Source organism: Variovorax sp. LjRoot290 (assembly GCF_964253985.1).
In the GTDB taxonomy this organism is placed as follows: Bacteria; Pseudomonadota; Gammaproteobacteria; order Burkholderiales; family Burkholderiaceae_C; genus Variovorax.
Genome location: NZ_CAXURW020000001.1, coordinates 3,461,596 through 3,517,545, shown reverse-complemented (window position 1 = coordinate 3,517,545; position 55,950 = coordinate 3,461,596). Strand labels below are relative to the sequence as shown.

General features: G+C 63.9%; 54 protein-coding genes and 1 tRNA gene (1 of these 55 only partly in view). 37 read left to right on the top strand and 18 right to left on the bottom strand.

The window, feature by feature from the left end; all coding sequences use genetic code 11:
- The 4 genes from ACSQ9A_RS17450 to ACSQ9A_RS17435 form a co-directional block, all read left to right on the top strand.
- Positions 1-1,985 carry the 3' portion of a two-partner secretion domain-containing protein gene (locus tag ACSQ9A_RS17450; protein WP_436304561.1) on the top strand. It extends 7,327 nt beyond the left edge of the window, so only the last 1,985 of its 9,312 coding nucleotides appear in the window; the start codon falls outside the window, past its left edge; its stop codon occupies positions 1,983-1,985.
- Positions 1,936-2,355, top strand: a complete 420-nt coding sequence (locus tag ACSQ9A_RS17445) for a hypothetical protein (protein WP_436304560.1) — start codon at positions 1,936-1,938, stop codon at positions 2,353-2,355. Before ACSQ9A_RS17450 ends, ACSQ9A_RS17445 begins: the two co-directional genes overlap by 50 nt.
- Positions 2,356-2,782: 427 nt before the next feature.
- Positions 2,783-3,076: a hypothetical protein gene (locus ACSQ9A_RS17440; protein ID WP_436304559.1), complete on the top strand. Its 294-nt coding sequence runs from the start codon at positions 2,783-2,785 to the stop codon at positions 3,074-3,076.
- A 2-nt stretch (positions 3,077-3,078) separates the two neighbouring features.
- The gene (locus tag ACSQ9A_RS17435) at positions 3,079-3,294 is read left to right on the top strand and encodes a hypothetical protein (RefSeq protein WP_436304558.1); all 216 of its coding nucleotides are present in this window, start codon (positions 3,079-3,081) and stop codon (positions 3,292-3,294) included.
- Positions 3,295-3,682: 388 nt separating this feature from the next.
- Here ACSQ9A_RS17435 and ACSQ9A_RS17430 read toward each other — a convergent pair whose 3' ends face one another.
- Positions 3,683-4,081 (bottom strand): hypothetical protein, encoded by a 399-nt coding sequence (locus ACSQ9A_RS17430; RefSeq protein ID WP_436304557.1) that lies wholly within the window; start codon positions 4,079-4,081, stop codon positions 3,683-3,685.
- Positions 4,082-4,391: 310 nt separating this feature from the next.
- Between ACSQ9A_RS17430 and dusA the strand changes: the two genes are divergently transcribed.
- Positions 4,392-5,393 (top strand): tRNA dihydrouridine(20/20a) synthase DusA, encoded by a 1,002-nt coding sequence (gene dusA, locus ACSQ9A_RS17425; RefSeq protein WP_436304556.1) that lies wholly within the window; start codon positions 4,392-4,394, stop codon positions 5,391-5,393.
- A 113-nt stretch (positions 5,394-5,506) separates the two neighbouring features.
- Here dusA and ACSQ9A_RS17420 read toward each other — a convergent pair whose 3' ends face one another.
- Complete coding sequence (locus ACSQ9A_RS17420) at positions 5,507-6,154, bottom strand: GntR family transcriptional regulator (RefSeq protein WP_093108204.1); 648 nt, start codon at positions 6,152-6,154, stop codon at positions 5,507-5,509.
- A 125-nt stretch (positions 6,155-6,279) separates the two neighbouring features.
- Here ACSQ9A_RS17420 and scpA point away from each other — a divergent pair, with 125 nt between their 5' ends.
- Genes scpA through ACSQ9A_RS17390 form a run of 6 tightly spaced genes read left to right on the top strand, consistent with a single transcriptional unit; the run spans position 6,280 to position 14,636 of the window.
- Positions 6,280-8,439 carry a methylmalonyl-CoA mutase gene (gene scpA / locus ACSQ9A_RS17415; protein WP_436304555.1) on the top strand — a complete coding sequence of 720 codons (2,160 nt, stop codon included), beginning with the start codon at positions 6,280-6,282 and terminating at the stop codon, positions 8,437-8,439.
- A gap of 2 nt (positions 8,440-8,441) precedes the next feature.
- Positions 8,442-9,527, top strand: a complete 1,086-nt coding sequence (meaB, locus tag ACSQ9A_RS17410; protein ID WP_436304553.1) for a methylmalonyl Co-A mutase-associated GTPase MeaB — start codon at positions 8,442-8,444, stop codon at positions 9,525-9,527.
- On the top strand, positions 9,524-11,056 hold the full coding sequence (locus ACSQ9A_RS17405; protein ID WP_436304552.1) for an acyl-CoA carboxylase subunit beta: 1,533 nt from the start codon (positions 9,524-9,526) through the stop codon (positions 11,054-11,056). Before meaB ends, ACSQ9A_RS17405 begins: the two co-directional genes overlap by 4 nt.
- 15 nt (positions 11,057-11,071) lie before the next feature.
- Positions 11,072-13,129: an acetyl-CoA carboxylase biotin carboxylase subunit gene (locus ACSQ9A_RS17400; protein ID WP_436304551.1), complete on the top strand. Its 2,058-nt coding sequence runs from the start codon at positions 11,072-11,074 to the stop codon at positions 13,127-13,129.
- On the top strand, positions 13,129-14,163 hold the full coding sequence (gene bioB / locus ACSQ9A_RS17395) for a biotin synthase BioB (RefSeq protein ID WP_436292845.1): 1,035 nt from the start codon (positions 13,129-13,131) through the stop codon (positions 14,161-14,163). The genes ACSQ9A_RS17400 and bioB overlap by 1 nt, the downstream gene beginning before the upstream one ends.
- Positions 14,160-14,636, top strand: coding sequence for a VOC family protein (locus tag ACSQ9A_RS17390; RefSeq protein WP_436304550.1), 477 nt, complete (start codon positions 14,160-14,162; stop codon positions 14,634-14,636). Before bioB ends, ACSQ9A_RS17390 begins: the two co-directional genes overlap by 4 nt.
- A gap of 39 nt (positions 14,637-14,675) precedes the next feature.
- Here the strand turns inward: ACSQ9A_RS17390 and ACSQ9A_RS17385 are convergent, their stop codons facing one another.
- The 3 genes from ACSQ9A_RS17385 to ACSQ9A_RS17375 form a co-directional block, all read right to left on the bottom strand.
- Positions 14,676-15,296, bottom strand: coding sequence for an RnfABCDGE type electron transport complex subunit B (locus ACSQ9A_RS17385; RefSeq protein ID WP_436304549.1), 621 nt, complete (start codon positions 15,294-15,296; stop codon positions 14,676-14,678).
- 12 nt (positions 15,297-15,308) lie between these two features.
- A complete protein-coding gene (locus ACSQ9A_RS17380; protein WP_093108188.1) occupies positions 15,309-16,697 on the bottom strand; it encodes a polyhydroxyalkanoate depolymerase in 1,389 nt (462 codons plus the stop codon).
- 96 nt (positions 16,698-16,793) lie between these two features.
- Complete coding sequence (locus ACSQ9A_RS17375) at positions 16,794-17,990, bottom strand: amino acid aminotransferase (RefSeq protein WP_093108186.1); 1,197 nt, start codon at positions 17,988-17,990, stop codon at positions 16,794-16,796.
- 110 nt (positions 17,991-18,100) lie between these two features.
- Here ACSQ9A_RS17375 and uvrB point away from each other — a divergent pair, with 110 nt between their 5' ends.
- From uvrB to ACSQ9A_RS17310, 13 genes are all read left to right on the top strand, one after another.
- Positions 18,101-20,233 carry an excinuclease ABC subunit UvrB gene (gene uvrB / locus ACSQ9A_RS17370; RefSeq protein WP_436292706.1) on the top strand — a complete coding sequence of 711 codons (2,133 nt, stop codon included), beginning with the start codon at positions 18,101-18,103 and terminating at the stop codon, positions 20,231-20,233.
- A gap of 220 nt (positions 20,234-20,453) precedes the next feature.
- Complete coding sequence (iscR, locus tag ACSQ9A_RS17365) at positions 20,454-20,990, top strand: Fe-S cluster assembly transcriptional regulator IscR (RefSeq protein WP_093108182.1); 537 nt, start codon at positions 20,454-20,456, stop codon at positions 20,988-20,990.
- An 81-nt stretch (positions 20,991-21,071) separates the two neighbouring features.
- A complete protein-coding gene (locus ACSQ9A_RS17360; protein ID WP_436304547.1) occupies positions 21,072-22,292 on the top strand; it encodes an IscS subfamily cysteine desulfurase in 1,221 nt (406 codons plus the stop codon).
- 22 nt (positions 22,293-22,314) lie between these two features.
- Entirely contained in the window at positions 22,315-22,728 is a 414-nt protein-coding gene (gene iscU, locus ACSQ9A_RS17355; protein ID WP_436292707.1) for a Fe-S cluster assembly scaffold IscU, read from the top strand.
- Between the two features lies 1 nt (position 22,729).
- Complete coding sequence (gene iscA / locus ACSQ9A_RS17350) at positions 22,730-23,053, top strand: iron-sulfur cluster assembly protein IscA (protein WP_093108176.1); 324 nt, start codon at positions 22,730-22,732, stop codon at positions 23,051-23,053.
- A 61-nt stretch (positions 23,054-23,114) separates the two neighbouring features.
- Positions 23,115-23,633 carry a Fe-S protein assembly co-chaperone HscB gene (hscB, locus tag ACSQ9A_RS17345; protein ID WP_436304546.1) on the top strand — a complete coding sequence of 173 codons (519 nt, stop codon included), beginning with the start codon at positions 23,115-23,117 and terminating at the stop codon, positions 23,631-23,633.
- A 93-nt stretch (positions 23,634-23,726) separates the two neighbouring features.
- Positions 23,727-25,583, top strand: a complete 1,857-nt coding sequence (hscA, locus tag ACSQ9A_RS17340; RefSeq protein WP_436304545.1) for a Fe-S protein assembly chaperone HscA — start codon at positions 23,727-23,729, stop codon at positions 25,581-25,583.
- A gap of 8 nt (positions 25,584-25,591) precedes the next feature.
- The gene (fdx, locus tag ACSQ9A_RS17335) at positions 25,592-25,930 is read left to right on the top strand and encodes an ISC system 2Fe-2S type ferredoxin (protein WP_093108170.1); all 339 of its coding nucleotides are present in this window, start codon (positions 25,592-25,594) and stop codon (positions 25,928-25,930) included.
- The gene (gene dnaQ / locus ACSQ9A_RS17330; protein ID WP_436304544.1) at positions 25,930-26,649 is read left to right on the top strand and encodes a DNA polymerase III subunit epsilon; all 720 of its coding nucleotides are present in this window, start codon (positions 25,930-25,932) and stop codon (positions 26,647-26,649) included. Before fdx ends, dnaQ begins: the two co-directional genes overlap by 1 nt.
- 86 nt (positions 26,650-26,735) lie before the next feature.
- Positions 26,736-26,810, top strand: a tRNA-Val gene (locus tag ACSQ9A_RS17325).
- 280 nt (positions 26,811-27,090) lie between these two features.
- Positions 27,091-27,900, top strand: coding sequence for a site-specific integrase (locus tag ACSQ9A_RS17320; protein ID WP_436304543.1), 810 nt, complete (start codon positions 27,091-27,093; stop codon positions 27,898-27,900).
- A gap of 155 nt (positions 27,901-28,055) precedes the next feature.
- Positions 28,056-28,664, top strand: coding sequence for a DarT ssDNA thymidine ADP-ribosyltransferase family protein (locus tag ACSQ9A_RS17315; RefSeq protein WP_436304542.1), 609 nt, complete (start codon positions 28,056-28,058; stop codon positions 28,662-28,664).
- 2 nt (positions 28,665-28,666) lie between these two features.
- Positions 28,667-29,404 (top strand): DarT1-associated NADAR antitoxin family protein, encoded by a 738-nt coding sequence (locus ACSQ9A_RS17310; protein ID WP_436304541.1) that lies wholly within the window; start codon positions 28,667-28,669, stop codon positions 29,402-29,404.
- Positions 29,405-29,432: 28 nt separating this feature from the next.
- Here ACSQ9A_RS17310 and ACSQ9A_RS17305 read toward each other — a convergent pair whose 3' ends face one another.
- The 6 genes from ACSQ9A_RS17305 to ACSQ9A_RS17280 form a co-directional block, all read right to left on the bottom strand.
- Positions 29,433-29,999, bottom strand: a complete 567-nt coding sequence (locus tag ACSQ9A_RS17305; protein WP_436304540.1) for a hypothetical protein — start codon at positions 29,997-29,999, stop codon at positions 29,433-29,435.
- Positions 30,000-30,073: 74 nt separating this feature from the next.
- A complete protein-coding gene (locus tag ACSQ9A_RS17300; protein ID WP_436304539.1) occupies positions 30,074-30,904 on the bottom strand; it encodes a DUF3883 domain-containing protein in 831 nt (276 codons plus the stop codon).
- 41 nt (positions 30,905-30,945) lie between these two features.
- The gene (locus ACSQ9A_RS17295) at positions 30,946-32,772 is read right to left on the bottom strand and encodes a DEAD/DEAH box helicase (protein ID WP_436304538.1); all 1,827 of its coding nucleotides are present in this window, start codon (positions 32,770-32,772) and stop codon (positions 30,946-30,948) included.
- The gene (locus ACSQ9A_RS17290; RefSeq protein WP_436304537.1) at positions 32,759-34,081 is read right to left on the bottom strand and encodes a hypothetical protein; all 1,323 of its coding nucleotides are present in this window, start codon (positions 34,079-34,081) and stop codon (positions 32,759-32,761) included. The genes ACSQ9A_RS17295 and ACSQ9A_RS17290 overlap by 14 nt, the downstream gene beginning before the upstream one ends.
- A gap of 2 nt (positions 34,082-34,083) precedes the next feature.
- The gene (locus ACSQ9A_RS17285; protein WP_436304536.1) at positions 34,084-34,539 is read right to left on the bottom strand and encodes a hypothetical protein; all 456 of its coding nucleotides are present in this window, start codon (positions 34,537-34,539) and stop codon (positions 34,084-34,086) included.
- Complete coding sequence (locus ACSQ9A_RS17280) at positions 34,536-35,504, bottom strand: DNA-methyltransferase (RefSeq protein WP_436304535.1); 969 nt, start codon at positions 35,502-35,504, stop codon at positions 34,536-34,538. The genes ACSQ9A_RS17285 and ACSQ9A_RS17280 overlap by 4 nt, the downstream gene beginning before the upstream one ends.
- Positions 35,505-36,064: 560 nt before the next feature.
- Between ACSQ9A_RS17280 and ACSQ9A_RS17275 the strand changes: the two genes are divergently transcribed.
- Positions 36,065-36,721, top strand: a complete 657-nt coding sequence (locus ACSQ9A_RS17275) for a recombinase family protein (protein ID WP_436304534.1) — start codon at positions 36,065-36,067, stop codon at positions 36,719-36,721.
- A 670-nt stretch (positions 36,722-37,391) separates the two neighbouring features.
- Positions 37,392-38,030, top strand: a complete 639-nt coding sequence (locus ACSQ9A_RS17270; protein ID WP_436304533.1) for a hypothetical protein — start codon at positions 37,392-37,394, stop codon at positions 38,028-38,030.
- 255 nt (positions 38,031-38,285) lie between these two features.
- On the opposite strand, the gene ACSQ9A_RS17265 is transcribed toward ACSQ9A_RS17270, so the two are convergent.
- A complete protein-coding gene (locus tag ACSQ9A_RS17265; protein ID WP_436304532.1) occupies positions 38,286-38,510 on the bottom strand; it encodes a hypothetical protein in 225 nt (74 codons plus the stop codon).
- A 106-nt stretch (positions 38,511-38,616) separates the two neighbouring features.
- On the opposite strand from ACSQ9A_RS17265, the gene ACSQ9A_RS17260 reads away from it, so the two are divergent.
- The 9 genes from ACSQ9A_RS17260 to ACSQ9A_RS17220 all read left to right on the top strand — a co-directional run bounded on the left by ACSQ9A_RS17260 (position 38,617) and on the right by ACSQ9A_RS17220 (position 44,026).
- Complete coding sequence (locus ACSQ9A_RS17260) at positions 38,617-38,913, top strand: hypothetical protein (RefSeq protein WP_436304531.1); 297 nt, start codon at positions 38,617-38,619, stop codon at positions 38,911-38,913.
- On the top strand, positions 38,910-39,389 hold the full coding sequence (locus ACSQ9A_RS17255; protein WP_436304530.1) for a hypothetical protein: 480 nt from the start codon (positions 38,910-38,912) through the stop codon (positions 39,387-39,389). Before ACSQ9A_RS17260 ends, ACSQ9A_RS17255 begins: the two co-directional genes overlap by 4 nt.
- Positions 39,386-39,859: a hypothetical protein gene (locus ACSQ9A_RS17250; RefSeq protein ID WP_436304529.1), complete on the top strand. Its 474-nt coding sequence runs from the start codon at positions 39,386-39,388 to the stop codon at positions 39,857-39,859. Before ACSQ9A_RS17255 ends, ACSQ9A_RS17250 begins: the two co-directional genes overlap by 4 nt.
- Positions 39,860-39,924: 65 nt before the next feature.
- Positions 39,925-40,389 (top strand): hypothetical protein, encoded by a 465-nt coding sequence (locus ACSQ9A_RS17245; RefSeq protein WP_436304528.1) that lies wholly within the window; start codon positions 39,925-39,927, stop codon positions 40,387-40,389.
- 10 nt (positions 40,390-40,399) lie between these two features.
- On the top strand, positions 40,400-40,633 hold the full coding sequence (locus ACSQ9A_RS17240; RefSeq protein ID WP_436304527.1) for a hypothetical protein: 234 nt from the start codon (positions 40,400-40,402) through the stop codon (positions 40,631-40,633).
- A gap of 981 nt (positions 40,634-41,614) precedes the next feature.
- Complete coding sequence (locus ACSQ9A_RS17235; RefSeq protein ID WP_093108166.1) at positions 41,615-41,761, top strand: stereocilin; 147 nt, start codon at positions 41,615-41,617, stop codon at positions 41,759-41,761.
- A gap of 33 nt (positions 41,762-41,794) precedes the next feature.
- A complete protein-coding gene (locus ACSQ9A_RS17230) occupies positions 41,795-42,892 on the top strand; it encodes an NAD(P)/FAD-dependent oxidoreductase (RefSeq protein WP_436304526.1) in 1,098 nt (365 codons plus the stop codon).
- Between the two features lie 93 nt (positions 42,893-42,985).
- On the top strand, positions 42,986-43,294 hold the full coding sequence (locus ACSQ9A_RS17225; protein WP_126837873.1) for a glycine zipper domain-containing protein: 309 nt from the start codon (positions 42,986-42,988) through the stop codon (positions 43,292-43,294).
- A gap of 42 nt (positions 43,295-43,336) precedes the next feature.
- Entirely contained in the window at positions 43,337-44,026 is a 690-nt protein-coding gene (locus ACSQ9A_RS17220) for a phage holin family protein (protein ID WP_436296308.1), read from the top strand.
- 13 nt (positions 44,027-44,039) lie between these two features.
- Here the strand turns inward: ACSQ9A_RS17220 and ACSQ9A_RS17215 are convergent, their stop codons facing one another.
- On the bottom strand, positions 44,040-45,107 hold the full coding sequence (locus tag ACSQ9A_RS17215; protein WP_436304525.1) for a quinone-dependent dihydroorotate dehydrogenase: 1,068 nt from the start codon (positions 45,105-45,107) through the stop codon (positions 44,040-44,042).
- 40 nt (positions 45,108-45,147) lie between these two features.
- On the opposite strand from ACSQ9A_RS17215, the gene rpiA reads away from it, so the two are divergent.
- Positions 45,148-45,849, top strand: a complete 702-nt coding sequence (gene rpiA, locus ACSQ9A_RS17210; protein ID WP_093108156.1) for a ribose-5-phosphate isomerase RpiA — start codon at positions 45,148-45,150, stop codon at positions 45,847-45,849.
- Between the two features lie 97 nt (positions 45,850-45,946).
- Here rpiA and ACSQ9A_RS17205 read toward each other — a convergent pair whose 3' ends face one another.
- From ACSQ9A_RS17205 to ACSQ9A_RS17185, 5 genes are all read right to left on the bottom strand, one after another.
- Complete coding sequence (locus ACSQ9A_RS17205; RefSeq protein ID WP_436304524.1) at positions 45,947-46,570, bottom strand: glutaredoxin family protein; 624 nt, start codon at positions 46,568-46,570, stop codon at positions 45,947-45,949.
- A 239-nt stretch (positions 46,571-46,809) separates the two neighbouring features.
- Entirely contained in the window at positions 46,810-48,858 is a 2,049-nt protein-coding gene (locus ACSQ9A_RS17200; protein WP_436304523.1) for a M3 family metallopeptidase, read from the bottom strand.
- A 34-nt stretch (positions 48,859-48,892) separates the two neighbouring features.
- Positions 48,893-49,750, bottom strand: coding sequence for a bifunctional methylenetetrahydrofolate dehydrogenase/methenyltetrahydrofolate cyclohydrolase FolD (gene folD, locus ACSQ9A_RS17195; RefSeq protein WP_436304522.1), 858 nt, complete (start codon positions 49,748-49,750; stop codon positions 48,893-48,895).
- A gap of 77 nt (positions 49,751-49,827) precedes the next feature.
- Positions 49,828-50,460, bottom strand: a complete 633-nt coding sequence (locus ACSQ9A_RS17190) for a response regulator transcription factor (RefSeq protein WP_093108148.1) — start codon at positions 50,458-50,460, stop codon at positions 49,828-49,830.
- Positions 50,457-53,000: a PAS domain S-box protein gene (locus tag ACSQ9A_RS17185; RefSeq protein ID WP_436304521.1), complete on the bottom strand. Its 2,544-nt coding sequence runs from the start codon at positions 52,998-53,000 to the stop codon at positions 50,457-50,459. Before ACSQ9A_RS17185 ends, ACSQ9A_RS17190 begins: the two co-directional genes overlap by 4 nt.
- Before the next feature lie 218 nt (positions 53,001-53,218).
- Here ACSQ9A_RS17185 and aceE point away from each other — a divergent pair, with 218 nt between their 5' ends.
- Positions 53,219-55,945: a pyruvate dehydrogenase (acetyl-transferring), homodimeric type gene (gene aceE, locus ACSQ9A_RS17180; RefSeq protein WP_436304520.1), complete on the top strand. Its 2,727-nt coding sequence runs from the start codon at positions 53,219-53,221 to the stop codon at positions 55,943-55,945.
- The last annotated feature ends 5 nt before the right edge of the window (positions 55,946-55,950 follow it).

The following is a 55,950-nucleotide window of genomic DNA, read 5'->3' as shown; positions in this document are numbered from 1 at the left end:
TGGGCACGCAGACCACCGAGCACAGCCAGAGCGAAACCAGCCAGGGGCGCGACCTCGGCTACCAGAAGACGAAGGACAAGGGTACCCAGGACCAGACCACCAACTACAACCAGTTCAACACCGGCAAGCTGGCGGTCAACGCCAACCATGTGCAGGCGGGAATCGGGGCGAGGGACAGTCTCGAACAGCTCGCCAAGCAGCCTGGCATGGGCTGGGTGGAGCAGCTCAACAACGATCCGAAGCTCAGCGGCAAGATCGACTGGGTCAAGGTCGAGGAGGCGCACAAGAACTGGAACCATGAGCAGCAGGGGCTCACACCCGAGGGCGCGGCCATCGTGACCTTAGTGGTGGCGTACTTCACCGCCGGAGCAGCTTCGGGAGCCGGCACCGCCGCAGGCGAGGCGGCAGCGGTGGGTGCGGGTGAGGGTGTTGTGCTGACGACGGGAAGCACCTTCGTGAGCGCTACGACCGGTGCCACGATCTCCAGCGCAGTGGGCGGTGCGGTCACCGCCGGCGTCACGGCGCTGGCTGGCCAGGCGGCGGTGGCGTTGATCAACAACCAGGGCGATCTCGGCGGGGCGCTGCACGATCTGGGATCGAGCTCGAGCGTCAAGAACCTGCTGACGGCCATCGTCACGGGCGGCGTGCTGGGCGGGCTGGACCTCAACCCGACCGGATTGCCGACGGCCGGCGGTGGCGCGCAAGGCTTCATGACCCAGCTGGGCCAGAACCTCACCGCTGGTGCGGCGCGAGCCGTGGTCGGGACGGCCATCAATGGCGGCAGCCTCGAGGAGAACCTGAAGGAGGGCCTCAAGGGGGCGATCCTAGACACCGTTGCTGCGCAGGCGGCGTTTGCAATTGGGGGCGCACGACTGGACGACTTCACCAACAAGGTGGCGCACGCGATCGCGGGGTGCGCGGTGGGAGCCGCGAGAGCTGACAGTGCGAGTGGCTGCGGTGCAGGGGCGCTCGGTGCGGCGATCGGTGAGATGGCGGCTGAGACCTATGGTCGTCGGGCTGACACGGTGCAGTTCGCGGCCATGGTGAGCGGAATTGCCGCGGCTCTCACGGGTGCCGATGCGGCGCAGATCAACCTTGCCAGCCAAGCCGGCAGCAACGCGGCGGCCAATAACTACCTAAGTCACCCTGAACAGGTGGCGCGGGCCCAAGCGCGCGATGCATGCTACGCGAGAAACACAGACGCTTGCGGCCAAGTCGCCGCACTCGATCGTCTTGATCAGCAACGCGACCAGCGCGTGAGCGAATTGGCCCAAAACTGCACCACCGACTGTGCCAAGGTGGCGCAATTCATCAACAACGAACTCACCGCCCTGGGCTGCAACACTGGCAGCCCATATGCCTGCGACGATGCGGTGCTCAAGCAGGCATGGGTCAATGCCCAAACCAAGGCGCAAGGATTGCAGCCGGGCTTCGGACCAGATGACGCCGTGCTCATCGCCTATGGCCTGGTGCGTGGCGGACTGAAGATCATCTCGGCCATCGGGGGACAGGGCAGCGGGCCTATTGTGGTGGCGGATGCCTTGAGCGCGCCGCCTGCCGCCGTAGCCAGACAACTCAACAATCTCTATCGGGATGGAGCCGCGCCGGAACTCATCCAGAAAACCTTCAACCAGGCGGCGGTGAGCTCCACTCACAACGCTGGCGCCTCGGAGGTCGTTCTCGGAAGATACATTGCTGGCAGCCCCGACTCCTATGAAGCAGTGGCGCAGGCACGCGGCTCGACGTATTTTTCCATGTCGGATTGGAGTGCTGTGCAGGGGCAGTTGGGGGTCGAACAGATGTGGAATATCAACAGGACATTTTTGGATCAGCAAATTGCGCAGGGGAAGAATTTTGTATTTACCTCCAATCCTGCATTGGCGAGATCTGGCTCCTTCACCCTTCAGGAGTACAATCATCTGTTGAGCTCTGGATATGAAATTCAATCAGCAACAGGAGGACTTTTCCGTGCAATTAAAAAATGATCTGCAAAGCCATAATTTACTCGATGAGACCATCAGGAATTACTACGAGAGAAACGGGGGCAGAGAAGCTCGAAATTTCTTGTACACCGAAGATGGTGAATGGGGATGGCATTACACACATTTTCTGATTGATAGAAAACATGTAATTCGATACGGCTACGGACAAGATCGGGGCGGATGGGTTGGTGGAGTGGAACTTGCGATCGGTCCCCACTACTTCGACCCTTCAGCCTTCTGGTCATTTAAAGACGCAGAACGTTTTGCCATTGAAGCCACCACTGGCGGTGTTATAAGAAATCTCATCTTGCTCGATGAATTCTTGGGCTATCCAACACCCAAGCCATGGGAAACGCCGGCTGCTCCAACTTGAACCAATACAGTGAGTCGTTGAATGCTGCCGGTCAGTAGATCGATAAGATCAACAACCGTTCTGATTCCAGCCTGGCCTGGCACTGCGGCACACGGCACACGGCACACGGCACACGGCACACGGCACACGGCCACGGCCACGGCCACGGCACACGGCACACGGTACGCGAACGCCTCGCGCGAACTTGGAACCACCATCGCGACCGATGGCACCACCGTCCTGAAGGCGGGGCGCGACGTCAACGCACAGCAAGCCACCGTGGATGCCGGAGCTCGCACATCAGCGGCACGAGACGACCTGTGGGCAAATGTGTGCAAGTCGGATAGCTCAGGAAATGGGAGTTCGATCTGCCACAGAGCAAAGCTTTATTGTGACCATGGGAACGGGTACGTCATCCCCTGAGGCATTGGGCCAAGCCTTGACAAGAATGACTGGAAAAAACGTGACGGGTGGTGCGTGGCCAGATCCGCCCGAAACACTCAACTCGCAACAAGTGGTCTCTGCAGTTAATTATTTAACAAACAATAACTCCAGTTCCTTCTTGGCACTTTTTAATGCGCCTGGTACTGGTCCCAAGGATGGTCACTGGGTGTTGGTCCAAGGCTTTGATCTTGCAGGAAATGTAAAAATTCTCGATCCAACAGGCTTATCGTATACCATGAGACCAGCGGATTTCCAGTCCGCTTGGGTTTATGGCGGACTCGTGAAAAACGGAAGATGATCATGAGCGATCTTGTCTTTGATATTCTTGATATTTCCATCCAGCAGAATGAGTACAGGATGCGAATTGTCTATATGGGGGAGAGCATGTCTTTTGTACCAGTAAAATTGACGAAACAGGTCTTTGGTTTGTTCCGGATGGTCAGACGCGAAAAGTGTTCGGTGACTTTGCGTTTCTTCAGGATCGTATTCTTGGTCGAATTTTTGCAATCGCCTTGAGGAAAAGGCCATCTTTTCCCATAAAGGGGGTAAATTGGAATAAGTTGATTGATTGCCTAAATGACCACAAAAAACTGGATGAATTGATTGGTGATTGCATGAAATAGATATGCGCAGGCAATGGGTGCAATTGCCCTCTGGGGCAGCCGGTAGGCGGAGTCTTCCACCCACATAAGGCGAAAAACAGCATCGTTGCCCTGCAACGATGGCTAGACAGAAATTCGAAAGCAAGTCCGGGAGATAGGGCCGCTGCAGAGAATCTGATTCGTGATATGTACTTTGTGCAAACCTCAGTACCCAATATGACGGTGGGGGACCTCGCGGAGGTGGCTCGCTGCTTCGCACATTCGGATGCCCGAAGCGTCTACGGCGTGCCGCTTGAACGAGTCTAGGGGGAGGAGGAGGCCTGTCGCTGAGGAAAAAAGAGACAAGGTTTAGTCAAAAATGACACGGCAAGCGTTTGCAGCTCGTCAAGGGTAGGGCGGCGATCGCGTTCGCGGCCCTTGCCGACCAGGCCCAGGCGCTTGAGCGCAATACGGGCCAGATCAATGGGCTCTACCTGGACGCGAACCCCGTGAACGGCCGCCGCATGCGAAACTACCAGCTTGATGTAGCCGATGTCCATGCTGATGGTGACGGGCCCGGCGCCTTCCTTGGCGCGGTCCTTACCGAACTGGATGAACCGCTCGCGAGTCAGATCCTTCAGCTTCAGCTTGCCCAGTTTGGTCTGTAGCGCATCGAGGGTAAAAGCCTTGGAACGCCGAGGAGCCCTCAGTACTTCCCTCATGTCGGTGACATGCAGATCGATCAGGTCGCCGAACGTGGTCGGGTCCTTGATCTTCGAACGGCTGGCTGGCTCACCCAGATCGATGCGGCGCTCGGTCGCTAGAGCCCACTCCTGGGCGTGTCCTTGTGCCGCCGAAAGGTCTCGCTTGCATAGACGCCCTTGCGGCGAACTTGCGCACGCCAGTTGCCGGACGGAAGCTGCTTGAAGGTGGGCATTTCGTGTGTGCTATGTGTGCACTGACAGGGCGAAATGGAGCGTATTCGGGCGAATTCGAGTGCACACGAGCGTGCAGACGAGGGATTCTAAGTGTATGAATGATAGCGCTAAGTTGTTGAATTTAAAAGAGAAAATTGTCTCTGTCGCTCCGATGATGGATTGGACCGACCGCCACTGCCGCTACCTTCACCGGCTGCTGACGCGCCGCGCCTTGCTCTACACCGAGATGGTGACCACGGGCGCGCTGGTGCACGGCGACGTGCCGCGGCATCTTCGTTTCAACGCCGAGGAACATCCGGTCGCGCTGCAACTCGGCGGCAGCGAGCCGGCCGAGCTCGCGCACTGCGCCAAGCTCGGCGAGGAATGGGGTTACGACGAGATCAACCTCAACTGCGGCTGCCCAAGCGAGCGCGTGCAACGCGGCGCTTTCGGCGCCTGCCTGATGAACGAGCCGCAGCTGGTGGCCGACTGCGTGAAGGCGATGGTCGACGTGGTGAAGGTGCCGGTCACCGTCAAGCACCGCATTGGCATCGACAAGACCGAGAGCTACGAGTTCGTGCGCGATTTCGTCGGCGCGGTGAGCGAGGCGGGCTGCCGCACCTTCATCGTCCATGCGCGCAACGCCTGGCTCAAGGGCCTGTCGCCCAAGCAGAACCGCGAGGTGCCGCCGCTGCGCTACGAGCTGGTGCACCGGCTAAAGCACGACTTCCCCGAGCTCGTTTTTTCGATCAACGGCGGCTTCGACGACAACGCGCAGATGCATGCGCACCTGCGCCTGCTCGACGGCGTCATGATCGGGCGCGAGGCCTATCACAACCCCTGGTGGCTCAGCGAATGGGACGCGGTCTTCTACAAGGAAGCGCCTTCCACGCTCACGCGCGAAGAGGCCGAGCTAGCGATGTGCGACTACATGGTGCGCGAGGCCGCCGAGCACGGCACGCCGTGGTCGAACATCGCGCGCCACATGCTGGGCCTGCGCAACGGCCTCGCGGGGGCGCGCCGGTGGCGTCAGGTGTGGAGCGACCACAGGCTCAAGGCGCTGGCGCCGCACGACGTGATGGCGCTCGCGCACGAGCCGGTGGCGCAGGCGGCCTGATCAGGCCGCCATCAGCCGCGCTTCGGGCACGTCCTCGATGGTGGTGCGGCGCAGCTCGCGGCGCTCGGCGATGTCGTAGCGCCTGCCGCGGTGCAGGGTGCTGCTGAGCGGCTTCAGGTCGCGGCTTCCAAACCGTTCTTGAAGTGCTGCTGCATGCGCGCCATGGCAGCAGCCGGATCGCGCGCCTGGATCGCGGCCATGATCGCGCGGTGCTCCTTGAGCGACTCGGCGATGCGGCCCGACTTCAACAGCGAGTTGTGCCGGTTGAGCTTCATCACCTTGCGCAAGTCGGCCACCATCTGGTCGCGCCAGCGGTTGTCGGCGATGGCCAAGAGCCGCATGTGGAAGCGCTCGTTGACCGCGAAGAAGTGGGCGCGGTCCACCTTGCCGGGGGCGGCAGCGGCTTCGAGCTCGGCGTGCAGCGCTTCCAGCTCGGCCAGCTGCGCCTCGGAAACGTGTTCAGCCACCACGCCGGCGGCATCGCTTTCGAGCAGGCTCAGCAGGTGATAGACGTCGGCCAGGTCTTTCTCGGACACCTCGGTCACATAGGCGCCGCGCCGCACTTTCATCGTGACCAGGCCCTCCGCCGCCAGCACCTTCAGCGCCTCGCGCAGCGGCGTGCGGCTGATGCCGTATTCCTCCGCCAGCTTGAGTTCGTCGATCCAGCTGCCGGGCTCGAGCTCGCGGTTGAAGATGCGCTGGCGCAGCAGCTCCGCCACCTCTTCATAGAGGGCGCGCGGGGTCAGGGTGAGGGCGGACATGCACGGAATGTACCGCAAGTACGGACTCTGAATTAATAATTACAGATGGGTTAGACTCGCCTTGAACTGTCTCGCCCCTGCGTGGACACTCCTCGACACTTGCACGACCTTGCAAAGCGGCGCCCATGAGCAAATCCGAACCGAACTTCAAAACCGCGACCCTCGAAGCCTGGACCCAAGCCGCTGCCAAGTCTGCTCCGGGCGGAGACCTGTTGGCGCTGAACTGGATCACGCCCGACGGCATCACTGTCAAGCCGCTCTACACCGCCGCCGACCTGCAGGGCCTGAAGTACACCGACACGCTGCCTGGCTTCGAGCCCTACCTGCGCGGACCGCAAGCCACCATGTACGCGGTGCGCCCGTGGACCATCCGGCAGTACGCGGGCTTCTCGACCGCCGAGGAGTCGAACGCCTTCTATCGCAAGGCGCTGGCCGCGGGCGGGCAGGGCGTGAGCGTGGCCTTCGACCTGGCCACGCACCGCGGCTACGACAGCGACCATCCGCGCGTGACCGGCGACGTCGGCAAGGCCGGCGTGGCGATCGACAGCGTGGAGGACATGAAGATCCTGTTCGACCAGATCCCGCTCGACAAGGTCAGCGTCTCGATGACCATGAACGGCGCGGTGCTGCCGGTGCTCGCGGGCTACATCGTCGCGGCCGAGGAACAGGGTGTCGCGCAGGACCAGCTCTCGGGGACCATCCAGAACGACATCCTCAAGGAGTTCATGGTCCGCAACACCTACATCTTTCCGCCCGAGCCTTCGATGCGCATCATCGGGGACATCATCGAGTACACGGCCCAGAAGATGCCGAAGTTCAACTCGATCTCGATCAGCGGCTATCACATGCAGGAGGCCGGCGCCAACCAGGCGCTCGAGCTCGCCTTCACGCTGGCCGACGGCAAGGAGTACGTGAAGACCGCGCTGGCCAAGGGCCTGGACGTCGACGGCTTCGCCGGGCGCCTGAGCTTCTTCTGGGCCATCGGCATGAACTTCTACCTCGAGGTGGCCAAGATGCGCGCGGCGCGCCTGCTGTGGTGCCGGATCATGAAGGAGTTCAACCCCAAGAACCCCAAGAGCCTGATGCTGCGCACCCATTGCCAGACATCGGGCTGGAGCCTGACCGAGCAGGACCCGTACAACAACGTGGTGCGCACCACCATCGAGGCGATGGCGGCGGTGTTCGGCGGCACGCAGAGCCTGCACACCAACGCGCTCGACGAAGCCATCGCGCTGCCGACCGAGTTCAGCGCGCGCATCGCGCGCAACACGCAACTCATCATCCAGGAAGAGACGCACATCACGAACGTGATCGACCCGTGGGCCGGCAGCTACATGATGGAGAAACTCACGCAGGACATGGCCGACGCCGCCTGGGCGATCATCGAGGAGGTCGAGGCCATGGGCGGCATGACCAAGGCGGTGGACAGCGGTTGGGCCAAGCTCAAGATCGAGGCGGCCGCAGCCGACAAGCAGGCGCGCATCGATTCGGGCCGGGACGTGATCGTCGGCGTCAACAAGTACAAGCTCGAGTCCGAGGACACGCACGACATTCTTCAGATCGACAACGTCAAGGTGCGCGACGGCCAGATCGCCAGGCTCAAGGCGATCCGCGAGAAGCGCGACGGCGCTGCGGTGCAAGCGGCGCTCGATGCGCTCACGGCGGCTGCAGAAAGCGGCAAGGAAAATCTGCTCGACCTGAGCGTCCAGGCGGTGCGCCTGCGCGCCACGGTCGGCGAGATCAGCGATGCGCTCGAAAAGGTCTACGGCCGGCACCGCGCCGACACGCAGAAGGTGACTGGCGTCTATGCCGCCGCCTACGACTCGGCCGAAGGCTGGGAGGCGCTGCAGCACGAGATTGCGGCCTTCGCCGAAGAGCAGGGCCGGCGCCCGCGCGTGATGATCTCCAAGCTCGGCCAGGACGGCCACGACCGCGGCGCGAAGGTCGTCGCCACCGCCTTCGCCGACCTCGGCTTCGACGTCGACATGGGGCCGCTGTTTCAGACCCCCGAGGAGTGCGCGCGCCAGGCGATCGAGAACGATGTGCATGCGGTGGGTGTGAGCACCCTCGCGGCGGGCCACAAGACGCTGGTACCGGCGATCATCCAGGAGCTGAAGAAGCAGGGCGCCGACGACATCATCGTCTTCGTCGGCGGCGTGATTCCGCGGCAGGACTACGACTTTCTGTACGAGGCAGGCGTCAAGGGCATCTACGGTCCGGGCACGCCGATTCCGGCCAGCGCCAAGGACGTCCTGGAACAGATTCGCGCGGCGGTTGCCGCCTGAGCATGCCGGTTCGAACTCCGGTCACAGCCGAAGCACTGGTTGCAGCGGACGGCCCGCAGCAACGCCGCGCCATCGCCAAGGCGATCACGCTGCTCGAATCCACGCGCCCCGATCACCGCACCCAAGCCGACGAACTGCTCACGGCGTTGCTGCCGCACACCGGCAAGTCCTTCCGGCTCGGCATCTCCGGCGTGCCCGGTGTCGGCAAGTCGACCTTCATCGAGACGCTGGGCCTCCATCTGATCGGGCAGGGCCATCGCGTCGCGGTGCTCACGATCGACCCTTCGTCCACGGTGTCGGGCGGCTCGATCCTCGGGGACAAGACGCGCATGGAGAAGCTGTCGGTCCATGAACGCGCCTACATCCGGCCCAGCCCCTCGAGCGGCACGCTGGGCGGAGTGGCCGAGAAGACGCGCGAGGCGATGCTGGTGTGCGAAGCCGCGGGCTACGACATCGTGATCGTCGAAACCGTGGGTGTCGGCCAGAGCGAAACCGCGGTCTCCGGCATGACCGACATGTTCGTGCTGCTGCAACTGCCCAATGCCGGCGATGACCTGCAGGCGATCAAGAAGGGCGTGATGGAGCTGGCCGACCTGGTCGTCATCAACAAGGCCGACATCGACAAGGATGCGGCGACGCGCGCGCAGGCCCAGATTACTTCCGCGCTGCGGCTCTTCGGCCATCACGGCAATCCGGCGCACGCGCAGCACATGCACGCGGCCCATGCGGCGCCCGGTTCGCCGGAAGCGGAAGTGCGCTTCTGGCTGCCCAAGGTGATCCAGCTGAGCGCGCTGCTGGGCACCGGCATCGACGCCTTCTGGGCCGCGGTGCTGCTGTTCAAGGCGCTGCAAACCGCCAACGGCAAGCTTGCCACGCGCCGCGAAAAACAGGCGCTCGCGTGGATGTGGGAACGCATCGACGCAGGGCTCAAGCAGGCTTTTCGCCAGCATCCGCAGGTGCGCGAGCTGCTGCCGCAGGCCAGCGCCCAGGTGGCGGCCGGCACGCTGCCGGCCTCGACCGCCGCACGCAATCTGCTCGCAGCCCAGGCGGGGCGGGCGCAGTTCAACACTTCCGACAGGACGACATGAAAGAAATCCTCGAACAACTCGAAAAACGGCGCGCGCAGGCGCGGCTCGGCGGTGGCCGGAAGCGCATCGATGCCCAGCATGCCAAGGGCAAGCTGACGGCGCGCGAACGCATCGAACTCCTGCTCGACGACAACACCTTCGAAGAGTGGGACATGTTCGTCGAGCACCGCTCCAGCGACTTCGGCATGGCCGACAACAAGATCCCCGGCGACGGCGTGGTCACCGGCTACGGCATGATCAACGGCCGCCTGGTCTTCGTCTTCAGCCAGGACTTCACCGTCTTCGGCGGCGCGCTCAGCGAAGCGCATGCCGAGAAGATCTGCAAGGTGATGGACCAGGCGATGAAGGTCGGCGCACCGGTCATCGGCCTCAACGACTCGGGCGGCGCCCGCATCCAGGAAGGCGTGGCCTCGCTCGGCGGCTATGCCGAGGTGTTCCAGCGCAACGTGATGGCTTCCGGCGTGGTGCCGCAGATCAGCATGATCATGGGCCCGTGCGCGGGCGGCGCGGTGTATTCGCCGGCCATGACCGACTTCATCTTCATGGTGCGCGACAGCTCCTACATGTTCGTCACGGGCCCCGACGTGGTGAAGACCGTGACCCACGAGGACGTGACGGCCGAGGAGCTCGGTGGCGCCACCACGCACACCACCAAGAGCGGCGTGGCCGACATGGCTTTCGAGAACGACGTCGAGGCGCTGATGATGCTGCGCCGGCTCTACAACTACCTGCCGCTCAACAACCGCGAGAAGGCGCCGGTGCGCCCGAGCGGTGACCCGGCCGATCGCGCCGACCTGTCGCTCGACACCCTGGTGCCCGACAACCCGAACAAGCCCTACGACATGAAGGAGCTGATCGTGAAGGTGGTCGACGACGGCGAGTTCTTCGAGCTGCAGCCCGACTACGCGAAGAACATCGTGATCGGCTTCGCGCGCATGGAGGGGCAGAGCGTCGGCATCGTCGCCAACCAGCCGCTGGTGCTGGCCGGTTGCCTGGACATCAAGTCCTCGATCAAGGCTGCACGCTTCGTGCGCTTCTGCGATGCCTTCAACATCCCGGTCGTCACCTTTGTCGATGTGCCCGGCTTCATGCCCGGCACCAGCCAGGAGTACGGCGGCATCATCAAGCACGGCGCGAAGCTGCTCTATGCCTATGCCGAGTGCACGGTGCCGAAGATCACGGTGATCACGCGCAAGGCCTACGGCGGCGCCTACGACGTGATGGCCTCCAAGCATTTGCGCGGCGACGTCAATCTCGCCTGGCCGCGTGCCGAGATCGCGGTGATGGGCGCCAAGGGCGCGGTGGAGATCATCTTCCGCGAGGACAAGAACGATCCCGAGAAGCTGGCCGCGCGCGAGGCCGAATACAAGGCGCGCTTCGCCAATCCCTACGTGGCGGGCACGCGCGGCTACATCGACGATGTGATCCTGCCGAGCGAAACGCGCAAGCGCATCTGCCGCAGCCTGGTGATGTTGCGCGAGAAGAAGCTCGACAACCCGTGGCGCAAGCACGGAAACATCCCGCTCTGAGCCGGAGACAACAACATGTTCAAGAAAATCCTGATTGCGAATCGCGGCGAGATCGCTTGCCGCGTTATCAAGACCGCGAAGAAGATGGGCATCCTCACGGTCGCGGTGTATTCCGATGCCGACAAGGACGCGCGCCATGTCGAGCTGGCCGATGAGGCCGTGCACATCGGCGCCTCTCCGAGCCGTGAGAGCTACCTGCAGGCCGAGCGCATCATCGCCGCCTGCAAGAAGACCGGCGCCCAAGCCGTGCACCCGGGCTACGGCTTCCTGTCCGAGAACGAAGGCTTCGCGAAGAAGGTCGAGGAAGAGGGCATCGTCTTCATCGGCCCCAAGCACTACTCGATCGCGGCCATGGGCGACAAGATCGCCTCGAAGAAGCTTGCGAACGAGGCCAAGGTCAACACCATCCCGGGTTGGAACGACGCGATCGAAACGGCCGAGCGCGCGGTGGAGATCGCGCGCGGGGTCGGCTATCCGGTGATGATCAAGGCCTCGGCCGGCGGCGGCGGCAAGGGCCTGCGCGTGGCCTTCAACGACAAGGACGCCTTCGAGGGCTTCACCTCCTGCCGCAACGAGGCGCGCAACAGCTTCGGCGACGACCGCGTGTTCATCGAAAAGTTCGTCGAGGAGCCGCGCCACATCGAGATCCAGGTGCTCGGCGACGCGCACGGCAACGTGATCTACCTCAACGAGCGCGAGTGCTCGATCCAGCGGCGCCACCAGAAGGTGATCGAAGAGGCGCCGTCGCCTTTCATCAGCGAGGCCACGCGCAAGGCCATGGGCGAGCAGGCGGTGGCACTCGCCAAGGCGGTGAACTACCAGAGCGCAGGCACGGTGGAGTTCGTGGTCGGCAAGGACCAGAGCTTCTACTTCCTCGAGATGAACACGCGGCTGCAGGTGGAGCATCCGGTGACGGAGGCGATCACCGGGCTGGACCTGGTCGAGCTCATGATCCGCGTGGCCGCGGGCGAGAAGCTGCCGCTGGCGCAGGAAGAGGTACAGCGCAACGGCTGGGCCATCGAGTGCCGCATCAACGCCGAAGATCCGTTCCGCAATTTCCTGCCGTCGACCGGACGGCTGGTGCGCTTCCAGCCGCCGAAGGAGACGCTGTTCGCCGCGGAGCGCCCGGCTTCGAGCGCCTACGGCGGCGTGCGGGTCGACACCGGCGTCTACGACGGCGGCGAGATCCCGATGTTCTACGACTCGATGATCGCCAAGCTGATCGTGCACGGGCGCGACCGCAACCATGCGATCGCGCTGATGCGCGAGGCGCTCAACGGCTTCGTGATCCGCGGCATCGGCAGCAACATCCCGTTCCAGGCCGCGCTGCTCGCGCATCCCAAGTTCGTGAGCGGCGAATTCAACACCGGCTTCATCGCCGAGCACTACGGCAAGGGTTTCCATGCCGAGGACGTGCCGCACGACGATCCGGATTTCCTGGTCGCGCTGGCAGCCTACATGCACCGGCGCTACCGCGCGCGCGCCTCGGGCATCAGCGGGCAGCTCGAGGGGCACAGTGTGAAAGTGGGCGAGCAGTTCGTGGCGGTCGTGCTCGATGCGAAGGGGCAGCATGTGCACACGCCCGTCACGGTCAACGACTTCCACGGGCAGACGGGTTCCAGCGCGGTCGCGGTGGGTGCCCACAGCTACAAGATCGACAGCCATGCGCCGCTCGGCAGCGTCCGTGTCGAGGGCACGGTGAACGGCCGCGCCTTTACCGCGCAGGTCGAGCGGGGTGCCGGCAAGAATCCGCTGGCGCTGCGCGTTTCGCACAACGGCACACAGATCGAAGCGATCGTGCTCTCGCCGCTGGGGTCGCGCTTGTCGAAGCTCATGCCCTACAAGGCGCCGCCGGACCTCAGCAAGTTCCTGATGTCGCCGATGCCGGGCCTTTTGGTCGAGGTCTCGGTGCAGCCGGGCCAGCAGGTGCAGGCCGGCGAGAAGCTTGCGGTGATCGAGGCCATGAAGATGGAAAACGTGCTCTTCGCCACGCAGGATGGCGTGGTCGGCAGCATTTCGGCCGCCAAGGGCGAATCGCTCGCGGTCGATCAAGTGATTCTGGAGTTCGCATGATGGGTGTCAACGATCTGCTTCCGGCTGCCAAAGCCGTTACCCTGCATCGGCCGGCCGCCAAGCCGGCGGCGCCGCGCGGCCCCTGGCCGGTCGAGGCCGTGCAGGCCTTGCTCGACAAGCCCTTCAACGACCTGCTGTTCGAAGCCCAGACCGTGCATCGTGCGCACTTCCCCGAGGGCGACATCGAGCTGGCCACGCTGCTGTCGGTCAAGACCGGCGGCTGCCCCGAGAACTGCGGCTACTGTCCGCAGTCGGCCGAATTCGACACCGGCGTGAAGGCGCAGAAGCTGATGGAAGTCGACGAGGTCGTGCGCGCTGCTCAGGCGGCCAAGGACGCCGGCGCCACGCGCTTCTGCATGGGTGCGGCCTGGCGCGCGCCCAAGGACCGCGACGTCGAGAAGGTGGCGGTGCTGGTGGAAGCAGTCAAGGGCCTGGGCCTGCAGACCTGCGCCACGCTGGGCATGCTCGAGCCGCAGCATGCGAAACAGCTCAAGGCCGCGGGCCTGGACTACTACAACCACAACCTCGACACCGCGCCTGAGTACTACGGCGACATCGTCGACACGCGCACCTACCAGGACCGGCTCGACACGCTGGCCCATGTGCGCGCCGCCGGCATCAGCGTGTGCTGCGGGGGCATCGTCGGCATGGGCGAGACGCCGGTGCACCGCGCGGGCCTGATCGCGCAGCTGGCCAATCTCGATCCTTATCCGGAGTCCGTGCCCATCAACAGCCTGGTGCGCGTGCCGGGCACGCCGCTGGCCGATGCCGACCCGATCGACCCATTGGACTTCGTGCGCATGATCGCCGTGGCGCGTATCACGATGCCCAAGGCGCGTGTGCGGCTGTCTGCCGGCCGGCAGCAGTTGGGCGAAGCGGTGCAGGCGCTGTGCTTCCTGGCCGGCGCCAACTCGATCTTCTATGGCGACAAGCTGCTGGTGACCGGCAACCCGGACGTGGAAGCCGACGTGCAACTGCTGCGCAAGCTGGGGCTCGAGGCGCGGCGGACCAGCGAACAAGGAGCATGTGCATGAACCGTCCTTTCAAGGTGCTCGGCGTCCAGCAGATCGCGATCGGCGGGCCCGACAAGACGCGCCTGCAGAAGCTCTGGGTCGAAATGCTCGGCCTCGAAGTGACCGGCACCTTCAAGAGCGAGCGCGAGAACGTCGACGAGGACATCTGCGTGATCGGCAGCGGACCTTTCAAGGTCGAGGTCGACCTGATGCAGCCGCTCGATCCCGAGAAGAAGCCGGCCGTCCATACCACGCCGCTCAATCACGTGGGCCTGTGGATCGACGATCTGCCTGCCGCCGTCGGATGGCTCGGCGCCCAGGGCGTGCGCTTCGCGCCGGGCGGCATCCGCAAGGGCGCGGCCGGTTTCGACATCTGTTTTCTGCACCCCAAGGGCAACGAGGAGTTCCCGATCGCGGGCGAAGGCGTGCTGATCGAACTCGTGCAGGCGCCGCCGGAAGTGGTAGCGGCTTTCTCGGCCCTGGCGGCAGGCTGAGCGCTCAAGCGCCCATGCAGGGCAGCAGGGCGTCGAGGATCAGGTTTTCTTGCCGTCGGCACGCGAAGCGGCCGCAGCGCGCGCGCGTGCCAGGGCGGCTTCGATCACCGCACGCTTGCGGTCCGGCGCGGCTTCGGGCGCCTTGGCGACCCGGGGTTCGTCGTGCTTCTCGCGCCGCTTGCCGTGCGCCTCATAGCGCTTGCGTGCCTGATCGGCTTGGGCCTGCGACCAGGCTTCCCAGCCGCTCTTGCCCGGCGTCGCCACTTCGAGCGAAATGCAGTCGACCGGGCAGACCGGAATGCAGAGTTCGCAGCCCGTGCAGTGTGTTTCGATCACGGTGTGCATGCGCTTGTGGATGCCGAGGATCGCGTCGGTCGGGCAGGCGTCGAGGCACAGCGTGCAGCCGATGCACCAGGCCTCGTCGATCACGGCCAGGGCGCGTGGGCCTTCGGCGCCGAATTGCGGGTCGATCGGCCGCACCGGCTGGCCGGTGAGCTGCGACAGGCGCGCCACGCCTTCGGCGCCTCCCGGCGGGCATTGGTGGATGCCGGCACTGCCTTCTGCAATGGCTTGTGCGTACCCGGCGCAATCGGGATAGCCGCAGCGCGTGCACTGCGTTTGGGGCAGTGCGTCAAGGATGCGTGCAGCCAGCGCGTACACGGCCCTGGATCGTCAACGCGCAGCGCCGCGCGTCCGCCGCGCAGGGGCGGACTTGCGCGCCACGGCAGGGCGCTTGGCCGCCGCAGCGGCCTTGACCGTGTCTTCGGCCGTCACGCTGGAGCGCTCGGCGCGCTTTTGCGGCTGGTCGTGCGCGGCGATGAAGGCCTTCACCTCGGGGTAGACCCGTTCGCGCCAGCGGCGACCGCTGAAGATGCCGTAGTGGCCGGCGCCCTTGACTTCGTAGTGCTGCTGATGGGCGGCGCTGACGCCGGTGCACAGTTCGTGCGCGGCGCGGGTCTGGCCGGAGCCCGAGATGTCGTCCAGCTCGCCCTCGATCGTCAGCAGGCCGGTCGAATGGATGTCCTGCGGACGTACGCGCTCGAGCACGCCTTCGGGGCTCTTCACTTCCCAGGTGCCGTTGACAAGCTCGAAGTCCTGGAACACGGTGCGAATGGTGTCGAGGTAGTAGTCCGCATCCATGTCGAGCACGGCGTTGTACTCGTCATAGAACTTGCGGTGTGCCTCGGCGCTCGCGTCGTCGCCCTTGATCAGGTCCTTGAAGTAGTCGTAGTGGCTGCTTGCATGGCGATCCGGATTCATTGCGACGAAACCGGTGTGCTGCAGAAAGCCCGGGTACACGCGGCGGCCGACGCCCGGAAAGCCCTCCGGCACCCGATAGATCACGTTGTTCTCGAACCACTCGTAGCTCTTGTTCATCGCCAGGTTGTTGACGGCGGTGGGCGACTTGCGGGCATCGATGGGGCCGCCCATCATGGTCAGCGACAGCGGAATCTTCTCGCCGCGGCTGGCCATCAGCGACACCGCAGCCAGCACCGGCACCGTGGGCTGGCAGACGCTGATCACGTGGCAGTGTCCGTACTCGGCCTGCAGGTGGCGGATGAACTCCTGAACATAGTTGATGTAGTCGTCGAGGTGGAACTCGCCTTCGGACAACGGGACGAGGCGCGCATTGACCCAGTCGGTGACGTAGACCTTGTGATCCTGCAGCATGGTGCGCACGGTGTCGCGCAAAAGCGTTGCGTAGTGCCCCGACAAGGGCGCCACGATCAGCACCACGGGCTGGCTCTTGAGCGTCTGCAGGGTGTGCGGCTCGTCGGTGAAACGCTTGAAGCGCCGCAGCTGGCAGAAGGGCTTCTCGATCTCGACGACTTCCTGGATCACCACATCATCGCCGTCGACCTTGACAGTCTTGATGTCGAACTCGGGCTTCTCGTAGTCCTTGCCCAGGCGGTAGAGGAGGTCGTACCCGGCCGCCATGCGCTGCGCCAGCGGTGTTTGGCCGAAGACGGCGCCTTGACCGTAGAGCTTGGAGGCAGCCTGCGCGAAGTCGGCGAACGGCTCCATCAGGGAGCGTTGTGCTTCGTAGAGTTGATAGAGCATGAGGTCTGCGCGTTATGGGATGTTGCGATGCAATATATCAGCGGCGCAGACCAAATGTGCTAGGCACAAACACCCAATTGGTCTGGCCAATTTGTATCAGATGACCTTGGCGATGCTCTGGCAGACGTGGTCGATGTTCTTGCTGTTGAGCGCGGCCACGCACATGCGTCCGGTGTCGGTGCCGTAGACGCCGAACTCTTCGCGCAGGCGCACCATCTGGTCCTTGCTGAGGCCCGAGTAGCTGAACATGCCGATCTGCGTGGTGATGAAGCTCATGTCTTCTTTCACGCCGGCGGCCTTGAGGCCGTCGACCAGCTTCTGGCGCATCGCCTTGATGCGCACGCGCATCTCGCCGAGCTCTTGTTCCCACAGCGCGCGCAGTTCGGGCGTGCCGAGCACGGTTGCGACCACGGCGCCCCCGTGCGTCGGCGGGTTGCTGTAGTTGGTGCGGATCGCGACCTTGAGCTGGCTCAGCACGCGCGCGGCTTCTTCCTTGCTTTCGCACAGCACCGAGAGGGCGCCGACGCGTTCGCCGTAGAGGCTGAAGCTCTTGGAGAAGGAGGTCGAGACGAAGAAGTCCAGGCCGGCAGCGACGAACTTGCCGATGGCCGCGCCGTCCTCCTGGATGCCGTAGCCGAAGCCCTGATAGGCCATGTCGAGGAAGGCCACAAGCTTCTTTGACTTGACGGCCGCGACGACTTGGTCCCACTGGGCCGACGTGATGTCGTAGCCGGTCGGGTTGTGGCAGCAGGCGTGCAGCACGACGATGGTGCCGGCCGGCGCGGCGTTCAGCGCGGCCAGCATGCCCTCGAAGTCGATGCCGCGCTTGGCAGCGTCGTAGTAGGGATAGCTTTCGACCGGGAAGCCGGCGTTGGTGAACAGGGCGCGGTGGTTTTCCCAGCTCGGGTCGCTGATCAGCACCTTGGCGTCGGGGTTGAGCTTCTTGAGGAAGTCGGCGCCGACCTTGAGGCCACCGGTTCCGCCGATGCCCTGGATGGTCGCGACGCGGCCGGACTTCACGGGCTCGCTGTCGGCGCCGAACACCAGGCCCTTCACGGCGTTGTCATAGGCCGCGATGCCGTCGATCGGCAGATAGCCGCGCGCGGTGGGCGTCTTGGTCATGCTCTGTTCGACCGCCTGTACGCACTGCAAGAGCGGCAGCTTGCCGTTGTCGTCGTAGTAGACGCCGACGCCGAGATTGACCTTGTTGGGGTTGCTGTCGGCGGCGAATTGCTCGTTGAGGCCCAGGATCGGGTCGCGCGGCGCCATCTCGACGGCGGTGAACATTGACATGGAAAAGTCCTTTGGGGGGTGATCGATGCACGGAACCCCGGATCAGCGTTTAAGCTTTCCGGTTGCCTTGAATTTTACCGGCCGCGCCACCAACTCCCAGGGTCCACGCCATGCCAGAAATCACTGAAGCCATTCCCGAGCCGCAACACGCCGACCCGGTCGGTCCTGCAAAGCAGGGCGAATTCATCAAGTTCCCCGGTTCGCCGTTCGAGCTCTACCAGCCTTATCCGCCTGCAGGCGATCAGCCGAACGCGATTGCCGGCCTGGTCGAGGGTGTGCAGGACGGCGAGGTGTTCCAGACCCTGCTCGGCGTCACCGGCTCGGGCAAGACCTTCACCATGGCCAACGTGATCGCCCGGCTGGGCCGGCCGGCCATCGTGTTCGCGCCCAACAAGACGCTGGCCGCGCAGCTTTACAGCGAGTTTCGCGAGTTCTTTCCGAAGAACGCGGTCGAGTATTTCGTGAGCTACTACGACTATTACCAGCCCGAGGCCTACGTGCCGCAGCGCGACCTGTTCATCGAGAAAGACAGCTCGATCAACGAGCACATCGAGCAGATGCGGTTGTCGGCGACCAAGAGCGTGCTGGAGCGGCGCGACACCGTCATCGTGGCCACGGTGAGCGCGATTTACGGCATCGGCACGCCCGAGGACTACACGCAGATGCGCTTCATCATGCGCACCGGCGACAAGATCGGCCAGCGCGACGTGATCGGCCGGCTGATTCGCATGCAGTACACGCGCAACGAGCAGGATTTTTCGCGCGGCACCTTCCGCGTGCGCGGCGACACGATCGACGTGTTTCCGGCCGAGCACAGCGAGCTGGCGATCCGCATCGAGCTGTTCGACGACGAGATCGAGACGCTGCAGCTCTTCGATCCGCTCACGGGGCGCATCCGGCAGAAGATCCCGCGCTTCACGGTGTACCCCTCGAGCCACTACGTGACGCCGCGCGACAAGGTGCTGAGCGCGGTCGAGACCATCAAGATCGAGCTCGACGGCCGGCTCAAGGAGTTCGTGAGCCAGGGCAAGCTGGTCGAGGCGCAGCGGCTGGAGCAGCGCACGCGCTTCGATCTCGAAATGCTGGCCGAGATCGGCCACTGCAAAGGCATCGAGAACTACACCCGCCATCTCTCGGGCGCCGCGCCGGGCGAACCGCCCGCGACGCTGACCGACTACCTGCCGAAGGACGCGCTGATGTTCCTCGACGAGAGCCACCAGATGATCGGCCAGCTGGGCGGCATGTACAACGGCGACCGCGCGCGCAAGACCACGCTGGTCGAATACGGCTTCCGGCTGCCGTCGGCGCTCGACAATCGGCCGCTCAAGTTCGACGAGTTCGAAACGCGCATGCGGCAGTGCATCTTCGTCTCCGCTACGCCTGCGCAATACGAAAAGGACAACGCCGGCAACGTGGTCGAGCAGCTGGTGCGGCCGACCGGGCTGATCGACCCGGAAGTCGAGGTCCGCCCCGCTACCCACCAGGTGGACGACGTGCTGCAGGAAATCCGGCTGCGCGTCGACAAGAACGAGCGCGTGCTGATCACCACGCTCACCAAGCGCATGGCCGAGCAGTTGACCGACTACCTGAGCGACAACGGCGTCAAGGTGCGCTACCTGCACAGCGATGTCGACACGGTAGAGCGCGTCGAGATCCTGCGCGATCTGCGCCTCGGGGCCTTCGACGTGCTGGTCGGCATCAACTTGCTGCGCGAAGGCCTCGATATTCCCGAGGTGTCGCTGGTGGCGATCCTCGATGCCGACAAGGAAGGTTTTCTTCGCGCCGAGCGTTCGCTGATCCAGACCATCGGCCGGGCGGCGCGCAATCTGAACGGCAAGGCCATCCTCTATGCCGACCGAATGACCGACTCGATGACCAAAGCCATCGGCGAGACCGAGCGGCGGCGCGCGCGGCAGATCGCCCACAACGAGGCCCACGGCATCACGCCGCGCAGCATCGTGAAACAGGTGCGCGACCTGATCGACGGCGTCTACAGCGAAAAATCGACCAAGGAAGCCGCCAAGCGCGATCTCGAGCGCGCGAAGGTCGAGGACATGTCCGAAAAGGATGTCGCGCGCGAGATCAAGCGGCTGGAAAAGCTCATGCTGGAACATGCGCGCAACCTCGAGTTCGAGAAAGCCGCCCGGGTGCGCGACCAACTGGCGTTGTTGCGCGAGCAGGCTTTCGGCGCGCCCGGCAGGGACAACATCACAATACCGTCCGCGGGCGAGGCGGGCTCCTGATCGTCATTTGGAGCTTTCAATCGGGTTTACCCGAGCAAGCCGAAGGGCCTTCTGCTATACTTGAGCGAATTACTCAAGCAAACGAACTTCGCGATGAAGAACCGGCTCCTACCGACTGGATCACCAGCGGAAAGTGGGTCGGGAAGGGCGGAGACGGCGTCACCGAAGCCCACAACAGCCGCGGTGTCATTTCAACGGTAAGCACTCAAAGGAGCTTGCGATGCGTCTCACTACCAAAGGCCGTTTTGCGGTCACAGCCATGATCGATCTGGCGCTGCGCCAGAACACCGGTCCGGTCACGCTGGCCGCGATCAGCCAGCGGCAGCAGATTTCCCTTTCGTACCTCGAACAGCTGTTCGGCAAGCTGCGCCGTCACGAGTTGGTCGAGTCGACCCGCGGCCCCGGCGGCGGCTATTCGCTCGGCCGCAAGGCAGCGGATATCACCGTGGCCGACATCATTGTTTCCGTCGATGAACCCATCGATGCCACGCAATGCGGCGGCAAGGAAAACTGCCTGGGTGAAGCCGGCCGTTGCATGACCCATGAGCTGTGGGCATCGCTGAATCAGCGCATGGTCGAGTTCCTCGATTCCGTCACGCTGCAGAAGCTGGTGGACGACCAGCTCGCCAAGGGCGTGCAGATCGAGAACAAGCCGGCGGTCAAGCGCGCGATTTCGAGCCAGCCGGTGGTCAAGCCGATCCGGGTCAACGCCCCGAATTCGGTGTTCGCACTGGGCAACGTCTTCGCCAAGTCGTGATCGGGGGGCGCCTCGCGGCGCCGCTCGATCCGCTTTGACCCCGTTTCGACAAAGATAAACCCCCGCCAGCCTGAGCCAGCCATGGACGTCACTCCTCATTTCCCGATCTATCTCGACTACGGCGCGACGACGCCGGTCGATCCGCGCGTCGTCGACGCGATGATTCCCTGGTTGCGAGAGCACTTCGGCAACCCGGCATCGCGCAGCCACGCCTGGGGCTGGGAAGCGGAGGAGGTCGTCGAGAAGGCGCGTGCCGACGTGGCCGACCTGATCGGCGCCGACCCGCGCGAAATCGTCTGGACTTCGGGCGCCACCGAGTCGAACAACCTCGCGCTCAAGGGCGCGGCGCAGTTCTACAAGGGCAAGGGCAAGCACCTGATCACGGTCAAGACCGAGCACAAGGCCGTGCTCGACACCATGCGTGAACTCGAGCGCCAGGGCTTCGAAGTGAGCTACCTGGACGTGCAGGAAAACGGCCTGCTCGATCTCGAGGTCTTCAAGGCCGCGATTCGCCCCGACACCGTCCTCGCGAGCGTGATGTTCGTGAACAACGAGATCGGCGTGATCCAGGACGTGGTGACGCTCGGCAACATCTGCCGCGAAAAGGGCGTGATCTTCCACGTCGATGCGGCGCAGGCCACCGGCAAGGTCGAGATCGACGTCAAGAGCTTGCCGATCGACCTCATGAGCCTGGCTTCGCACAAGACCTACGGCCCCAAGGGCATCGGCGCGCTGTACGTGCGCCGCAAGCCGCGCGTTCGGCTGGAAGCCCAGATGCACGGCGGCGGCCATGAGCGCGGCATGCGCTCGGGCACTCTGCCCACCCACCAGATCGTCGGCATGGGCGAGGCTTTCCGCCTTGCCAAGCTCGAGATGAAGGAAGACATTGTCAAGGCGCGTGCCTTGCAGCAGCGCCTGCTCAACGGCCTGAAGGACGTCGAGCAGGTCTTCATCAACGGCGACCTCGAACACCGCGTGGCGCACAACCTCAACATGAGCTTCAACTATGTCGAGGGCGAGTCGCTGATCATGGGCATCAAGGGCCTGGCGGTGTCGAGCGGTTCGGCCTGCACCTCGGCCAGCCTGGAGCCCAGCTATGTGCTGCGCGCGCTCGGCCGTAGCGACGAGCTCGCGCACAGCAGCCTGCGCATGACGATCGGCCGCTTCACGACCGCGGAAGAAATCGACTACGCGATCTCCACCATCAAGCACAACGTCGCCAAGCTCCGCGAGCTGAGCCCCTTGTGGGAAATGTTCCAGGACGGCATCGACATCAGCACGATCCAGTGGTCGGCGCATTGAACAAAGACTGAGAGGTACACCCATGGCATATTCATCCAAGGTCATCGACCACTATGAAAACCCCCGCAACGTCGGCTCCTTCGAAAAGGGCGACGACTCGGTGGGCACGGGCATGGTCGGCGCACCGGCGTGCGGCGACGTCATGAAGCTGCAGATCAAGGTCAACCCGGAAACCGGTGTGATCGAAGACGCGCGCTTCAAGACCTATGGTTGCGGCTCGGCGATCGCGTCCTCTTCCCTCGTGACCGAATGGGTCAAGGGCAAGACCCTCGACCAAGCGGCCGCGCTGAAGAATGCGCAGATCGCCGAAGAACTGGCGCTGCCGCCGGTCAAGATCCACTGCTCGATCCTCGCGGAAGACGCGATCAAGGCGGCCGTCAGCGACTACAAGGCCAAGCACGGCGCTGCCGTGGCAAGCACGGAAGCTGCTCACTGACATGGCTGTGACCCTCACCGAATCGGCCGCGCGCCACGTCACCCGCTACCTCGGGAAGCGGGGCAAGGGGGTGGGCGTGCGGCTGGGCGTCAAGACCACGGGCTGCTCGGGCCTGGCCTACAAGCTCGAGTACGTGGACGAACTGGCGCCCGAAGATGTCGTGTTCGAAGACCATGGCGTGAAAGTGCTGGTCGACCCCAAGAGCCTGGCGTACATCGACGGCACGCAGCTGGATTTCGTGCGGGAAGGCCTCAACGAGGGCTTCAAGTTCAACAACCCGAACGAACGCGACCGCTGCGGCTGCGGCGAGAGCTTCCGCATCTGATTGCCGATCGGCTTCGCGCCCGAGCCGCCACCATGTCATGTGCTGGCGGCTTTTTATCGCCATGAACCTGAACGACACCGACTTCGAACTTTTCGCCGTGCCTGCCCGCTTTGCGCAGGACCGTGCCGCGCTGGACGCGCGCTGGAAGGAACTGCAGCGCGAGGCGCACCCCGATCGCTTTGCGGCCCAGGGCGCTGCGGCACAGCGTGTCGCGATGCAGTGGTCGGTGCGCATCAATGAGGCCTATCAGCGGCTCAAGGACCCGATCAAGCGGGCGAGCTATTTGTGCGCGCTGAACGGCTCCCCCATCGATGCCGAGAAAAACACGGCGATGCCCCCGGATTTCCTCCATCAGCAGATGGAATGGCGGGAGGAGCTCGATGAGGCGCGCGACGCCGCCGCGCTCGACAAGCTGCGCGCGGAGGTCGAGGTCGGCCGCGCTCGTGCGCTGTCCTCGCTCGACTGGCTGATCGACGAGAAAGGCGATTACCCCGGCGCGGCGCGCCAGGTGAGAGCCCTCATGTTCATAGAGCGCTTTGCACAGGACATCGAAGCCAAGTCCGAGCAGTGGGGACAATAGCGGGATGAATTGCCCCCACGCTCATCACTTCGTGTATTCGCTGCCCCCCGAGGGGGCGCGGGCCCCCCTCGGGGCGGCCCGGCGGGAGGCCTGATGCCATTGCTCCAGATTTCAGAACCCGGCCAGGCGCCGGATCCGCACCAGCGCCGCATCGCGGTCGGCATCGACCTCGGCACCACGCATTCGCTGGTGGCGGCGGTGCGCAGCGGCGTGGCCGAATGCCTGCCCGACGCCGAAGGCCGCGTGGTGCTGCCGTCGGCCGTGCGCTACCTCGACAAGGATCGCCGCCAGATCGGCTTCGATGCGCTGGCCGCGCGTGCCGTCGACCCGGCCAACGTCATCACCTCGGTCAAGCGCCTGATGGGGCGCGGCGTGCAGGACATCGTCAACCGCGATGCCATGGCCTACCGCCTGAGCGGCGATGCGGGTATGGCCAAGGTGCAGACCGCGGCCGGCGAGAAGTCGCCGGTCGAGGTGAGCGCCGAAATCCTCGCGACCTTGCGCTATCGGGCCGAGGACACCTTCGACGACGAGCTCTACGGCGCCGTGATCACCGTGCCCGCGTACTTCGACGAAGGCCAGCGCCAAGCCACCAAGGATGCGGCCCAGCTTGCCGGGCTCAACGTGCTGCGCCTGATCAGCGAACCGACGGCGGCCGCGATCGCCTACGGCCTGGACAACGCGAGCGAGGGCGTCTACGCGGTCTACGACCTCGGCGGCGGCACCTTCGACATCTCGATCCTGAGGCTCACGCAGGGCGTGTTCGAAGTCATCGCCACCGGCGGCGACTCGGCGCTCGGCGGCGACGACTACGACCATGCGCTCGCCGATCTCGTGCTGGCGCAAACCGGTCTCGAGGCGCAAAGCGACACCGACAAGGCCATGCTGCTGGTGGCCGCGCGGGCCGCCAAGGAGGCGCTGACGGCTGCCGAATCCGCCACTTTCGCGGCGGACGTGGCAGACACCCCGCTGCGCGTCGAAATCCGGCGCGCGCAGTTCGAGGCCGCCACCGCCAGCCTCACCGCACGCACCATCGCGGCCGTGCGCAAGGCGCTGCGCGATGCCCGGCTCCAGCCGGGCGAGCTGCAGGGCATCGTGCTGGTCGGCGGTGCCACGCGCATGCCGCAGATTCGGCATGCCGTCGCCGCATTCTTCGGCCGCGAGCCGCTGATCAACCTGAACCCCGACGAAGTCGTCGCGCTCGGCGCCGCGATCCAGGCCAACCAGCTCGCCGGCAACGGCGGCGCCGACGACCTGCTGCTGCTCGACGTGATTCCACTCTCGCTCGGCATCGAGACCATGGGCGGACTGGTCGAGCGCATCGTGCCACGCAACCAGACCATCCCGACGGCCATGGCGCAGGACTTCACGACCTACCAGGACGGCCAGACCGCATTGGCACTGCACGTGGTGCAGGGCGAGCGCGACCTGGTCGCCGATTGCCGCAGCCTCGCGCGTTTCGAGCTGCGCGGGATTCCGCCGATGGCTGCGGGCGCCGCGCGCATCCGCGTCACCTTCACAGTCGATGCCGATGGGCTGCTCAGCGTGAGCGCGAAGGAGCAAGGCAGCGGCGTGGAAGCGAGCGTCACGGTGAAGCCGTCCTACGGCCTTTCCGACGACCAGATCGCGTCCATGCTGCAGGAAAGCTTCTCGACCGCGGAGCAGGATATGCAGGCGCGTGCGCTGGTCGAGGCGCGCGTGGATGCCGACCGCATGCTGCTGGCCACGCAGAGCGCGCTGGATGCCGACGGCGAGCTCCTGAGCGCCGAGGAGCGCGGGGCGATCGAGGCGCTGATGGCCGCGCTGCGCGAGGCGCGAACAGCCAACGACGCAGCGGTCGTCGAAGCCGCGACCAAGGCATTGGCGGATGGCACCGAAGCCTTTGCCGCCGAGCGAATGAATGCGGGCATCGCGCGTGCGCTCTCGGGCCGCCAGATCGAATCTCTCTAGAACCCTCAATGCCCACGATCAAGATCCTTCCTCATTCCGAGTATTGCCCGCAGGGCGCCGAGATCAGCGCGCCGGCCGGCACCTCGATCTGCGAGGCGCTGCTCGAGAACCACATCCATATCGAACACGCCTGCGAGATGAGCTGCGCCTGCACCACCTGCCACGTCGTGGTGCGCAAGGGGCTCGAATCGTTGAACGAGGCGGAAGAGGGCGAGGAAGACCTGCTCGACCGCGCCTGGGGACTCGAGCCGCAGTCACGGCTGAGCTGTCAGGCGATACTGGGGCAGACCGATCTGACGGTCGAGATTCCGAAATATTCGATCAACCACGCCAAGGAAAACCACTGATGACGCGCCAGATCGTCCTGGACACCGAAACCACAGGACTTTCGGCAGAGAACGGCGACCGCGTCATCGAGCTCGGCTGCGTCGAGCTGTTCAATCGCAAGCTCACCGGCAACGACCTGCACATCTATTTCAATCCGGAGCGCGAGAGCCACGAAGACGCGCTCAAGGTCCACGGACTGACGACCGATTTCCTGCGCGACAAGCCGAAGTTCGTCACGCTCGCGAACGACGTCGTCGAGTACTTGCGCGATGCCGAGCTGATCATCCACAACGCGGCCTTCGACGTCGGCTTCCTCAACAAGGAATTCGAGCTTGCCGGCCTGCCGCCGCTGCGCAGTTTCGTCGGCGAAGTCACCGATACGCTGGCGATGGCGAAGGCGGTCTACCCCGGCAAGCGCAATTCGCTGGACGCGCTGTGCGACCGCTTCGGCGTCGACCGCTCGAACCGCACCTTCCACGGCGCCAAGCTGGATGCGCAGTTGCTGGCCGACGTCTACATCAACCTGACGCGCGGCCAGGATGCGCTCCTGATCGACGTCGCATCGAACGAGCCGACCACGGGCACGGTGGTGATGATCGATCTGCGCAGCATCGAGCTGCCCGTGCTGGTGGCGACCGAGCACGAACTCGCCGCCCACGAAGAACTGCTGCTGCAGCTCGACAAATCCAGCAAAGGCCAAACGCTTTTCCGGCAAATCGACGGAAACGCTGTGGCATAATTGCGGGCTTCGCGCCACACGGCACGAAAATCCATCTGGCGCACCGAGCGTCGGACATCATTTGATTCGACGCCGATGGCGTCGAGGGGCGGTTAGCTCAGGGGTAGAGCACAGCATTCACACTGCTGGGGTCGGAGGTTCGAAGCCTCCACCGCCCACCAAAATTCTCATGTGAAATCAACAGCTTAGAGCTGTTGGCGTTCCCACTCGATCAACGTCTCACCTCCGTGGGACACGTTTGGGACAGTCACAGTGGGCACCATCACGAAGCGCACCGGCGCACGCGGTACGTCATACCAAGCCAAGGTCCGCAGGGCCGGGCATCCAATCCTCTCCAAGAGTTTCCCCGACAGGCGCACAGCCGAGCTTTGGATAGCTCAGCAGGAGCTATCTGTTGCTCGGGGCGATCTGCCCGATCCAGCCGTGGCACGCGGAACGACCATGCTTGCGCTGATGCAGCGCTACCTACAGGAGGTCACTCCGGTCAAGAAGGGGGCGATCCAAGAGAGCTACCACATGCGCCCCCTGATGCGCAGCAAACTCGCCGCCTACACCCCGGCGACACTCACGCCCCAGGCGGTGCGGGAATGGCGGGATGAACGTCTCCGCACAGCTTGCGGCACTACGGTGAATCGGCAACTCAACCTTCTGCACCACGTCATCGAATTTGCCCGCAAGGAATGGGGCATCGGCAGCGGGAACCCCGTCTCCGATGTCAGCCGACCCAAGAACAACCGGGCGCGGGACAGGCGACTGTCGCAAGGAGAGGAGGAGCGGTTGCTGCTGGCCTGTGATGACAGCCGAAGGGGCTACCTCCGCGATGTGGTCACGCTCGCTATCGAGACCGGCATGAGGCAGGCCGAACTACTGGGGCTTCGCTGGGAACTGATCGATCTCGAAAAGGCCACTGCGCGGTTGGTCGACACCAAGAATGGCGAGGATAGGACCGTGCCTCTCAGCAAGGCCGCCGTTGCCTTGTTAACGAAGCGCAAGCCGGAAGGTGAGGGCAACGGCACCGTGTGGCCGGGAATCACGACCGAGGCCGTTAAGCAGGCGTTCCAGCGCGCCCGAGATAGGGCCGGGCTGGAAGACTTTCACTTCCACGACCTGCGGCACGAGGCCACGTCCCGATTCTTCGAGAAGGGGCTGAACATGATGGAGGCCGCGAGCGTCACGGGGCATAAGGACTTGCGCATGCTGAAGCGCTACACGCATCTGGATGCGAGCAAGCTGGCACTGAAGCTTGGTTAGTTTGCTCGCAAGAATCGCGGCCTCAACGCTGCTTGAGTTCCTCGGGTCAACGTCGACCGGGTCGTTCGGGGCCATTGGCGGCAACCTGGGGTATACCCTATATTGTGATTCAAAACGTTGCCGCAATTTGCGTGGTTTCCCAAAATTGGAAAAGCATGGCGACGATCAAAGAAGAATGCGAGAAGCGGAACATCGACCGCCTGCTTCATTTCACCCCAGTCGATCACCTTGGCAGTATCCTGAAGCATGGGCTTCTTGTTCCTTCAGCGTGCAAAGCGAACAACGTGGGGATGAAACCGAACGACGCTTCGCGCCACGACGGTCAAGACGCGATTTGCCTATCGGTGGAATGGCCGAACTGGAAGTTGTACTGGCGCTTCCACCTTCAGGACGAGAAGCGGCCGTGGGCGTTGATCCAAGTGAGGCACTCTGTCCTCTGGGAAAAGCGAGTGTGCTTCAATACTACGAACGCGGCCGACAACTCGATGAGCAGCCAAACATTCGCGGCTCGGCAAGGTGTCAACAAGTTTCTGGAGCTATTCGATGACTGGGGCAACAAGAAGCGGGCTGACCTTCACATCTCCGATCACTTGCCTACCAACTACCAGGCCGAAGTGCTTTGCCTTGACACCATTGAGCCCCGCTACTTTGACGCGATCTACCTTGACAAACAGGACGCCTACAACGCTTACAAAGGTGCACATGGCGCCATTGAACTTAACGACTTCTATTTCAGGCCTCGCCGCGACTGGAGGCACTGGTAGCAATGGCTGAGCGGCCAATCTTCGTACCTGCTAGTCAAGGGAGCTCTCTCGTCTGGAAACACGACGTGGCATTCACATGGCATGCCGGGATGTCGGTCAAACAGGCGCAGAAAAGCATCGACTCCTTGCACGATGCCGCTCGACAACAATTGAGTGTTGAAAGGGTGCTTGAGATCTCCTCAAAATCAAAGGATCCGTTAGGGGTCAAGTTGAGCGCCTTCAACCTGATGATCCACACAATCAAATACCAGCAGACATTTAGCGTGGAATGCGCGTATCAATCGGCAAAGGTGTTCGAGGCTGGTGGCCCATACAAGGACTTGCGCGAGAAGAGCTCGAGAGAGGCGAAACTTGATCCGCGCCTCAAGTCAAGCGGACGGCTGATCAAGTTTCAGTTCTTCGAGGTGGATTGGGATCTTGAGCCCACTACCGCCTTTTATGATTGGCTGTACATCAACGCCTTGCACAAGCAGCCGGAGCTTGCCGACTATGTTCTTGAGCACCGCGCCTTCTCCGACATTGCATTCAACCCCGAGCGGTCGTTCAATTGCCAAGCCTACTCGGCTGCGCTATACGTGGCGCTTCATGACCGGAACCTGCTCACGGCATCGGTTCTCAGAGACAAGGACAGTTATCTTGCGGTCCTGAGAGGGCTACGAACCCAAGTCGTCAGCCCAGTTTGTACGGCTGCCCCACTTCAGCAAGCGACTAAGGAGCAGACTGCCTTCGAGTTCGAGTGACCACTTCGCGTTCGACTAAGCGTGATGTTCAAGCGGCAAGTGTTGCTTGGTGCTTCGCCCAAGCTTCCAGTCCTTCGGGGTGCGCTTCCTCCCACTCCTTCTTATAACGAGCGCGAGCCATGTGCTTGTCTTGGAGGGCCATGAAGTCGCCGCCGAGGCGGTCCACCTCATCCGCTAACCGCTCGAAGTCCATGAGCGCGACTTTCACCGTTGGCATAATTTTGTCGGGGTCGGTCTCCCAAGACAAGGCCACGAACTCAATTTCGCCGGTGCCCTTGTGAACGTAGCCCCACCGACCGTGGGCGAATCGGTTTCTCTGCTTCTGCACCCGCTCGACTTCCTTAAACCACGCTGTAAATTCGTCGGCGACCCTGGTGTCCGAGTGGCCCCAGGTTTCAATGGAAAGCTGATGAAGGAGCTTGAGCCGACGATCGAAGGCGATGTTTTTACGAAGAAGCTTGGCTACGGGACGACTTCTGTACTCGCCGAGCCACTTCAGTTGAAGGCCCATGAAGTGGTCGAGGCGGGCATAGGCATGGATGAGCCTTCCAAGCAGAAGGTGCAACGCATCTCTATCGAAGTCGTACTGACTCATCTTGGTACTTCGCGCTATGCCCTCGCGCCGCTACTCGCCAGGGGGCGCGACTTCCGAGCGGGAAAGCGTCCTCCCTACGAACCCGGGGGCTGATTCTTGGGCGGCCCGAATGCATCAATGAATGAGGAAAACGGAATCTTGGTGCAATCCCATACGCCCCGCCCTTGATCCACGGGCATGTGGGCGAGCATGCTCTCATTGCCGACGACAGCGAGCTGGGGTTTGGATTGATCTCTCAAGCTCCATAAGTGGAAAACGTGTGCGTCGGACTCCATGGCCATATCCCACTCGTTGCGAGTAAGCATGGCGAATCCGGAAGCCCCTTGGGTCGACGTCTTCACTTCAATCGTGAGTCGTTTAAAGTCTGAAGCATCTACCACTGAAAGAACATCGTAACCATCAGCGTTGTTGTCGATAGCTATCCAAGTGGGCAGCCTGCCCGTCCTCTGTGTCTCAAACTTAATCGTCAGGCGCTCGCCAATACGGCCAATCTGTGTGAGCTTGTCATCGCGTTGACCCCGCGCACGGGCGGCCAGCGCGTCCCAAAAAGCCACAACCGCGTCGTCGGTACCGTCAGCAAGGCCAGCCTCTACAAAAACTTGGGCGATCTGGGTTCCGGCGAAGCTAATAACACGACTGCGTCCGAAGGTTGCGTTCTGTACCCAGCTTGGGTGTTCGATATCAATGTAGTCGAGGAGCGCTTGCCGCAGTTGGGCCTCATAGCCGGCGGTTGAAAGTAGACGTTCGCCCCGAAGTGTCAGTTCAGCATGTCCCTGTTCGCCCGCGTGCAACCAATTAAGGCTCTGCGCCGTATCGACGACATCTTGCGAAAGAAGGCTACCCAAGTAAGCAAACGAGCTTTTGATTTCGGTGAAGGAGAGTTGTTGCCGGGTGGTGATTGCCAAGAGCTCAAAGCAGCCTTGGGCGAGCCCCGGCGAGAAGGCAATCACGATTGCCCCCTGTTGAAGTCCGTCAGCAAGGCTTCGATGTCTCCGGAAGAGAGGCCAGTGCTGTATTCCTCGAAGTCCTCGATGTCATTCGGGTCCAAGGCTATTGGGTCAGGCCGCAGCGCCGAGTCCTCCAGCGCCTCGGCCATCGCACCGATCTTTAAACCGAGCCGCAGGCGAACGGTTTCATCTACAGAGTCGGCACACTCGACGATATCAATAGTGGTCTTCTGGCCTTGGGGGAGACCAAAGCGGTGGATGCGATCCTCTGACTGCAAATAGTGGGCAGCGTTGAAGGTGCGATCTAAGTAAAGCGCGTGGTGGCAAACACGGTGCAGACTCACACCCTCACTAGCTGCCGCTGGATTGGCGACCATTACCCTTACATTGGGATCATCGTGGAAGAGCTTGATCTTGCCCTCGCGAGATTCATCATCGTCTTCGTCGCCTGCGTCAACGCCCCCGTGAATGTAGACGGCACCGAGGTCCGCCAGCCGCTGCGCGATGTACTCGACGTTTCTAACGAACGACGACCAGATGAGCACCTTGTGCCCGTCGCGGGCAAGCTGTCTGGCTTTCTTTAGAACGTATTTGAGCTTGGGTCCGTCGCCTTCTGCGAGCACCGCGCCCAAGAGGTCGGGATGAGCGAACCCAATCTCAGACGACAAAAGCGCGGGGTTAGAGACGAACTGCAGTAGCCTGGCGACTGAGCGCCCTAAACTCCTCAACGCCTGTTTGCTTCGAGTGTTGAGGGCGGTAGCGGCCTCTCTAGATACCTCATACTTCATGAGCTTGTAAAGCTCACTTTGCATTGGGGCCATGGGGAGCTGGATTAGCACCCGGTCTACTGGCGGCAGGCCCAATTCAGCCTTATTGGTGCGCACATAGATGGGCTTAATGAGCTCTACCACGGTATCTGCATTTGCAGGAATCTCGGGGTAGAGAAACGCAAACTGCGGGATCAGGTCTTCGGTGGACTGAGGCATGGGAGTGCCAGACATGATCAGCTTACCAACGGGCAAATGGGCGAGTCCCAACGCTGCACGAGCAGTCTGCTTTCCTACACCGCTTTTGATGCGATGGCTTTCGTCCAGAAACACGTGAGTCTTGCGTTGGGCAATGTGGGCAGATATCAGGTCAGGAACCCGAGCGAGTTGCTGGTATGTGATGAGCATCCAACGCGGATCATCATCCAGCATCCTTGCGATCTTCTCTTTGCCGCTGCGCAGCCGCGTAAACTTGACTTGTAGATGGGGCATGCAGTCTTCGATCTGCTCGTCCCACGCCGCAAAAGCATTTTTAGGAGCGATCACCAGCAATCGTTCATCGTCGTTGGCGCGATAGAAGAATGTTGCCAAAGCCTCAGTCGTTTTGCCTGCACCCGGGACCGAAAAAGTCGCAGCCGCAGGCAACGCAGCGATACGACTGACGTTTCGAGCTTGCTTCTCTGTAAGGGTGCGAGAGAAGCCCAAAATTTGCAGCTTCGCTCGAAGCTGCTGCTCCTCTACCGCATGAGCTTGGACCGCAAGCTGATAGCCATCTCCGGCACGACGCGATTGTTGAAGCAATGCGGTGGCCGCAGGGCTCACGCTGAGGGTTGTGCCTGGTAGCAGCTTGTAGCCAGCACAAATCTCCCCGAAGCGATTTCGCAGGGCGATGAAGTTCCACCAAGGCAGAGTGATGACTAAGGCTGCTTCCTGTGTTGCATCGTCAGTCGAATCAAGGAGCAGGCGTTTGATGACATCAAACCACGGGCTTGACTCGTCAGTGTCCGCCCACGTCAGTACGGCCCGCCGATCAGCATCTCTGTAATCAATGCTTAGCATGCTGCTCAACGTAGGCGCGAACCGTGTCGGACTGAGCTTTGATGGCTTCGAGCTGCTTAATAACGCCATCGAGCTTGGACTCTGGCCGAAGGCCTTCCTTTACGGCTGCTGCCAGCGCAGCCTGAGCTTTCGAGCAACAGTCCAAGAGATAGTTGGCGCTCTTCGCATCCTTTTGAAGCTGTCGCTGGCTTTCGATCACCTCCACGATGATTTTGCGGGCTGCATCCACATTTTCAGGTTTCTGAATCTCTTGGGCCAATGGCAGGTCTCGGGAGTCTTCGCCCGCTGCAGGAGGAACTCCGCCAAACAGATCCGCAAGGCCGGCTTCAACGTCTTTCGGCGGCTCAACCGCGAAGGCTTCAAGCAGCTTGGTTCGAACTTCATCGATGCTCTCAAGTACAGCAGGGATGGCCTCGTACAAACGGATTCCCGCCTCCTCAGGCTTTTCGATCAGGATGAACGCGGCTTCCTTGAAGATTTGCTGCTTGCCCACGCTAGATATCTTGCCTCTTGCGGCCACGATTTTCTTGAAAGCGAACTCAGAGTCGGCGACCATTGACCAGTGGTTGGGCTTGCCGCGGGACTTCAGGAACTCTTCGGCATAGGCACGCATGTCGAAAAGCAACTCGACCTCTGACTCCTTCATGTCATAGAGCTCAGCGAGCTCTTTCATGGAGAAGTTGTCCCGCTTTTGCTTGGCGAGCATCATGTTCGCCTGGGCATCCCAGCTGTAGTCAGCTCTGATGTCCTTGGTGATTTGTAGCCTAGCCTCAAGTCGATCGATTTCCCGTTCTTCGCAATGCGGCAGCACTGCAATGTCAATGTGCTGGAAGTGACCATACTTGCCCGGCTCCTTGTGCAGGAGCTCCCGCCACGTGGCCATGCGACGGTTGCCGTTTACGACAAAGCCGTTTTGATCGAGCAGGATGGGATTTACCTGCTGATTGACGGTGTCCTCGAAAAATCCCGCGAGGTCGGCTTGCCTTGCAAGTTGCAGCAGCAGTTTGTGTTGGGCCTCCTGCGCATCCCAAAGTTCAGGGTCCCCACTGAACAAACCAATCCGAGCTTTGGGGGTTTTGGCCAGATACTCAGACTGCAGCGAAGCCGTGCGACCGTTCACCAAGCGGTACTTCGGCAAATCGATAGGGACGCGCACGATTGGGATGTCGATGGTTTTGCCTTGGAACACCACCCGTTCAGTGGCGCCTTGAGGACTGGCCAGCAGTTTTGCAAATTCTTCAGTGCGCTTGGGTTTGGGCCAGCCAAAACGCGAACTGGTGGCCATCTGCTGGTTCTGGTTATCGGTCATGCTTATTCCAAGGCGTAGACGAGGGTCGGGACGTGATAGGCCTTCTTGAAGATTTCCAGTTCACGTTCAAGGCGTTTGGCTTGTGCGAGGTTCTTACCGATGATTCTGGCGACCTCTGGGGAGGGCACAACGATGGCTGCACTACTGATAGCGTTGTTGAAGTACAGCACCTGCAACTTGATGATGTCCGCGTAGATGCGCGCTACGTTGCCCGTTTGCAGACACAGGCCTACGTCACCCTTGCCGGACGTGATTGTCATGTCCGAATCTTTCGAGACTTGAACTTCGCCTGACCACCCCAGCGTCTTCATCGTAGTCAAGAAGGCATCACGAATCTTGGTGGCCGAACCTTCAACGGGCTTGACGGTGATAGCGGCGATAGCGGCTTCGATGTCCCGCTGGTGCGCCTTGGAGACGGACCTATCCCCCGCGCAGTGGCTGTACCTATAAAACTTCACTCTTCCCCCCGGGTCTTATATCCATCTGGTGCCCGCGAGAGACTGCTTTGGGTGTGATCGAAGACGGGCTTGTCGTGTGGCCGGTAGCGAACCGTTCCATCGAGCGCTTCTTGCAACCTCTTGTGCCCGGTCTTCGCATAGCTCGGACTGAGTTCGCAGCCCCAGAAGCGACGTGAGTGCAGCGCGGCGGCGACGCCTGCTGAAGCGACGCCTGCAAATGGATCGAACACTAGCTCGCCGGGATTGGTGAGCGAAAGCACCAGTCGCTCGACTAGACCCACGGGGAACTGGCAAGGGTGGTCCGTCTTTTCAACGTGGTTGCCCTTGACGTTTGGGATATTCCAAACATCCTCAGGATTCTTGCCCAAAGGGTTACCGGAGAATTCCCCTTGGTTGGGGCCCTTGAAGTGCTTCTTCCCAGGGTACTTCGCGGGCACGCGAACGTTGTCCAGGTTGAAGGTGTACTTGTCCTTGCTGCTTTGAGTCTTGGTGTACCAAAGGATCACTTCATAGCGGCCAGAAAAGCGCTTCTGGGCGTGCAGGCCATGCCCGAAGTGCCACACAACGCGATTCCGAAGCTGCAATCCATGCCGCTTAAAGATTGGGGCAAATTCGATGTCCAGCGGCCATACCTGGTTGTCGTTGACGTAGGTGCCAATTTGCCAGCAAAGAGACCCCCCGGGCTTGAGTCGAGGAACAAGCGCATCAATAATTTGCTCTTGCCAAATCAGGTAGCTGTCGAGCGCTTGATGCACCTCGTACTCTTTGCCGACGTTGTAGGGCGGAGAAGAGACGATCAGGTCGAAGAGCGGCTTGTTCGGCAGCAGTTTGAGCAAGCCTTCGATCTTCCCTTGCCAGACGGCATAGTCAGCGGTCAGCAGGTCCGCCACGTCCGGGGACTTGCCGGCTTTCAAGTGGCGTGCTGTTGAAGCGAGGTCCAACGGTTCAAACTCGTTCAGTTTCACGTTATTGGTTATTTGTGGTTCGACGCTGGCAAGCGGCGCCCTGGTCGGCTACTGGGCAACGCCCAGGTTGGGCAGATTTACATTTCATCGCGAGCGTCATAACGTGCCCCCGCAACGGCCCTTGGCGCGCCAGTGTAAGCGAGTAAAAACGGGCGCGAGAGCCCGCGGCAACTCAGGTTCGACGGTTGGGGGCCGAAGTGCGCCCAAACCATGATGTAGTTGCCGATGGCCATGAATGTCGAAGAGCCGGATCCAAAAAATATGGAGATTTTTGCGGGGGTGCACGCCGCCGCCCGCGCCCAGCCGCCCCCATGGCCCCGCCCCCGCTGTTGCCTGAAATGTCCGCCTTCTGAGAGGCGCAGGTAGGCGCGCAGGTGCGAGCCGCACCTTTGCTCTGTCCCGGCCCGCTGCGCCTCGCCTGCGTTGATCGGACACGCAGGGGCAGCATGGGCCAGCAAGCAGGCGGCAACGCCGCACGCACACGCTCTGTCGGTCCTCGATTGACTGCATGACAACATACGAACTAAACTACGGCAATGTTGTCACTCCCTGCACAGACCATGAGAACCGAACGCATCGTTGCCTACTACCGCGTCTCCACACAACGTCAAGGGCAGAGCGGCCTCGGGCTTGAAGCTCAGCGCGAGGCCGTTCGGAAGTACATGGACGGGCGGCCCTGCGAGCTACTGGTCGAGTTCGAGGAAGTCGAGACGGGCAAGGGTGCCAACGCCTTGGACAAGCGGCCCAAGCTGCGCGCTGCGGTGGCGCTGGCGAAGAAGTCGAAGGCCACGCTGCTTATCGCCAAGCTGGATCGGTTGGCCCGCAACGTGCACTTCGTCGCCGGCCTGATGGAGACGGGCGTGCAGTTCCGATGCTGCGACTTCCCGACCGCAGACCGGACCATGATCCACTTCTACGCCGCGATGGCCGAGCATGAGGGCCGGCGTATCAGCGAGCGCATCAGGGACGCACTGGCGGCGAAGAAGGCACGCGGCGAGGCCGTAGGCAACCCCGCCAGCTTGCAGCCGCTCAACGGGGCACGATCCTCGGAGGCCGCAGAGTTCGCGGCGCGTCTCCGTCCCACGCTTGCGGGCTACCGGGCCGCACGGATGACCCAGCGCGAGATGGTTGCAGCGCTGGACGGAGCTGGCATCAAGACGGCACGCGGCGGCGAGTGGAGCCTGATGCAGTTGCAGCGCGTGCTAACCCGGCTCTGACGCCACCCCACCAACAGACAGGGCGCCCCTCGCGGGCGCTTTGTCGTTCCTGGCCCCTATGAGATTGTGAGACGCGCACGGGCGCGCCGCGCCATTGCCCTTGTCCAATGCGCAGCGCGTGCTCCGCGCCGTCTTGACACGCGGAATCGGTATGCGCGTCCGCGCTCCTCGTCGGACCAGTGCCAAAGGCTCGCCCCGGCGGGTATGGGCCATCCACCAGCTACGCGGGAGCACGGGCAGGCGCGCCCTTGCCTATGTCCCAAGCGCCTCGCCAACCGCCCGCACAGCAGCGGCTTTGCGTAGGCAAGAGGTTGTTTGTTCTTTTCGTCCTTCTATCAGGGACAGACAACCGTTTGGGGATGTTGCGACCCGCCCGGCATGCGCAAGCAAGGTTCAGAGCATCGTTTTCGTCCTCTTATCCCGACACACACCATCCCATTGAGGCCGATGCGAGTGCCCCGTCCTGCGCAAGCAAGGTTTGGAGCATCGATTTTGTCCTCTAGTCCCGACACACAGAACCGCCTTTGCGCTGCCACATGGGCCGCCAGGGCGACACCACCACACCGCACGACGGCCGCCGCTCAACGGCAGGCCAAGCCGTGCTTTACCACCCCTTCAGCAGAACCCACCAGCAGCGCTCTGCGCGCACTTCCATCGGCCGCAAACCCGCATGGATGCTGGATTTCTGCTGTTTCCCCCGAATAAAGACAGGAACAACATGAGAGCATCTACCACCTCCCGCGGCGTCGGCGAGCAACTGAGCTTGGACAACCTTGCGGTCTACTCCGTCAGCACGACCAAGGCCGGCAAGGTCCGCAGCATCTCGGCCTATGTCGATCTGAGCACGGGCGAGATCATCCCCCCCGAGCAGTTGAGCATCCCGATCTTGGACTTCCGAGAGAAGCTGCCCGCACGAGCCAAGGCGCTGGCGTCTCTGCGCCCCGAGGTGCGGAAGTTCGCAGTCTTCGTCTTGCGCTTCGCCAACAAGCGCCGGGGCATCACCCCTGGCATTGACACACTGTGCCGTTGGTATGCAGACATGCAAGGTAAGCGGTCGCAGGACATACGTCGCTACATCCCCAAGCTAACGGAAGCCGACATCCTGGCAGGCGAGAACCTCCTCGGCCCGCTGTTCCAACGCACAGGCGGAAGCGTCAAGGAGCACCTTGGGGAGGAGTACCGAGCATGGTGCCTCCGTACCCGCCTACTTATGCGATCAAAGCTGGACGCCGAAGCAGCAGCCCAGCAAGCGGCATGGGACGCCATCCGCAAGGCAGCGAGGCAAGAACATGCCACGGCAGGGGCATAGGGTTGGCCCTCCCGGTTGCCCGCCCGAGCTACAGCACTACGAGCAGCGATTCGGCGTCCGTCTCTCGGCTTCCAAGCTGACGCGCCTGCATCGTGAACTCGCCCGCTCGGACACTGCGGTAGCCGAGCACTTCCGCCGACGCATCCGGGAGCCTGCGCGCTTCGATGCCTTCCTGGCCGGGCGTCGCAGCTACACCAGCGACACAGCATGCACCCGCTGCGGCAGCAGCATGCGGACGGTTTATTGCGCATCCTGCTACGCCTGCCAGACCGGCCGCAGGCCCTTGCAGTTGACCCACGGCGGCAAGGTGGCTGCATGGCCTCCCGCGCTGCGCTCCCGCGCTGGATGGCTTGCCTTGTGCGAGCAGCGGCGGCGCGAGCGCAGGGGCGAGCGCCAGTCCTGCATCGTCGGGCCGTTCACGGCCACCACCACCCCCACGGGAACGCTCTCAATCAGCGCCCCGGCGTTGGGCTTGTCCATCTCGGACCTGAGCCTGCATTCCTTCGACTTCATCAACAACGTAATCCAGCGGCATCCCGAGTTCTTAGACGTACTCAGGTGGGCCGGCTGGACTTAGAGGACCAACATGCCACATCCCCTTGAATCCAACATCGTGGAGCGTGCGCGCTTCAACGCCATCACCAGCACCAGCGAGCGCTCCGCATGGCGTCGGGCAGTCGAGGCCCTGACCGGCTCGCTTCCATCGTGGGCCGAGAGGAAGCCCAAGGGCCAGAAGCCTTCGTTCGATGTCGCCGCTGCGGTTGCCATGTATCGGGCTGGTGGCGTCACGCTTCGGGAGGTGGGCGAGCGCTATGGCGTCGTGCCCGAGGCCATCGGCCACCACGTCCGCAAGGCGAAGGCCGCAGAGGCGGTACGAGCATGAGCATGCCTCCGTTCCCCACGAGCCCCAGCCGCGACGACTGGTGGGAGGCCGCGACCACGCTCTACACCGTGCCGTCATGGTGGAAGGCACCGATGACGCATGCCGACCCACTGGGGCGCATCGCTGCCCGCGCCCGCGACATCATGCGAAACAGGCATTGCAACTCGCCAGAGTACGCGGCCTTCCTCGCCGCCCAGGACGCAGAGCGACGAGCCGCAGTCGCGTCAGAGGACGCCGAGCGCGCCCGCCGCAACCGCGCCAAGACCGCGAAGGACTGGGCAGAGGAATACGAGTTCTTCGCCGAGGGCGGGACAGAGGAGGAATGGGAAGCCATTCAACAGGCCAAGGCCGCAGCGGCGCGGGACCGAGCTACGCAGCGTCTGCGACGGGCACACCTCACCAAGAACAAGCGCGAGATTGCGCGCATCACCAGGGACACGCAGCACCCCATCACCATCACCAAGGAATCCACATGACCGAATCCAACCCCTTCAACGGCCAGCACGGTCCTTCTGGCTTCTCGGGCCGCAGCGTCACCAGCGCCCGCGCTGAGATGGCCCAAGCAGGCCGGAATGAGTCTGCGCTTGTCAGCACCAGCCCAGCCACGTACAGCCGCAGCGACGCGCCGACCTCCCGCGAGTTCCTGGCGCACCAGCACCAGCAGCAGGCCCGCGCAGACGCATCGGTCTGGTACGACCACGGCACCGCTGCGCCCGTCGTATTGGGCAACGTCCATTCGGACCACAACCCCGATTCGTTCTTGGCGGCGCATGGCTTCCGAGCCACCAACGCCCAGGGCGAGGAAGTAGCCCTCACGCCGCGTCAGGCACGCGGGCTGATTGGCCGCTACTTGGATTCGCTGCTTCGCGGCGGGAACGAGAGCGTCAGCTTCCGCGATGACAGCCTGCCGCCGGCACGAGCAACGGTCTTTCTGCGTCGTCGCTGAGAGCCATTCCAACCCACCACGGGGGCGCCAAGTGCGCCCCTTTTCACATCCCCAAGGAACACAACATGACCACCAACCACATCGCCGCCGTAAAGGCAGCACTCTCCACCGTCACGCCGCTGGCGGACCAACTCCGCGCCATGCAGGCCGCTGTTACCCGTGAGGCCGATCTGAAGCGCACGCTGGCGAACCTCGAAGCGCAGCAGGCTGAGGCCGAGCGCGCAGCCGCGAACAATGCCGCTGCCATCGCACGCTTCCAGAACATCCGCATCGTGGGCACCGGCAAGGGCAATCCCCGCATGGATAACTACACGATCCATTACAACGAGCGCGCCGCCGACCTGCTGACCATGCAGCCGGTCTGGCGCCCTGGCGAGCAGTCCCTGACTGGTCCCACGCCTGAGCTTTACGCCGCCGTCCTGGCTGACCCGAGCGTCCTGCCTCCAGCGATCCGCGCCTTGGATGCGGACCCGGACGCCGCCGTCCGTCGCTACTTCGGTGATAAGGCCCGTGGCTATGTCCGGTCTTGAGGAGGAGAGCATGTCGAGGAACACCGAGAACCGCCCCTCCTTCGCCCAGTTGGCCCGCCGCTACCTTGGCACCTTGAACGAGTACCGCGACGCCAAGGCGGCTGTCAGCGTCGCCGAGCGCATCGGCCACGATGTCCGCGATCTGGAATACCACGCGGCGCAAGCGCACGCCCGCCACCAAGAAGCGTTTGGCGAACTTGTCCGCCTCGCTGTACGGCTAGACGAAACAGGTGCGTTGGTATGAGCGCTGAGTACACCCTGATGCACAGGCAGGGGGCTGCAACTCGAAGCGGCAACAGCGCGGCCTACACCGTCGCGAGTGCCGCTGTTGAGACTGCATGGGCCGAGGACTTCCTGCTGCGGGAGGTTGCAGCGCGGACCGAGCAACTACTCGAATCCCGGCAGAAGATCGAGCGCGCCAAACGGGCGCTTGCGGATGCTCGCGCTGCGCTGATCCAAGGTGCTTGGACGGATGGCACGTTGGCCGACGCACATCCGCTCAGCGTTGAGGTCGCTCGACTACTGGAGCGGCCTCGGGATTGTGGCGGGCGAGCTACGGACTGAAAAATTCCGCTTGTCCCACACGTGTCCCATGCGGGGCTCGATGCGGGCTCCAGCCGAGTTGGAGCGGGTCGTGTGTCACCTGCATTGCCGGTGCTGGGTCTGTGTTGACTGCCTTCCGTAGGTCTTGCAACACTGCCCACACATCAACCAAGAAAGGCACCCTATGCGACGCGGCTTCCCAACCCTTCCTCCCGGCATGCGAGTCATCGCAGACATGCCCGTTGCCCTCATTGATGACTTTGGCTGCTACGCGGACGGCGAGAAGGGCCGCGTTTTGCACGTCGATGCTGACAGTGCGCTCGCATGGATCGCGTTCGACCACGGGGGGTCAAGTCTGGTTCCTCTCGCCCTGCTTGCCGAGCCCAGCGCTGAGTCCCGGCGTGCAGGCCGCATGTGGCTCAAAAGGGGTATCGAACTTGGGACAAATTTGGGACAATCCATCCCGCCGCAGGGTAGAGCACAGCATTGAAGCCCCTGCGGCGCAAGCCGTGGGGGCGCTTTCACACTGCTGGGGTCGGAGGTTCGAAGCCTCCACCGCCCACCAATTTCCTTTTTCCTTATCCTGTTTGTTGTGTCGGCTGGTGCCGACGCCAACTGCGGCAGTGCGCTGCTTGTCGCGCGCCGCAAAGCGCGTAGAACGCTAGGGAAAGGAGAAGCGATCATGGCCACGAGTCCCGATCTTCCGACGCCCATCACCTCCGATCCGCCCGACGTGCCGGAGCTTCCGGTCGAGCCGGACGAAGGTCCCGCCACCCCGCCGGGCGGTCCTTCGGATCCCGAAAACCCGTTCCCCGCCCAGCCGGAGTGAACCTGGCGGGCGCGGGCCCGCTAAGCTCGCCGGATGGATGAATTCGATTGCGCTGTCATCGGCGCCGGTGTTGTGGGCCTGGCCGTTGCCCGAGCGCTTGCGCTCAAAGGCCGCGAGGTGGTCGTGCTCGAGGCCGAAGGCGCCATCGGCACCGGCACCAGTTCCCGCAACAGCGAGGTGATCCACGCGGGCATCTACTACCCCGAGGGTTCGCTCAAGGCGCGTCTGTGCGTCGAAGGCAAGCAGTTGCTCTACGACTACGCGGCCGAGCGCGGCCTGCCGCACCGGCGCTGCGGCAAGCTGATCGTGGCCACGGCGCCGACGCAGGTCGCGCAATTGGACGCGATCGCCGCCAAGGCGCGGGCCAATGACGTCGACGATCTCGTGCTGCTCACGCGGGAGCAGGCGCGCGCGATGGAGCCGCAGCTCGAATGCCTGGCCGCTCTGCATTCGCCGAGCACCGGCATCGTCGACAGCCATGCGCTGATGCTGAGCCTGCAGGGCGATCTCGAGCATGCGGGCGGCGTCCTCGCCCTCAAGTCAGCGGTCGTGCGCGCAGAGTGCGCGGACGGCGTCGTCGTCTTGATGGCCCAGGACGGCACCGCCCTGCGTTGCAACAGCGTCGTGAACGCGGCCGGTCTCGCCGCGCCCGCACTCGCACGGCGCTTCGACGGTTTGCCTGCGAGCGCAGTGCCGTCGGCCCATTTCGCCAAGGGCAGCTACTTCACGCTGGCGGGCCGCGCGCCTTTCAGTCGTTTGATCTACCCGGTGCCCGAAGCGGCAGGCCTGGGCGTGCACTTGACGCTCGATCTGGGCGGCCAGGCCAAGTTCGGCCCCGACGTTCAGTGGGTCGATTCACCCGACGACCTGGTGGTCGATCCGAAGCGCGGCGACGGCTTCTATGCCGAGGTGCGCAAGTACTGGCCGGCGTTGCCGGACGGCGCGCTCATCCCCGGGTACGCCGGCATCCGGCCGAAGGTGTCCGGCCCGGGCGAGGCGGCGCGCGATTTTCTGATCGAGGGCCCGGCCACGCACGGCGTTCCGGGGCTGGTCAATCTGTTCGGCATCGAGTCGCCGGGGCTCACCAGCAGCCTCGCGATCGGCCGGCATGTGGCCGCATTGCTGCCGTAGACCCGCGCGGCCATGTACCATGGAACGCCACGCCGCTTGCCGGCGTGAAGCCGCCGGCACGGTGCCGGTGCAATCCACTGAGGGAAGATTTCAATGACTGCATCCTCAAATCTCGAAGCGGCTGCCAACGCCGTGGCCGAAGACATCGCCAGCGACGTTCGCGGTGTGCTCGCCAGCAAGGATCTCGACACCTTGCCGCACATCAAGGCCCTGCGCCAGCGCATCGACAGCAAACTGGCGATCGCACGCGAGCTCGCGGCCGAGAAGAGCAAGCTCGCCGCCAAGAAGGCGCGTGAAGCGGCCAACACCGCCAATGCCTACGCCCATGACGAGCCGTGGCAAATCGCCGGTGCCGCCTTGGCGGTGGGTGTGCTGGTGGGTTTGCTGCTTGGTCGCCGCTGAGCCTCGCCGATTCGGCCGGCGCGAGGTCCTCGGGGGCCTCGCATGAGGCTGTTGTCCCTGTTCGGGCTGGACTCGCGCCTTCGCCGGCTGCGCATCGCAGCCAGCGAAGGCGCCCTGGCAGCCGAAGACCGTGTCCAGCTGCTGCAGCTGGCATGGGAAGAAGAAAAGCAGCGCCTGCAGCTGATGCTGGTCCTGGTGATCGCGGTGATCGGGCTCACGACGGTCGCCGTCGCCTTGCTGTCGGTGGCGGTGGTCGTGCATTTCTGGGAGACGCCGAACCGCGTTGCGGCCGCCTGGGCAGTGGCGGCGATATGGATCGCGCTCTGGCTGGTTGCGGCCGTGGCGTTGATGAGCACCTTGCGCAAGACCTCGGAAGCCTTCGGCCCCGCACGCCACGAGTTCGAGCGCGATTGGGAATGGGTTCAAGACCGCTTCGGTCTCGGCGACGAGGCCGAAGCGCCACCGCGTGAACCCAGGCCCCAGAGCCGCGAAGAACTGCTCGAGCGCATCGCGCGCCAGCGCGAGCGCATCGCGACGCTGCAGGGCGCGTCGTCGAAGAAGGCCGACGTGCCGCCTGACGACGAGTCCCCCGGCGCCGCAGCGCTGCGGATCGCGCGCGAGCATCCGGTGGCGACCGGCGTCGTGACCGCGGCGGCCGTGGCGGTGCTCGGTCCGCGCCGCCTGCTGCGCTGGGCGGCCATCGTCGTGCCGGTGCTGTGGCGGATGCGCTGATCCGGGAAGACGCTCAGGCGCCGCGCTTGCGCAGTGCCTGAGCTGCCTGGCGCACCAGCGCCGGGCCCCGGTAGATCAGCCCGGTGTAGATCTGCACGAGATCGGCGCCGGCGGCGATCTTGGCCTCGGCATCGGCGGCGCTCAGGATGCCGCCGACGCCGATGATCGGAAAATCACTGCCCAGTGCCGATCGCAGCTGGCGGATCACGCGATTGCTCGCTTCCCTGACCGGCGCACCCGAGAGGCCGCCGGCTTCGTTCGCATGCGGCAGGCCCGCCACCGCGTCACGCGCCAGCGTGGTGTTGGTGGCGACCACGCCGTCCATGCCGTGGCGGCGCAGCGTGGCCGCGATCACCCGAACCTGGGCCTCGTCGAGATCCGGTGCGATCTTCACGAACAGCGGAACCCGCTTGCCATGCCGTGCGGCGAGCGCAGCGCGCTTGTCCGCCACCGCCCCGAGCAGCGCATCGAGCGCCTCGTCGCTCTGGAGCGAACGCAGATTGGCGGTGTTGGGGCTGGAGATGTTGATCGTCACGTAGTCGGCATGCGGGTAGACGCCGTCGAGGCAGATGAGGTAGTCGTCGACTGCACGCTCGATCGGCGTCGCGGCGTTCTTGCCGATGTTGAGCCCCAGCAGCATCGCCCGCTTGGAGTCGTTGCGGCGAAAGCGCGCGCGCTGCACGTTGGCCAGGAAGGCCTCGAGCCCTTCGTTATTGAAGCCGAGCCGGTTGATCAGCGCGTCACGCTGCGGCAGGCGGAACATGCGCGGCTTCGGATTGCCCGGCTGCGCCTTCGGCGTGACCGTGCCGACTTCGACGAAGCCGAAGCCCATGGCGGCAAAGGCATCGATGCAGCGGGCGTTCTTGTCGAGTCCGGCAGCGAGCCCGACCCGGTTCGGGAACGAGAGGCCGGCCAGCGTGCGCCGGTCCTCGATGCGGGGCGCCGCATAGACGCAGGCCAGCGGCGTGTTCTGCGTGCGCGCCAGCGCGTCGAGCGTCAGCTCATGGGCGTGCTCGGGATCGAAGCCGAAGAGGAAAGGTCGGGCAAGACCGTAAAGAGAGGAGGGGAGCAGCAGGGACATCGGATAATTCTGGACTTCGTAGCCCCAAGGATTCTCTCCGATGACTTCCCCCGCTCCCGCATCGGCCCTGACCCAGGACGAACTCAAGGCGCAGGTCGGCCGCGCCGCGCTCGCACACGTGGTGAAGGGAGAGATCGTCGGCGTCGGCACCGGCTCGACGGTGAACAAGTTCATCGACGCGCTGGCGACGATCAAGGGCGACATCCGCGGCGCGGTGTCCAGTTCGGTGGCGTCGACCGAACGCCTGCATGCGCTGGGCATCCCGGTGTTCGACAGCAACGAGGTCGAGGAACTGGCTGTGTACATCGACGGCGCCGACGAGATCGACGGCCGCGGCTACATGATCAAGGGCGGTGGCGCCGCGCTCACGCGCGAAAAGATCGTCGCCGCCCAGTCCAGGCGCTTCGTCTGCATTGCAGATTCTTCCAAGCGCGTGAACACGCTCGGCGCATTCCCGCTGCCGGTCGAGGTGATCCCGATGGCGGCGCAGCGCGTGATACGGCAGTTCGCGCGGCTCGGCGGCATGGCCCAGGTGCGCGAGAAGGACGGCGTGGCGCTGGTCACCGACAACGGCCAGCACATCATCGACGTGACGGGCCTCCGGATCACCGACCCCCTGGGCTTCGAGAGCGAAGTGAATCAATGGCCCGGCGTGGTCACCGTGGGGGTTTTCGCCCACCAACGGGCCAACGTGTGTCTGCTGGGCACGCCGTCCGGCGTGCAGACGCTTCGCTTCGACTGAGCGAGGGTCAGGCCGGCGCCGGGCCGCCCCAAGGCGGCCTGCGTCCCCCTCGGGGGGCAGCGAGTACGCGAAGCGACGGAGCGTGGGGGCTATTGATTCAGAACTTGATGCCGGCCGGATTGCTCGGTGTCGGGCCGGTCGCAGCAGGCGGCTGCGGGGTAGATGGCGCAGGCGCAGCACGCTGGGGCTGCGCCGCAGGCGCTGGCTGGGCAGCCACAAGGGGCTGCGCCGGCGGATTGCGGTAGCTCGCTGGCAACTGGGCGCTCTTGGGATAGCCTGCCGCGTCGAGATACTGCGACCACTCGGCATCCGAAAAACCCTTGAGCTGCTGCGTGCCGATGGACAGCAGCGGCAGCGAGGCCTGGCCGCTCAAGCGCTGCAGCGCCTCCACGTCCTCGTTGCTCTTGATGGTCCGTTCGTCGAAGGGGATTCCGCGTGTCACCAGCAGCGAGCGGCCCGCGCCGCAGGGCCCGCACTCGTCGCTGGTGTAGAGCGTGACCGGGTATCGCTGCGCAACCTGCCGCAGCTCGTAGGGCAGGCCGGCGCTGGCACCCGCCGCGCTGCCGCCGCGCGGCGTCGCGGGTTGCGCATTGGCGGCAGGCGGCTGGTCCGAGAAGGTGACCTTGCCGTTCTTGTCGACATGGCGGTAGACCGGCTGCGCCAGGGCGGCGCCGGCGGCGAACAGCAGGGCGAGGCCTGAGAGATGTGCGTTGAGCTTCATCGATGACTTTCGTGATCCGATGGAGCGGAGTATCTCAGGCCGCGCGGGCGCCGCGCCATATCAGTTGCTCCACCGCGCCTGGCGCGACCCACGACGCATGAAACCTTGTTGTAATTGAGGGGCGGCGTCCGGCAAAGAGGTCGGTTTGTCCTTGCCTCGAACCCGTATATCAGTTGGACCCGCAGCTCCACGAGCACCCCCTACTGTCGCCTGGGGCGTTTCGCCCCTGAGCACGCATCTCAGGCCGGCTGCGCCTCTGTCATTCCCTGGTGTCGCAGCAGCGCATCGAGCTGCGGCTCGCGGCCCCGGAAGGCCTTGAAGGACTCCATCGCGCTGCGGCTGCCGCCGGCCTCGAGGATGGCCTGGCGGTATTTGCGGCCGGTCTCGATGCTCGGCTCTCCATTGGCGCCGGCGGTTTCCTCGAAGGCCGCGTAGGCGTCGGCGCTCAGCACCTCGGCCCACTTGTAGCTGTAGTAGCCGGCCGCGTAGCCGCCCGAGAAGATGTGGCTGAAGGTGTTGGGCGTGCGGCTGAAGGGTGGCGAAGGCATCACCGCGACTTCGTCGCGCACCTTGCCGAGCAGCGCCATCACGTCGCCCGGCTGGGCGCCGGCGGCGTCGTATTCGGTGTGCAGCAGCATGTCGAACAGCGAGAACTCGATCTGGCGCAGCGTCTGCAGGCCGCTCTGGAAGTTCTTGGCCGCCGTCATCTTGTCGAACAGCGCGCGCGGCAGCGGTTCGCCGGTATCGACGTGCGAGGTCATGTGCGCCAGAACATCCCACTCCCAGCAGAAGTTCTCCATGAACTGGCTCGGCAGCTCGACGGCGTCCCACTCGACCCCGCTGATGCCCGAGACGTCGCGCTCGTTGACCTGCGTGAGCATGTGGTGCAGCCCGTGGCCGAACTCGTGGAACAGCGTCGTCACGTCGTCGTGCGTAAGCAGCGGCGGCTTGCCGTCGACGCCCTCGGCGAAGTTGCAGACCAGTTGCGCGACCGGCGTCTGCAGCGTGCCGGTGTCGGGCCTGAGCCAGCGGGCGCGCACATCATCCATCCAGGCGCCGCCGCGCTTGGCGGCACGGGCCGCCGGATCGAGATAGAACTGGCCGACCTTCTGCCCCGCGCGTTCGATGCGGTAGACCTCGACGCTCGGATGCCACACGGGCGCGCTGTCGCGATGGATCGACACCTCGAACAGCGTCTCGACGATCTTGAACAGGCCGGCCATGACCTTCGGCGCGGTGAAGTACTGCTTGACCTCCTGCTCGCTGAAGGCGTAGCGCGCCTCCTTGAGCTTCTCGCCGATGTAGCTCCAGTCCCAGGGTTGCGGGTCGACGATGCCGAGTTGCTGCGCCGCGAACACGCGCAGGTCGGCCAGGTCGCGCTCGCCGTAGGGTTTGGCCTTGGCCGCGAGATCGCGCAGGAACTTGATGACCTGTCCGGCCGATTCCGCCATCTTGGGCACGATGGAAAGCTCGCCGAAGTTGGGATAGCCCAGGAGCTTCGCTTCCTCCTGGCGCAGCGCGAGGATCTCGCGGATCAGTTCGGTGTTGTCGAAGGCGGGGTCGCCGAATTCGCTGGCGCGCGTGACGTAGGCGCGATAGAGCTTCTCGCGCAGGGCGCTGCTCCTGGCGAACTGCATGACCGGCAGGTAGGAGGGCATCTTCAGCGTGAGCTTGTAGCCTTCCTTGCCCTCGGCTTCGGCCGCCGCGCGCGCCGCGCTGACCACGTCTTCCGGCAGGCCCTCGAGTTCGCCGAGTTGGGTGTAGTACGCGAACGCATCGGTCGCGTCGAGCGCGTTCTCGCTGAACTTCTGGCTCAGCTCGGCCTGGCGTTCCTGGATTTCCGCAAAGCGCTTCTTCGCCTCGCCCTGCAATTCGGCGCCGCCGAGCACGAAGTTGCGCACGGCGTAGAGGTGCGCCTGGCGCTGCTCGGGATTCAGGGTCGCCGGATCGATCGCCTTGTATTTGGCATAGAGCCGCTCGTCGGAGCCGAGGCGGGTCCAGAAGGCGGTGACGCGGGGCATCGCTTCGTTGTAGGCGGCGCGCAGCTCCGGCGTGTCGGCGACCGCGTTGAGATGGCCCACGGCGCCCCAGGCGCGGCTGAAACGCTCCGAGGCGACGTCGAGCACCTTGGCGATCGCGGTCCAGTCGGCCGGGAATTCGGGCGTGGTCGCTGCCTGCAATGCGGCCTCGGCGTCGGCGAGCAGCACATCGACGGCGGGCGCGACATGCTCGGGCCTGATCCGGTCGAACAGCGGGAGGTCGTTGAAGTCGAGGAGCGGATTGGTCATGGTCTTGTTCAGATGGCGGGCAGGGGGCTCGAGTTCAAGTGGCCTCGGCGGCGCGTTCGGCCGCCTCGATCGTGTTGACGAGCAGCATCGTGATGGTCATCGGGCCGACGCCGCCGGGCACCGGCGTGATCCAGCCGGCCACCTCGCGCACGCCGGCGAAATCCACGTCGCCGCAGAGCTTGCCTTCGTCGTTGCGGTTCATCCCGACATCGATCACCACGGCGCCGGGCTTGACCATGTCGGCCGTGAGCACATTGCGCTTGCCGACGGCCGCGACCACCACGTCGGCTTGGCGCGTGATGGCGCCGAGGTCCTGCGTCGCGCTGTGGCAGATGGTGACGGTCGCGTTCTTCGCGAGCAGCATCAGCGCCATGGGCTTGCCGACGATGTTGCTGCGGCCGATGACGACGGCGTGCTTGCCGCGCAGTTCATAGCCGATGGACTCGAACATCTTCATGCAGCCGTAGGGCGTGCAAGGCCAGAAGCCGGGCATGCCCGTCATGAGCGCACCGGCGCTTGCGACGTGGAAGCCGTCGACGTCCTTGGCGGGGGCGATGGCCTCGATGACCTTCTGCGCGTCGATGTGCGCGGGCAGCGGCAGCTGCACCAGGATGCCGTGGATCGCCGGATCCTTGTTGAGCGCCTCGACCCTCGCCAGCAGCTCGGCCTCGCTCAGCTCGGCCGGGTACTTCTCGAGCACCGAATGCAATCCGTTGTCTTCGCAGGCCTTGACCTTGTTGCGCACGTAGACCTGGCTGGCGGGGTTCTCCCCGACCAGGACCACGGCCAGCCCGGGCGCGACGTCGCGGGCCTTGAGCGCCGCGGCCCGCGTCGCCACTTCGGCGCGCAGCGTTCGGGAGAGGGCGTTGCCGTCGATCAGTTGAGCTGTCATCGGTTTTGGATTTTCCAAGTAAAAACGCCCGCTTGCGCAGGCGTCGAAGATCGGTATCGCTATCGGGACGATAGCCGCTAGGCTGCCTTGCCGGGCGCCGCCTGTCCCAAGGCGATCTTGAGCAGGTCGGCCACCGTGTTGGCGTTGAGCTTTTCCATGATGTTGGCGCGGTGCGCTTCCACCGTCTTGATGCTGATGCCGAGGTCGTCGGCGATCTGCTTGTTGAGCCGGCCGGCGACGATGCGCTCGAGCACCTGCGCCTCGCGGCCGGTGAGCTTGGAAAGCAGTGCGTCGCGGCTGGCCGATTGCTGGTGCTGCGCGAAGGCGCCGCGCGCGTGTTCGAGCATGCGTTCGACCAGCGCTACGAGCGCATCGTCGTTGAAGGGCTTCTGGATGAAATCCATGGCGCCTTTCTTCATGCTGTCGACTGCCATCGGCACGTCGCCGTGGCCGGTGATGACGACGATCGGCAGCGGCGAGCGGCGCTCGATCAGGCGGTCTTGAAGTTCGATGCCCGACATGCCACCCATGCGGATGTCGACGATCAGGCAGGCGACCTCGCGCGGGTCGTAGCGGGACAAGAAGGATTCGGCCGAATCGAAGCAGCGAACCCGGTAGTCCTTGCCTTCGAGCAGCCATTGCAACGAATCGCGGACTGCCTCGTCGTCATCGACGACATAGACCGTGCCCTTCTTGGGAATCAAACTCATGCAGGTACCTTCGCCTCGTTGCTTGCTACGGAATCAATAGCGTCCAACACCGGAATCCAGAAGGAGAAACGGCATCCGACGACATCCGGGCCATTGTAGATGTTCTCTGCCTTCATCCGGCCGCGGTGCGACTCGACGATGGTGCGGCAGAGGTTGAGCCCGATGCCCATGCCTTCGGGCTTGGTCGAGAAGAAGGCTTCGTAGAGCCGATCCATCACTTCCGGCGCGAGGCCCATGCCGGTGTCCTGCACCGAGAACTCGACCGCGTTCTGGCCGTCGATGACCTTGGGCAGCACGCGCAGCTCGACGCTGCGACGTGCGAGCGGCCGGTCGGCCAGGTCGATCGACTCGGCCGCGTTCTTCAGCAGGTTGACCATCACCTGCTCGATCAGGATCGGATCGACCCGCACCACCGGAAGGCGCGCGGCCACGTAGTGGTTGAGGCGCACGTTGCGGCGGCGGAGCTCGATGCCGGCGAGCTCGACCGCTTCGCTCACCATGGTCGAGACCTCGGCCGGCGTGCGGTTCGGCTCGCTGCGTTTCACGAAGGAGCGGATGCGCTGGATGATCTGGCCCGCGCGCTGCGCCTGCTTGGAGGTCTTGTCGAGCGCCGCGAGCAGGGCCTCGGAATCGATCTGCTGTCCGCGGATGCGCGACATCATGCCGTTGCAGTAGTTGGTAATCGCGGTCAGCGGCTGGTTGAGTTCGTGCGCGACGCTGGACGCCATCTCGCCCATGGTGATCAGCCGGCTGGCGGCCTGCGCGCGGTCGGCCTGCGCGGCCGACAGGTCTTCGGCATCGCGCCGCGGCGTGATGTCGGTGGCGATCACCAGTTGCGCGAGCCGGCCGTCGACCCAGGTCAGGTAGCGCGAACGCACCTCGAGCCACTTGCCGAGCTCGGGCACGAAGATCTCGTTGTTGGCAGGCTGCGCGGTGGTCAGCTGGTCGATCGGCAGGCCGGCGAAAGGATCGACGTCGTCGAGTGCGTCGTCGTGCGCGTGCGAGGCCGGTACGCCGGCCTGCGCCACCATGCCCAGGTGCCCCACGGTGTCGGAGCCGAACCAGAGCCGGTACAACTTGTTGGCGAACAGCAGTTCCTCGCTGCCGAGCGGCGCCACCGACACCGAGGCGTCCAGCGCCTCGAGCACCGTGGTGAAGCGCTCGTAGGAGGCCGAGAGCTGCTCGCGGATGCGGGTGGGCTCGGTGATGTCGGTCATCGAGGTCATCCAACCGGTCTGATGGCCGCGCGCATCGATCAGCGGCGACACGTAGAGGCGGGCGTTGAACACGCTGCCGTTTTTGCGCTTGACGCGCACCTGGAAACCGCCCGGGAGCGCACGGCCATGCAACTCTTCCTCGAGCCGCTCGTTCATGATCTCGCGATCGGATTCCAGCCAGTAGGGGAAGGGCGGCGTCTGGCCCACGAGCTCGCTCTCGTCCCAGCCTGTCATCTGGCAGAAGGCCGCGTTGACGTAGGTGATGCGGCCCTCGAGATCGAGCACGCGCATGCCGGTGAGCATGGAGTTCTCCATCGCGCGCCGGAAGTTGGTTTCGGCCACCAGCGCCTGCTGGGCCTGAAGCCGGCGCCGCGTGTGGCGCCAGGTGCCGATCAGCATCCAGCTTGTGAGCACGCTGAGCGCGCCCACCAGCCAGAAGAGGCCGTTGCCGACCACGCCCTGCGAGGTGCGGTAGGCCTGCGCGCGCAGCACCAGTGCGTTGCCCACCGGCGAGACCGGGACTTCGTATTCGTTGGTCTGTTCGGACCAAGGCAGGAGGCGGGTCTCGGCCTCGCGCGGGCTGGCAACCGTGTTGCCGGCGATCAGGCCGCCCTTGGCATCCAGCAGCGACACCGCGTAGCGCGCCGACACCTCGGAGGGCATGCCGTAGCGCAGCAGGCCATCGATCGAAAACTCGCCCAGCACCATGCCCGCGAACAGGCCCTGGTCGAAGAAGGGGATGTGCAGCTGAAGCATCGACGGCGGGTCGCCGCCGGCCACCGGTTGCGAGAACACAGGCTGGCGCAGCTCGCGCGCCAGCGCGTAATTGCTCTCGATGTCGCCCGGCCGCAGCACGTCGCCCACGGCATGCTGTTGTGCCGGATGGACGCTGGGCGCCGCGTAGCCCGCCTTGAAGCGGCGCCGGTCGTCGATCCAGCTGATCGCCTGAAGCTCGGGAAACTGGCTCACCAGCGATTCCGAGCGGCTCGCGAATTCGGTGGCGTCGATCTCGCGGTTGGAGGCATCGCGCGCCAGGCGCATCAGCTGCTCCTGCCGCTCCAGAAGCCGCAGGCGCACGCGTTGCTGCGCGTACTCCACGTCGCGCTTGACCGACTCCTGCTCGCGCTCCACCTCTTCTGCGCGCAGATACCAGAAGGCCGCGACGATGGCTGCAAGAAAAAGCAGCACCGCCGCCAGCGGCGCCAGCATCGCGACCGCATCCTGTAGCACCGGCGTCTGCCGGCGCCACCAGCGCCGCCACCAGGACAGCGGCGACGCGTTGACAGCGCTGCGCGCGACCGCGATCGGAGAGGAAAAGGGCATCGCGCGAGTTTAGGGGAAGGGCCCGCTGCGGGCCGTGGTTGCGTGCAGTGACATGACTTCGAACGAGGCCACCTTCGCCTCTGACAGCATTCATGTATTTCATAATAAGAAATCATCACGCACTATTTGAAATTTGGATATTTCTGTGCGAAACTCCCGCGCGCTGCCGGATACGGCACTAAATTACAGCCACAACCCCCCCTCAAAAGGAGACAAGCATGTCGGCAAATCCCGAGAACCTGTACGGCTCGGCCGCGAACGACCCGGACGCACAGGAAACCCGCGAATGGATGGACGCCCTGTCGGCCGTCATCGAAAGCGAAGGCCCCGAGCGTGCGCACTTCCTTCTCGAGCAACTGCTCGAACATGCACGCCAGAACAGCATCGACAAACCGTTCTCGGCCAACACCGCCTACGTGAATACGATCGAGACCGACCAGGAAGAACGCTGCCCCGGCAATCTTGAGATCGAAGAGCGGCTGCGCGCCTACATGCGCTGGAACGCGATGGCGATGGTCGTGAAGGCCAACCGCCACCATCCCGCCGAAGGCGGCGATCTGGGGGGGCACATCGGCTCCTTCGCCTCGCTGGCCAACATGTTCGGCGCCGGCTTCAACCACTTCTGGCACGCCGAGAGCGAAAACCACGGCGGCGACTGCCTCTACATCCAGGGACACGTTTCGCCCGGCATCTATGCACGCGCCTACCTCGAAGGCCGCCTGACCGAGGAGCAACTGCTCAACTTCCGCCAGGAAGTCGACGGCAAGGGCCTGTCGAGCTATCCGCACCCGAAGCTGATGCCCGAGTTCTGGCAGTTCCCCACCGTCTCGATGGGCCTGGGCCCGCTGATGGCGATCTACCAGGCGCGCTTCCTCAAGTACCTGCATGCCCGCGGCATCGCCAACACCGAGCACCGCAAGGTGTGGGTGTTCTGCGGCGACGGTGAAATGGACGAGGTCGAATCGCTGGGCGCCATCGGCCTGGCCGCGCGCGAGAAGCTCGACAACCTGATCTTCGTCATCAACTGCAACCTGCAGCGTCTGGACGGCCCGGTGCGCGGCAACGGCAAGATCATCCAGGAACTCGAAGGCGAATTCCGCGGCTCGGGCTGGAACGTGATCAAGCTGATCTGGGGCAGCAGCTGGGATCCGCTCTTGGCACGCGACAAGGACGGTGCGCTGCGCAAGATCATGATGGAGACGAACGACGGCGACTATCAGTCGTTCAAGGCCAATGACGGCGCCTACGTGCGCAAGCACTTCTTCGGCAAGGATCCGCGCACGCTCGAGATGGTCGCCAAGATGAGCGACGACGACATCTGGAACCTGCGCCGCGGCGGCCACGATTCGCAGAAGGTGTACGCGGCCTTCGATGCGGCCGTCAAGCACACGGGCCAACCCACGGTGCTGCTGGTCAAGACCGTCAAGGGCTTCGGCATGGGCAAGATCGGCGAGGGCAAGAACACGGTCCACCAGACCAAGAAGCTCGGCGACGAGGACATCAGGGCCTTCCGCGACCGCTTCAACATCCCGATCCCCGACAGCCAGATCGCCGAGCTGCCGTTCTACAAGCCGGCCGACGACACGCCCGAGATGAAGTACCTGCACGAGCGCCGCAAGGCCCTCGGCGGCTACCTGCCGCATCGCCGCACCAAGGCCGACGAGAGCTTCACCGTGCCGGCGCTCGACACCTTCAAGGCCGTGATGGAGCCCACGGCCGAGGGCCGTGAGATCTCGACCACGCAAGCCTACGTGCGCTTCCTCACGCAACTGCTGCGCGACAAGGCGCTGGGTCCGCGCGTGGTGCCGATCCTGGTTGACGAAGCGCGCACCTTCGGCATGGAAGGGTTGTTCCGCCAGATCGGCATCTACAACCCCGATGGCCAGCAGTACACCCCGGTCGACAAGGACCAGGTCATGTACTACAAGGAAGACAAGAGCGGCCAGATCCTGCAGGAAGGAATCAACGAGGCCGGCGGCATGTCGAGCTGGATCGCCGCGGCCACTTCGTACAGCACCAACAACCGCATCATGGTGCCGTTCTACGTGTACTACTCGATGTTCGGCTTCCAGCGCATCGGCGACCTGGCCTGGGCAGCGGGCGACATGCAGGCGCGCGGCTTCCTGCTGGGCGGCACCTCGGGGCGCACCACGCTCAACGGCGAAGGCTTGCAGCACGAAGACGGCCACAGCCACATCCTCGCGAACACCATCCCGAACTGCGTGAGCTACGACCCGACCTTCGCGCACGAGGTCGGCGTGATCCTGCACCACGGCCTGAAGCGCATGGTGGAGAAGCAGGACAACGTCTACTACTACTTGACGCTCTTGAACGAGAACTACCCGATGCCCGGCCTGCAACCCGGCACCGAGGAGCAGATCATCAAGGGCATGTACCTCTGCAAGCAGGCCCCGGTGGTCAAGGCCGCGAAGGGCAAGGAGGCGCCGACGGTGCAGCTGCTGGGCAGCGGCACGATCCTGCGCGAGAGCATCGCGGCGCAGGAACTCCTCGAGAAGGACTGGGGCGTGAGCGCCTCCGTGTGGAGCTGCCCGAGCTTCAACGAGCTCACGCGCGACGGCCAGGAAGCCGATCGCTGGAACCTGCTGCACCCGACCGACGAGCCGCGCCTGCCCTTCGTTGCCGAGCAGCTTTCGGCGAGCACCGGTCCGGTCGTGGCGTCGACCGACTACATGAAGGCCTACGCCGAACAGATCCGCCCCTTCATTCCGAAGGGCCGCACCTACCGGGTCCTGGGCACCGACGGCTTCGGCCGCAGCGACTTCCGCAACAAGCTGCGCGAGCACTTCGAGGTCAACCGCCACTTCATCGTGGTGGCGGCGCTCAAGGCGCTGGCCGACGAGGGCACGGTGCCGGCTGCCAAGGTGGCAGAGGCGATCAAGAAGTACGGCATCAACGCTGAAAAGATCAACCCGCTCTACGCGTAAACAAA

Bases quoted from the DNA above. Each gene is read 5' to 3' on its own strand.
- ACSQ9A_RS17435 (WP_436304558.1), top strand. From the start codon at position 3,079: ATGAGCGATCTTGTCTTTGATATTCTTGATATTTCCATCCAGCAGAAT.
- ACSQ9A_RS17255 (WP_436304530.1), top strand. From the start codon at position 38,910: ATGAGCATGCCTCCGTTCCCCACGAGCCCCAGCCGCGACGACTGGTGG.
- ACSQ9A_RS17215 (WP_436304525.1), bottom strand. From the start codon at position 45,107: ATGTCCCTGCTGCTCCCCTCCTCTCTTTACGGTCTTGCCCGACCTTTC.
- ACSQ9A_RS17190 (WP_093108148.1), bottom strand. From the start codon at position 50,460: ATGAGTTTGATTCCCAAGAAGGGCACGGTCTATGTCGTCGATGACGAC.
- fdx (WP_093108170.1), top strand. From the start codon at position 25,592: ATGCCCACGATCAAGATCCTTCCTCATTCCGAGTATTGCCCGCAGGGC.
- ACSQ9A_RS17200 (WP_436304523.1), bottom strand. From the start codon at position 48,858: ATGACCAATCCGCTCCTCGACTTCAACGACCTCCCGCTGTTCGACCGG.
- ACSQ9A_RS17390 (WP_436304550.1), top strand. From the start codon at position 14,160: ATGAACCGTCCTTTCAAGGTGCTCGGCGTCCAGCAGATCGCGATCGGC.
- ACSQ9A_RS17375 (WP_093108186.1), bottom strand. From the start codon at position 17,990: ATGTCAATGTTCACCGCCGTCGAGATGGCGCCGCGCGACCCGATCCTG.
- ACSQ9A_RS17220 (WP_436296308.1), top strand. From the start codon at position 43,337: ATGAGGCTGTTGTCCCTGTTCGGGCTGGACTCGCGCCTTCGCCGGCTG.
- rpiA (WP_093108156.1), top strand. From the start codon at position 45,148: ATGACTTCCCCCGCTCCCGCATCGGCCCTGACCCAGGACGAACTCAAG.
- ACSQ9A_RS17430 (WP_436304557.1), bottom strand. From the start codon at position 4,081: ATGAGGGAAGTACTGAGGGCTCCTCGGCGTTCCAAGGCTTTTACCCTC.
- iscU (WP_436292707.1), top strand. From the start codon at position 22,315: ATGGCATATTCATCCAAGGTCATCGACCACTATGAAAACCCCCGCAAC.
- hscA (WP_436304545.1), top strand. From the start codon at position 23,727: ATGCCATTGCTCCAGATTTCAGAACCCGGCCAGGCGCCGGATCCGCAC.
- bioB (WP_436292845.1), top strand. From the start codon at position 13,129: ATGGGTGTCAACGATCTGCTTCCGGCTGCCAAAGCCGTTACCCTGCAT.
- iscA (WP_093108176.1), top strand. From the start codon at position 22,730: ATGGCTGTGACCCTCACCGAATCGGCCGCGCGCCACGTCACCCGCTAC.
- ACSQ9A_RS17420 (WP_093108204.1), bottom strand. From the start codon at position 6,154: ATGTCCGCCCTCACCCTGACCCCGCGCGCCCTCTATGAAGAGGTGGCG.
- ACSQ9A_RS17310 (WP_436304541.1), top strand. From the start codon at position 28,667: ATGGCTGAGCGGCCAATCTTCGTACCTGCTAGTCAAGGGAGCTCTCTC.
- ACSQ9A_RS17305 (WP_436304540.1), bottom strand. From the start codon at position 29,999: ATGAGTCAGTACGACTTCGATAGAGATGCGTTGCACCTTCTGCTTGGA.
- ACSQ9A_RS17360 (WP_436304547.1), top strand. From the start codon at position 21,072: ATGGACGTCACTCCTCATTTCCCGATCTATCTCGACTACGGCGCGACG.
- dusA (WP_436304556.1), top strand. From the start codon at position 4,392: ATGAATGATAGCGCTAAGTTGTTGAATTTAAAAGAGAAAATTGTCTCT.
- ACSQ9A_RS17265 (WP_436304532.1), bottom strand. From the start codon at position 38,510: ATGGACAAGCCCAACGCCGGGGCGCTGATTGAGAGCGTTCCCGTGGGG.
- iscR (WP_093108182.1), top strand. From the start codon at position 20,454: ATGCGTCTCACTACCAAAGGCCGTTTTGCGGTCACAGCCATGATCGAT.
- hscB (WP_436304546.1), top strand. From the start codon at position 23,115: ATGAACCTGAACGACACCGACTTCGAACTTTTCGCCGTGCCTGCCCGC.
- ACSQ9A_RS17290 (WP_436304537.1), bottom strand. From the start codon at position 34,081: ATGACCGATAACCAGAACCAGCAGATGGCCACCAGTTCGCGTTTTGGC.
- ACSQ9A_RS17245 (WP_436304528.1), top strand. From the start codon at position 39,925: ATGACCACCAACCACATCGCCGCCGTAAAGGCAGCACTCTCCACCGTC.
- ACSQ9A_RS17230 (WP_436304526.1), top strand. From the start codon at position 41,795: ATGGATGAATTCGATTGCGCTGTCATCGGCGCCGGTGTTGTGGGCCTG.
- ACSQ9A_RS17225 (WP_126837873.1), top strand. From the start codon at position 42,986: ATGACTGCATCCTCAAATCTCGAAGCGGCTGCCAACGCCGTGGCCGAA.
- ACSQ9A_RS17405 (WP_436304552.1), top strand. From the start codon at position 9,524: ATGAAAGAAATCCTCGAACAACTCGAAAAACGGCGCGCGCAGGCGCGG.
- uvrB (WP_436292706.1), top strand. From the start codon at position 18,101: ATGCCAGAAATCACTGAAGCCATTCCCGAGCCGCAACACGCCGACCCG.
- meaB (WP_436304553.1), top strand. From the start codon at position 8,442: ATGCCGGTTCGAACTCCGGTCACAGCCGAAGCACTGGTTGCAGCGGAC.
- ACSQ9A_RS17240 (WP_436304527.1), top strand. From the start codon at position 40,400: ATGTCGAGGAACACCGAGAACCGCCCCTCCTTCGCCCAGTTGGCCCGC.
- ACSQ9A_RS17270 (WP_436304533.1), top strand. From the start codon at position 37,392: ATGGATGCTGGATTTCTGCTGTTTCCCCCGAATAAAGACAGGAACAAC.
- ACSQ9A_RS17315 (WP_436304542.1), top strand. From the start codon at position 28,056: ATGGCGACGATCAAAGAAGAATGCGAGAAGCGGAACATCGACCGCCTG.
- ACSQ9A_RS17260 (WP_436304531.1), top strand. From the start codon at position 38,617: ATGCCACATCCCCTTGAATCCAACATCGTGGAGCGTGCGCGCTTCAAC.
- ACSQ9A_RS17205 (WP_436304524.1), bottom strand. From the start codon at position 46,570: ATGAAGCTCAACGCACATCTCTCAGGCCTCGCCCTGCTGTTCGCCGCC.
- scpA (WP_436304555.1), top strand. From the start codon at position 6,280: ATGAGCAAATCCGAACCGAACTTCAAAACCGCGACCCTCGAAGCCTGG.
- ACSQ9A_RS17440 (WP_436304559.1), top strand. From the start codon at position 2,783: ATGACTGGAAAAAACGTGACGGGTGGTGCGTGGCCAGATCCGCCCGAA.
- ACSQ9A_RS17235 (WP_093108166.1), top strand. From the start codon at position 41,615: ATGGCCACGAGTCCCGATCTTCCGACGCCCATCACCTCCGATCCGCCC.
- folD (WP_436304522.1), bottom strand. From the start codon at position 49,750: ATGACAGCTCAACTGATCGACGGCAACGCCCTCTCCCGAACGCTGCGC.
- ACSQ9A_RS17185 (WP_436304521.1), bottom strand. From the start codon at position 53,000: ATGCCCTTTTCCTCTCCGATCGCGGTCGCGCGCAGCGCTGTCAACGCG.
- dnaQ (WP_436304544.1), top strand. From the start codon at position 25,930: ATGACGCGCCAGATCGTCCTGGACACCGAAACCACAGGACTTTCGGCA.
- aceE (WP_436304520.1), top strand. From the start codon at position 53,219: ATGTCGGCAAATCCCGAGAACCTGTACGGCTCGGCCGCGAACGACCCG.
- ACSQ9A_RS17275 (WP_436304534.1), top strand. From the start codon at position 36,065: ATGAGAACCGAACGCATCGTTGCCTACTACCGCGTCTCCACACAACGT.
- ACSQ9A_RS17445 (WP_436304560.1), top strand. From the start codon at position 1,936: ATGAAATTCAATCAGCAACAGGAGGACTTTTCCGTGCAATTAAAAAAT.
- ACSQ9A_RS17400 (WP_436304551.1), top strand. From the start codon at position 11,072: ATGTTCAAGAAAATCCTGATTGCGAATCGCGGCGAGATCGCTTGCCGC.
- ACSQ9A_RS17295 (WP_436304538.1), bottom strand. From the start codon at position 32,772: ATGCTAAGCATTGATTACAGAGATGCTGATCGGCGGGCCGTACTGACG.
- ACSQ9A_RS17250 (WP_436304529.1), top strand. From the start codon at position 39,386: ATGACCGAATCCAACCCCTTCAACGGCCAGCACGGTCCTTCTGGCTTC.
- ACSQ9A_RS17380 (WP_093108188.1), bottom strand. From the start codon at position 16,697: ATGCTCTATCAACTCTACGAAGCACAACGCTCCCTGATGGAGCCGTTC.
- ACSQ9A_RS17320 (WP_436304543.1), top strand. From the start codon at position 27,091: ATGCTTGCGCTGATGCAGCGCTACCTACAGGAGGTCACTCCGGTCAAG.